Here is a 57,671-nt window from a genome sequence, read left to right on the forward strand (position 1 = left end):
GCCTTTGTTTTTCTCGAAGAAATCAGTCAAGCTGTCGTAATATGTGATATCAAGCTTGTCCCAGTAGTCAAGGCCTGCACGTTTCAGGTGCTTGTCGCTTACCTCGAAGCCCAGAGGACGGACGAGGTGCAGCCTTGCTCCCGTAACGGCGCAGGTTCGGGAGATATTTCCCGTATTCTGCGGTATCTGGGGTTCTACAAGGACGATATTAAGGTTTTGCATAGGTCTCCTTTGAATATATTAATATGTGTAAAGTGCCTTTATACAGCAGTTCTTAGGGGTAAAGTCTATGCCGAGGGCTTCCTTGATATTGCCGTCGTTCATATCTTTAAGGTCCTTGATGTAATCGTAGGTGTGGTCTACAGGCGGAGCTTCCTCAGCATTTTCCGGTATCTCAACGGCATGGAATATAGCTGACTTGTTCTTCCAGTCGCCCATAAAAACATAGGACTGTCCGCTGCCGCAGGCTGTTACGTAATCGTGGGTCTCGTATTCGATGTTGTCGCCTTCAACAGGTGCGCCCTTTGTATAGGTGATGACTATAGCAAAATCGCCTACGCTTACGGGAGTATCGAGATCTATGGTCTGATAGCCGCGATAACCGAGAACTGCGTCCTGAGAATAGAGCAGTACCTTGAAGGTTGCGTCGTATATTTCGATCTTAATGTTCTGCTCCTCTTCAAAATCGTTATATGTACCCACAGCGGCAAGTCTTCCGCCCTGGTGGAAAACGTTTGCAACGGTAGTCTCGTCGCCGCGCTTTATGTATTTATTGTTTTCATTTCCTGCGTCATAGCCGAGAACAGCGGAATACTTGTCCGTAACGGTAAAGCTTGCTACGTCCTTCAGAGGAGTATCGTAAGAAACATAGTAGTATGAACCGAGTATGCCTTCGGTGCTGTTATAGGTTATCCATGCACCGTTCTGCGAAGCTTCCTCATTGAAGTAATTCTTTGGGAAGTTATCGTCCCAGCCGATGATCGTAACAGCGTGGTCGGCAGTCTCGTTCTTTGCGTCGTTCATGGTATAGTAATCGCCGTACCAGTCCTTTTTCTCACTATTATCGGGAATAGCGGCGAAAACTCCGCCTGTTTCGCGTACAGCCTGTTTTACAGCGTCTGCGCCCTTGCCTGTAAGCGGTCTTGCGCTGTCAAGGGTAAGACCGTTGAAGCCCCGCGACAGTGTCTCGGTTATTATCCATGATCTTCCGCCCATATCCCTATTTGCAGTATCAACTTTCTTGAAAAAGCCGTCTGATTTGTTGGTATCCCATACGATATCGGTCAGGGAATACGGGTCGATACTTATGCTGTTGCCTGTTTTCAGAGCATAGTTTGTCTCCATGGAAGCAGCGGCAGCATAAGCCCAGCAGGAACCGTTTTCCTGAGCTTTCTTTTTAAACTCTGGAGTTTCACTGAGGAGATTAAAGTATCCTTCATCGCTGTGAACGTAATTGTAGGTGAATATATCAGGGTTCTGGGGCTTTGCTTTTGTTGTAGGCTCGGCTGTTGTTGTCTCCGAGGTCTCTTCTGTCGGCTGTGTTGTATCTGTGTTCGCCTGGCTATTTTGTCTTAGTGAACAGCTGTACATTGATAAAAGACCTGTTATCAGGACCGAAGTGATAAGTAATTTTTTCATATGGGCCTCCTTTTTAAAAACAGAATAGTTTACTTGTTTTTTCAGATAATACTATTGTCCGCTGTGCGGATAATAAAAATACGGAGTTTAATGAAATGAACATTATGTCACTTGCCAAGGGTGCTGCTGCGGGAGCAATAGTAGGCTTTGCCTGTTATACTTTTTCAAATGCACGCCCTATGAAGAAGCTCAGCATAAAGCGTGATGCGGGTAAAACCCTTAAAGCCGCAGGAAATCTGCTTGAGGATATAAAATCCGTCATTATGTAGCTTCACCTGAATTGCGTCTGAATCCAAGATAGCTTTCGAGGATAAGGACTGCTGCGACTGCGTCAACAACAGCCTTGCGTTTTTTGCCACGTGTATTCGTGACATTCAGGGCATTGTGTGCCGAGACTGTAGTGCAGCGTTCGTCCCAGAGCTTAACGGGACAGCCTGTGAGCTTTTCAAGTTCTTCGGCGAAAAGCTTGCATTTTTCAGCTCTTTCGCCGACTGTTCCGTTCATATTCATAGGATAGCCCACGACTATCTGTTCGGCACGCTGCTCCTTAGCGAGAGCGGCGGTTTTTTCTATACATTTTGAGAAGTCTTTTTCGGCTATGACCGTTACGGGAGAAGCGATCATTTCGCTTTTTCCGCATACTGCGATGCCCGTTCTTGCGTCGCCGAAGTCTACTGACATTATAATCATTGTTACCTCCGGTAAATTATGAAGAAAATAGCCGTTTGTAGGGGGCAATGCCTAAATCGCCCTGTGCCTTTTTTGATATTTGGGCGGGCTGATGTGGGGGTCAGCCCCTACATGGAAATCGTGCTTAACGGGCGAGCGGAACTCGCCCCTGCAAGCTAACGGCTCAAGCCCACGGCTTGACCGTGCCGATGATATCCTTGACCGAGGCAATGCCCTTGCTGTCAAGCCATTCGTTCATTTCCTCGACTATCTTTACGGGAGCATACGGGTCTGTGAATATTGCTGCACCTACCTGTACTGCGGAGGCTCCTGCCATCATAAGCTCGATAGCGTCGCGTCCCGAGGATACGCCGCCCATACCGATAACAGGTATCTTTACGGCGTTTGCCACCTGCCATACCATGCGTACAGCTATAGGGAATACGGCAGGACCGCTCATACCGCCTACATTATTATGGAGTATTGGTCTGCCTGTGTTTATATCTATCCTCATGCCGAGGAGAGTATTTATAAGTGATACCGCGTCAGCACCTGCGGCTTCAACGGATTTAGCGATATCGGCAATGCTTGTAACATTAGGTGAAAGCTTTACTACAAGAGGCTTCTTTGTAGCAGCACGTACCTTTTTCGTTACCTCTGCCGCCATTTCGCAGCTTGTTCCGAAGGCTGCACCGCCCTGCTTAACGTTTGGGCAGGAGATATTCAGCTCTATCATGTGAACATCGGTATCCTCCAGCTTTGCGGCTACCTCTGCGCACTCGTCGGGAGTCGAGCCTGCGATATTTGCAAGGACTACAAGATCCTTTGTGAGCAGGTAGGGGAGCTCGGTGTCGATAAAATGGTCGATACCGGGGTTCTGGAGTCCTACGGAATTGAGCATACCCGAGGGAGTTTCCGCAATTCTCGGTGCGATATTACCTGTGCGGAGGTGGAGAGTAGTACCCTTTGTTGCAATGCCGCCAAGCTTGCTCAGCGGGAACAGCTCCTCATACTCTCTGCCGTAGCCGAATACGCCAGAGGCAGGGATTATAGGGTTCTTGAAGTCTACGCCGCAGACTTTTACGGAAAGATCAGCCATTACCAGATCACCTCCTCAGCATTGAATACAGGACCGTCCTTGCAGACATGAGCGAAGTATTCCTCGTCGTTCCTTACTGTGCGGCAGGCACAGCCGAGACAGGCACCTATACCGCAAGCCATACGCTCTTCAAGGGATATCTGGCAGAATATGCCGTTTTCCTTGCATATAGCGGCAACGCCCTTTAACATTGGCATAGGTCCGCAGGCGTATACTGCGTCGATGCCGCCTTTTTCGGCAAGCTCCTTCAGGGGCTGTGTTACAAAGCCGTGGATACCTGCCGAGCCGTCGTCGGTGCAGAGGATAGCTTCTGCGCCTGTTTTGCGGAAATCGTCCTGTAATATGACTGCGGAAGCGTTTCTGAAACCGCTTATTGCAACGGCTTTATTGCCGTAAGCCTTTGCGAGGGGGAGCATTGGAGGAGTTCCGATGCCGCCGCCTATAAGCACTACCTTATTATAAGAAGGGTCAACAGTGAAACCGTGTCCGAGGGGAGCGAGCATATCAATGAGATCGCCCTTGTTGAGCTTTGCTATCTCGGCAGTTCCTTCACCTCTTATTTCAAATACGATACGCAGAGTACCCTTTTCCTTGTCGATACCGCATATTGAAATAGGTCTGCGGAGAGTATAGCCCTTTGCCCTGATGTGGACGAACTGTCCCGGACAGGCTACAGCCGCCACCTCCGGACATGAGATGGTAAAGCTGTATATCTCACGGGCAATTGCGGTTTTGTCAGCAATTATGTACTGACCCTGAGTATATTTCATATTGACCTCCTTGGTTTTAGCCATTAGCCGTTAACCTTTAGCTGTTAGTCTGTTGAATGACATATCGTTACGTTTGATATGATATAACGGCGGAGCCGTTTCCTGAAGGCTAATAGCTAAGGGCTAAAGGCTTTATCTTATTATACCATATTTTTTTAAACAAATCAACGTTCACGGAAAAAGATTTATCGTTTTTGGGTGAATATGATGTAAAAAAGTAAGGGCTTGGTTTGTACATATATTATAATAGAGGGAAACAACGACAGCATACGCAAAATATCATCTTGATATGAAAAAGTATGAAAAATGCTGAAAAACAATGAAATTCAATGATAAACTCAAAAAAAATCTGAAAAACAGGCTAAAATATCCCAGGATAACATTTGCAGTTCATATGAACTTATGATATAATCATATCATCGCAAGAGAGGAGATAACGACTATGAACAGACTTATTCCCGGAACTACAATGAAATTTTCCGAGCAGGCTCGTGAATCGGCTTTTTCCGTGATCTCACCTGTTCTTGAAGCTACAGGCGGACTTACACTTTCCCAGCTCTCAAAGCTCACAGGGCTTGAAGGCACTACTATCCAGAACTGGATAAAGCGCGGCTGGGTATCCGCTACCAAGGGCAAAAAGTATTCGGAAAAGCAGATAATCCGCATACTTCTTATAAATATGCTCCGAAAGGCTATGAAGCTTGAGGACATTGCAAATCTTATGCGCTATATCAACGGCGATGTTGAGGATACCTCAGATGATATCATAGAGGATATACTCCTTTATAATATCCTTTGCAGGATAATCTTTACAGCAGAGGACGAAGGGGCGTTCGATACCGAGCATATAAAAACTCTGGTATCCCGTGAGTTAGCGGATTATTCCAAAGAGGTCAAGGAACTTGACAAGCTCCGAAAAGCCATGTATGTCATGGTTATGGGGTACAGGAGCGGTTGTCTGAGGACTGAAATGGAAAAGGGGCTCGAGGTCATTCTTGAAGGAATGAAATGATCGAAAAAATACATGATATCGGATATTAGGGAGGTTTAAGAAATGAATGTTGTAACTGCATTACTAATGAGCAAAAAGAAAATAATCAAGCTGTTTGAAGTATCAAAGGCTTATTCCGAGGACAGTGCAAGGACACTTGATGAATTGGGCATCTATAATCCCGAGGCTACCTTTGAATTGCTGTATGACAATGTCATTTCAGCAACAGAGGACGGAAAGTATTTTCTTAACAAAGTATAAAAATACAGCATGATATACGGATGAAAAAGGGGGCTTTGTCATGGCGTTCGTTCCGCCTGTTCCGCTTATCAGGAAGAAAAGGATAGTAAGGGCGCTTATGAAAGCAAACGCTTACTCGGAAGGCAGTGCCAGAAGGCTTGATGAAATAGGATTGTTCAATCCTTACGGATTCCCGCTTTTGACTGCCAGAATGATAAAGCGGAAGGTAATATCGGTTACCGATGATGGAAGGTATTATCTTAATAAGGGGTAAAAAAGATTAATGTTGGGGTAAACGATCAGACTTAATAAGGGGTAAAAAAGATTAATGTTGGGGTAAACGATCAGACTTAATAAGGGGTAAAACATTCAAATACACTAATAAATACACATTAAAGGAGAATTATTATGCCAATCAATGTTAGGGAGATCAATAATGCACCGAAGAAGCCAAGCTTTAAGGGTATAAAGTGGGCTGTTATAGGAATTGCCGCAGTTCTTGTAGCTGCAAATTCCTTTACCATAGTGCCCGCAGGTAATACAGGTGTAGTTCTTACACTTGGCGAGGTATCATCAAATCCGCTTACAGAGGGTTTCCACATCAAAGCTCCGTTTGTTCAGACGGTTGAGAAGATGTCCAACAAGATACAGGTGTTTGAAGCAAAGGCTACAGCGGTATCGCGTGACTTACAGACTGTAAACAGTGATATTGCCGTAAACTACAGACTTATCTCTGATAAATCACCTGATATGTACAAGAATGTAGGTGTTGAATACAGCACTATACTCGTTTCTCCTGTTGTTCAGGAGTGCATGAAGTCTGCGACAGCAAAGTACAATGCAGAACAGCTCATTACAGAGCGTGAGGCAGTAAGTACCGAGGTAAAGACAGCGCTTGATGAAAAGCTCAATTCCTATGGTATATATATTGAGAAATTCAATATTGTAAACTTTGATTTTACAGAGGAGTTCAATAACGCTATCGAAGCAAAGCAGGTAGCAGAGCAGAACCTCCTCAAGACAAAGACCGAGCAGGAGCAGGCTAAGGTAGTTGCAAAGACCGAGGCTGAAAAGAAGGTCATCGCAGCAAATGCTGAGGCAGAGGCAATACTTGCTCAGGCACAGGCTCAGGCAGATGCTAACAAGCTTCTTGAAGAGTCGCTTTCAAGCAAGGTAATAGCTTACGAGCAGATCCAGAAATGGGACGGCGTAATGCCTAAGGTAACAGGCAAGGACGGCGGTCTGCTCATAGATGTGGATATCAACGATGCAGTATCCAATAACGCTGCACAGCCACAGAACTGAAATGAATAAACTTTCGGGGGGAACAAAGCTGTTCGCGGAACAGTAATACAGATCTCCGACCTCCGCCAAAGGGGACGGGGGAGGGGATCCGCTCATCTACCAAGATAGGGATAGAAGCTCGGGGAAAACAGAGAGCTTCACGTACATAAAAAATATGCGGTAAGTCTGGGGAGACTTCCGCAGTTGGGGTAAACATTATTTCTTATATAGTTGATATGATGACTAAAGCTTATGTAGGGGTACATAGGCTTTTCTTTTTGCATATAAGCGCAGGACAGCTGAGATCATATAACATACTGTTCTGAAAAAAAGGACTGCCGCACAGCGACAGTCCCTGTTTTTACTTTTTATCAGGCTCAGGCTCGATAATAGGAGCGTCAACAGCGTTTTTCCTTACGCTTGCGATACCCTTTTTACAGCTGTCCTTCTTGACATAGCCTTCACTGGCGGCGATGGTCTCGCCGTTCCTTGCTTTAAGGCGGAATCTGAATTCGCCTGATTTGTCCTTGTAAATCTCGAACTTCGGATTTGTCTCAGTCTGAAATCCTTCTACGGTCTGATCTTCAAGATTAGCCTCAGGAGCGTTCTTCATAACGCTGGCGATGCCGTTTTTAACGCTTGCGAGTGTATTGTATACCTCTCCGCCTGTAGCGATCACCTCTCCGTTACCAGCCTTCAGGCTGAATGTAAAGCCAGTCTTGGTAGTCTTGATGATAAATTTGCCCATAATTATTTTCAACACCTTTCAGCATAATGTTATAAATCGAACTTGCCGCCGATTTTCACCATAATTATAACTGAATTATATCATCTTGTCAATAGATTTTGTTAAATTTCATCAATATAACGAACAAAAAGTAAATCTGTTCAATTTTTGATAAAAAAGAGCGTACCAATGTACGCTCCTCATCATATTTATTCTGTAATAATAAAGCTTTCGGGGACTGTTCTGCATACTGCCGAAAAAAATCCCTTTTCCGTCAGCTTTTCAGCACATATTTCAGCCTGTGCGGTATCAGTGAAAAGTCCGAACACTGCCGAGCCGCTGCCAGTCATGATCGCGCTGAGAGCATCATTGCCAAGCATTACAGACTTTATGCTGTCAACTTCTTCCAGCTGTACAGCCTGCTCAAAGAGATTGCCGAAGTATTTGCAAGCCGTATCGGGAGCTTTTTCTATGGCATCAATAAGCTTTTTGGTTTCGGTGTGGACAGGTGCAGCAAGGCTGTCGATGTTTCGGTAAGCCTCAGCCGTAGAAACTCCTTCCTTTCCCTTTGCGATGACAAGTATACGTCCCGAATAATCGGCGATTGGAGTTATTTTCTCACCAATGCCCTCAACGTAGGCAGTTCCGCCCGTAAGGAAGAAGGGGACATCTGCCCCCAGCTTTTCGGGTGCGCTGACGCTTTTTCCCGTCATTCTGCCGAGACAGTAGAGCACGGCAGCTGCATCGGTGCTTCCGCCGCCCATGCCTGCCTGTGAAGGTATACCCTTTTTAATATGTATACGGCAGCCGCAGTCCATACCGTTCTCCTCAAAGAACAGCTTTGCGGCTTTATATGCGATATTGCGTTCATCGCAGGGGATAGGGTCAGAGCTTGCAAAGCTTTCGGGCACTTCACAGCTCAGCTCTATGCCGCTGTCGGTAAGCTCCACAGTTACCTCGTCATAGAGTCCTACGGTCTGGAATACGCTTTCGATAGCGTGATAGCCGTTGGGGAGCTTTCCCGTGACATCGAGTGCAAGGTTGACCTTTGCCGCTGTCTTTACCTTCATTTCTTTTCAGCCTCCAGCTTTTTCAGGAACTTCTCTATACGTCTGATAGCTTCCATAAGATGCTTTAGTGAATAAGCGTAGGAGATACGCATATAGCCTTCGCCGCTTTCACCGAATGCACTTCCGGGGACTGCCGCAACTCTCTCCTCAAAGAGCAGTCTTTCGCAGAATTCCTCACTGGTCATGCCTGTGCTCTTGATACACGGGAACACGTAAAACGCGCCCTCGGGGTTGAAGCAGGTAAGTCCGAGGCGGTTGAATTCGCCCACAAGATAGCGGCGGCGGATATTGTACTCCTCTACCATTTTTGCTACTTCCTTGTCACAGGAGGTAAGCGCCTCAACTGCGGCATTCTGGCTAATGAATGGGCTGCACATGATACCGTACTGATGTATCTTCGATATTTGGGTGATTATAGGTTCGGGAGCCGTAACATAGCCAAGTCTCCAGCCTGTCATGGCGTAAGCCTTCGAGAAGCCGTTAACGTAGATAGTACGCTCTCTCATGTCTTCAAGCTCGATTATGGAGAAATGCTTTCTTCCGTATGTAAGCTCGGAGTATATCTCGTCCGACAGCACCATGATATTTGTATTGCGGAGGAAATCCGCAATAGGCTCTAAGTCCTCTTTCGTCATAACTGCGCCTGTGGGATTATTCGGGAAAGGCAGTATCAGGAGCTTTGTGCGGTCAGTTACCTTGTCCTTGAAGTCATCGAGCGTAAGCTTGAAGTTATTCTCGATGCGTGTAGGCACAGATACGGGAACTCCGCCTGCAAGCTCTACAAGTGGCGCATAACAGACGAAGCAGGGCTCCACGACAAGCACCTCATCGCCCGGGTCGAGAAGTCCTCTGAGAGCAAGGTCTATAGCCTCAGAGCCGCCTACGGTAACGATTATCTCCTTGTCGGGGTCATACTTTACGCCGTGCTTTTTCTCGATATGGGCGGAAAGAGTATTTCTCAGAGGAACGAGACCCTTGTTTGGTCCGTAGATGATATGCTTTCTTTCAAGCACCTGTATGGCAGCCTTTCTTATAGCCCATGGCGTATTGAAGTCAGGCTCGCCGACACCGAGGGATATAACGTCCTCCATAGTGCCTGCAATGTCGAAGAACTTTCGTATCCCCGACGGTTTTATGTCCTTTATCTTATTGGAAAGGACTTTATCGTAATCTATCACGATCAGCCGAGTCCCCTTTCATCAGGCTCTTCACGGTCGATGAATATGCCTTTTTCCTTGTATTTTTTCAGTATAAAGTGTGTAGAAGTAGATAAAATTCCGTCAATTGTAGCAAGTCTTTCCGAAACGAAGAAGGCAACGTCCTTGAGGTCGTTTCCCTTAACCTCAACAGCAAGGTCGTAAGCGCCTGATGACATAAGGCTCACGCTCTCAACTTCATCGTACATCATTATTGTCTTTGCAATATCGTCAAATCCGCAGTCGCGCTGGGGAGTAACTTTGAGCTCGATAGTAGCGTATACAGTTGACTTGTCGTAGAGGTCGTCGTCCACGATAACGCTGTAGCCCTTGATGACGCCGCTTTTTTCCAGCTTTTCTATCTCGGCGGCTGCCGCTTCAGCGGAGATACCAAGTATTTCGCCCAGCTCCGCGTTAGAAATGCGGGCATTCTGCTGTAATATTTTTACAATGTCTTTCATAATATCATTTCCTTTCGTTATATATTAGTATTGCCTGTATTCGCCCTGAGTATAGCCGTAGTATTCAAGCACATCGTCCCATGTCTTGTCAACGAAATTGGTATATCCGTAGCCGAAGTCACAATCGCCCACATATTTCTTATCGCGGGCTGTGTCCCAGCAGAAGAGCTTTGTTACGGAAATACCGTTGTATTCCAGTACATACTCTATATCACCGTGTTCAGGTATCTCCCAGTCGAGGTCAGAGGTAAAAGGCGCATCCTTGCTCCATTTGCCGTAGAGATATACGGGGATATCTTCCTTGCCGCGGTTGTATTCCCATGCGATAGCCGCAGCAAGGTCGCAGGACTCCATGAGCTCCTTGTCATTGAAGTCATAGCCCTCAGGCTCCTGATAGCTGCTGTTGTTATTATTGCTGTTGTAGCCGTAGTCGTCATCTTCAAGCTTTATATCGGTGTATTTACCGTATTCCAGCCCGAATTTGTCAAGCACCTTTTTCCATTTCAGCTCTCTTATGTCGTCAGCGTCCTCGATATCGCCGTAAACTCCGACTTTATCCTTTCGTGAAGTACCGCTGCAGCACATAACAGCCTTTGGATAACCTGTTTCGTCGAGAATTACTATATATTCAAACTCCTTGTCGGTGGGAAAATAATTTCTGACCTTTTCGCCGAAATCGCCCTCGCCTGTCTTTGTGTAGACGATATCATTGCCGAATTTGCTTTCCTCATCTACCAGAACTGTCATTATACTATTATAAATCGACTTTGCATGTGAATTTGCGGAAACCTTTTTGCTCTTTTCGACATAGCTCATCATTCCGAAGCTGAGGTCGAGACCCCTTCCGCTTTTGTCCTTTTTCTCGGTAGTCTCCTGAGCTTCCGTAGTTGTCTCGGGCTCGGATTTTTCCTCAGATTTGCTTTTCTCCTTGCCGCAGCTAAATGAAGCCGATACGGTAAGAAGTGCCAGACTGAGCAATAATGCTCTTTTAGCTTTCATATTTATTCCCCCATTATGTTATGTCTATGAAATAAGGCTTTCTCTTTTTGAAGTAAGCTATGCGGCTGAAGCCTGCCGCTCGTGCGACTCCTATGCCGTCTGCGGAGTTTGCGGCTATATCCTCAACTGTGTGAGAGTCCGAGCCGACTGTGATTATCTCACCGCCCATATCGCGGTACATTTTTGTATATTTAAGGTTCGGGAAGCAGTCGCCGAAGCCCTGACGCAGTCCCGAGGTATTTATCTCTATGCCTTTTCCGTTCAGTGCAAGATTGCGGAATATCTCCGCTATAATATCATCAAACCTGCTTATATCGGCATTTATGTCGTTTCTCTGCTTCATGTAGCGCAGACAGTAGGTAAGATGTCCCAAAACGTCAAAGAAGTCGGTTTTGCTGACTTCATACACCTCTTTGAAGTAACGCTCCAGCAGGTCGTATATCTCGTCCATAGTCATTTTTTCGTAGTCTATGAAGTAGAAATCCTGCTCGCCCATTACCTGATGCACCGAGCCTATGATAAAGTCTACACGCTTGTCGGCATTGACTATCTTAGCGGCATCTGTATCCTGTAGTATTTGTCCCAGCTCAACACCGCAGATGAGGTTGAGCTTTCCTGCCCATTTTTCTTTCAGAGCCGTGACCGCAGATACTGAGCCCTCAAAATCGGCAGCATAATCGAAGCTTTCGCGGAGATAGCGTTCCTTCTCGGGATAGTGCTCCTCTTTGTACCAGCCGTTACATTCACAGTGGTCGGTAATGGCGTAGGCAGCAAGTCCCAGCTCAGCCGCTCGCTGTACACAGAGGTCGATATCAGCCTCGGAGTCCACCGAAAACTGCGTATGTGTATGGCAGTCTGTAAGTATCATTGTCTCAGCTCCTTTTTAATGTATTTTATTATTATAACATATTCGCAGAAAAAAAGCTACTGTTTTTTTCGAGTGAGCAGTTCCAGCTCTTCAAGGAGCTTTTTCTTCATGCTTTCCAGTTCCTCTGCTGTGGGGCGGTTGTCGTCGGAGTACATCTTCTCCATAGGGTACCACCATACAGGACCCTTTCCGTGGTTGCCGTAATTGCCTATATCGCCGCTTCTGCGCGGATACAGATGCCAGTGGAGATGTGCGTCGCCCATGCCGAGAAGCTCGTAATTCATTTTCTCCGCACCGAAGGCTTTTGCGGCAGCCTCTGCAACTATGGTCATTTCCTCCATGAATTTAGCTCTTTCAGCCATGTCAAGGTGAAAAAGCTCGGTCTTGTCGCCGTGGTGCTTGTACAGAAAGAGAGTATAACCGTAAAAGTGCTGATTATCGCCGATAACTGCATAGCCTGTTTCAAGCTCTTTTACGAAGTATGGATTTGTGCCATTCTTTATCATTTCTATTCTGTCGCAAATGAGACACATAGCATTGTTTCCTTTCTCCTGATTTTTCATATTATATCACAGTTTCTGCTCTTTTTCAATAGGAAGATGTCCGTTACTTGGTCAATTCGGAATCAGGAATGCGGAATTCGGATTTAATGGTATCGGCTTTGCCGATAAATTGAAATATTATTCTTCAAATCCATCGCCGTAAGGCGATACATCAATTCCTAATTACGAATTCCGAATTCCGCATAAATCAGCGTGGGCGAACAATGTTCGCCCCTCCGTGGCTAAGGGCAAAAGGCTAAAGGCTGAACAGGGGCTAAATAATACTTGCTTTTTCGGAATATGTGTGTTATAATTATATCAATCATTCGGAAAGTACCGAACTACAATAAAAACGGAGGTTTTAACTATGAGAGCAGTTGTAACTGTTATTGGTAAGGATACTGTGGGAATTCTTCACAAGGTAAGCGGTATCTGCGCTGAGTACAATGTTAATGTAATAGAGGTAACACAGAGCGTTCTTCAGGATATGTTCGCTATGATAATGCTGGTGGATATATCGGCTATAAAGGGCGATTTCTCTGAGCTCGTGGAAAGAATGACCAACCTCGGCAGCGAGCTGGGGCTCTCTATCCACACCATGCACGAGGATATCTTCAACTCAATGCACAGCATTTAATGAAAGGAAGTCCGCTCAATGCTTAACGTATATAACATACTTGAAACTATCCGCATGATACAGGACGAATGTCTTGATATCCGTACTATAACTATGGGTATCTCTCTCCTTGACTGTATCGACACGGATATTGATAAGGCTTGTGAAAAAGTCTATAATAAAATAGTAAAGAAGGCAGGAAACCTTGTTGCTGTCGGTCAGCAGATAGAGACAGAGTACGGTATACCTATCGTAAACAAGCGTATATCGGTAACTCCTATCGCTATGCTTGCAGCTGCCTGCCCTGACGGTGATACCGTTAAATTCGCAAAGGCACTCCAGAGAGCTGCTGATACCTGTGGTGTAAACTTCATAGGCGGCTATTCCGCACTTGTACACAAGGGCTTCAGCGCAGGCGATATGGCTCTTATCAAGTCTATCCCCGAGGCTCTTGACGTTACTCAGAACATCTGCTCGTCTGTAAATATCGGCTCTACAAAGTCGGGTATCAATATGGACGCTGTAAAGCTCATGGGTCAGATAGTCAAGGAGGCTGCAATAAAGACAGCAGACCGCGACTGCATAGGACCTGCAAAGCTTGTCGTATTCTGCAATGCCGTTGAGGATAACCCCTTCATGGCAGGTGCATTCCACGGCGTAGGCGAGCCTGACTGCGAGATACACGTAGGTGTGTCGGGACCCGGAGTTGTACGCGCAGCTCTTACAAAGTACCCTGACGCTTCAATAAATGAAATTGCTGACATAATCAAAAAGACTGCATTCAAGATAACCCGTATGGGTCAGCTTGTCGGCGCAAGAGCTTCCGAGCTTCTGGGCGTACCATTCGGTATCGTTGACCTTTCACTTGCTCCTACACCTGCTATAGGCGACAGTGTTGCTCATATCCTTGAGGAAATGGGTCTTGAAATGTGCGGTACTCACGGCACTACGGCTTGTCTCGCTATGCTTAACGACGCTGTAAAGAAGGGCGGCGTAATGGCTTCGTCCACTGTCGGAGGACTCTCAGGTGCATTTATACCTGTATCCGAGGACGCAGGCATGATAGATGCAGCTGTTGCAGGCGTACTCAGCCTTGAAAAGCTTGAAGCTATGACAGCGGTATGCTCTGTAGGACTTGATATGATAGTTGTTCCCGGTGAGATAACTCCCGAGACTATTTCTGCTATCATTGCAGACGAAGCTGCTATCGGTATGGTCAACTCAAAGACAACTGCTGTACGTCTTATCCCTGCTATCGGCAAGAAGGAGGGAGACACCCTCGAATTCGGCGGACTTCTTGGCAGCGGTCCTGTTATGCCTATCAGAGAGAAGTCACCTGCCAAGTTCATCAACCGCGGCGGACGTATCCCTGCACCTATGCAGAGCCTGAAGAATTAAGCAGCGTGACGCTGCACCCTTGCCACGTTGACGCTCGTAAACTCGCTGACTCTTTTCAGCAGTGTAAATTGTACATCGCTTACAGCACATTACGTGGCAAAACAACACCAGATCACTTGTAGGGGCGGATATTATCCGCCCTTTTCAATTCGGAATTTATTGGAGGAAACATATATGGATATTCGTAATATTCCTCAACTTTTTAGTCTCCCCGAAGCGGCTGAGCTCACCGAGCTCAACAAAGGGCACATAAACGGTACATATCTTGCGGTCTGCGGCGGTAAAAAATATATTTTGCAATCTCTGAACAGGGCAATCTTTCGTGCTCCCGAAGCTGTTATGGAAAACATCAGCCGAATAGAAGCGGCTTTTGTCGAGTGCGGCTCTGACGTTGCAGTCCCGCATTTTATCGCCTCAGGCGATAAAATATATGCGGTCGCTGACGAAAAAGTATGGCGTATCTACGAGTATATAACAGCGACCGCAGACGCCGCGGCTGAACCCGCGGCTGCGGGACGGGCGTTCGGCACATTTATAAGGACTATGGAAGGCAGTAAGCTCAGCACTGTTCCTGCTATAGAGGGCTTTCACGATTACGACGGATATTTTGCAGTTCTTGTGTCAAAAAGCGGCATAGACAGAAGTGTTATGGTGACTCTTGACAGACTCCGCGATACATTGGGACAGGTGTTTGACAGCTCCATGAAAAAGCGTATCATACACGGTGACGCAAAGGCGGATAATATCATAGTCTCGGAGAAAATGACAATAATAGATCTTGATACGGCTATGTACGGCTATGCAGCCATTGATTACGGCGACCTTGTCCGCTCGGTGTGCAGAAACGTCATATCTGACCTTAATGCAGTCCGCGAAATAACCTCAGGATTTGCGCAGGGACTTGGCGGGATACTCTCCGACGATGAAGTAAATTCCCTGTATTACGGCATATTATGGCTCACAGGTGAGCTTGCTGTACGTTATCTTATAGACTACAGAAGCGAAAACAAGTACTTCCGCGGCAAAACCTCTGCACAATGTCTCGCCCGTGCCGAGGAGCTGCTCTCTCAGCTGAAACAGTTCACAGACCACGGCGAAGAGCTGAAAGAGATAGTCCGTTCGCAGTTTTATGCTGTACCTTCTGAGCACTGATAACTAAAATTATTGATTTATCAGAAAAAATGTGGTATAATTATATTGACATATAATGGTAGGACAAGCTCGTTATCATAACCGTAAAGGGGGCGCGGTCATGGAGGTCATACTTGTTATCATAGTGATATCGGTACTTGCAGTCATACTCGGCGTAAAGGTCATGTGGCTGGTATTCGGCTTTGCAGCCCTTATCGGACTTGCGTTTGCGGTCTCTATGCTGCTGCTTACCATATTCTTCGTGAGACTGTTGTTCACTAAAAAGCACAGGGCTTCATTTTCGAGGATAGACAAAAGTCCCCGAAGCAAATTTAAAGTAGCCTATTATATAATTGACGGTACGGAATACCCTAATATCTTCCCCGAGGAGGGCTTCCTGCGCAATATGCTGTACAGAAGCGACAAGAGTCATACAGTTTTTCTCACAAGAAACAAGAAATACGTTTATGATAAATTCGCCTGTACTACCTGTACTATCGGATTTTTACTCAGCATTGTATCTGTAATAGCAGGCTTTTTCATCTTCGATCATATCTAAGGAGGAAATAATGGAGGAACATATCTGCGGCACTCACGGAGTGCATAACGACATTGTGGAAAAGGTTTCAAAGGTAATGCCCGATGAAGCCATACTTTATGAGGCTGCGGAGCTTTTGAAGGTATTCGGCGACGCAACAAGGATAATATTCGTGCTATGTCAGAGCGAAATGTGCGTCTGTGATATCGCAAGACTGCTGAATATGACACAGTCCGCTATATCACACCAGCTTAGAGTGCTGAAGCAGGCTCGTCTTGTAAGCTCAAGGCGCGACGGAAAAACTATCTACTATTCCCTTTGTGACGACCATGTAAAGACCATATTCTACCACGCAATGGAACACGTTATGGAGTGAGCCCCTCGATGAGATATTTTGATTTTCATACCCACGCATTTACCGATACTCTTGCAGAACGCGCTATGTCGGAGCTTTCAAAGACGAGCAGCATAGTTCCCGCAACTGACGGTACACTGGACGGTCTGCGCAGGAAAATGGCTGAAAACGGCATAGACCGCGCTATGCTCCTGCCTGTGGCTACAAAGCCCTCACAGCAGACTGCCATAAACAACTGGGCTGCGGAGATAATGGGCGGCGGTATTTATTGCTGCGGAACAGTCCACCCCGATGCAGAGGACGCAGCTGCGGAGGTGGAGCGCATAAAGTCCCTCGGACTCTGCGGCGTTAAATTTCACTCGGAGTATCAGAAATTCTGTCCCCATGAGGAGAGAATGTTCCCTATATACGAGAAAATAGCCGAGCTTGGACTCATAGCGGTTTTTCACGGCGGTTGGGATCCCTACTCAGAGGATATTATAAGAGCGACTCCGCAGAGTTTTGCGGCTGTGGCTGAGACCTTCCCGGAACTGAAAATAGTTGCCGCACATCTCGGCGGCATGAAGCTGTGGGACGATATAGAGAAATATACCGCAGGAAAATTCCGTAACCTGTGGTTCGATGTGGGAGTTATCTCACGGTATATAGAGGACGAACAGCTCCTGCGCATAATACGTATGCAGGGGGCTGACAGGGTACTTTTCGGCAGCGATTGTCCGTGGGACGAGCCTGCCAACGAAATAGCCATGATAAACAGGCTACCTCTTACAGATGAGGAAAAGGAGCTTATCTTCTACCGCAATGCCGAAAGGCTAATCGGGGGAGAGGAGCTTTAGCAGACAGTAAGCAGTATGGACGGTTTGACCGTCCATTTTTTTGTTCTGCTGACGGTAAACAGCTAATTTTGCTCTTGACATTTCCTATAATGTTAGTATATAATAAATACGGCGGAGCTTTTGCGTGTTAGCAGCGCAGAGGCTGTTTAGCACCGCTTTTTACTGCTCTCTCCCGTGAGTCACCACCGATGGGAGCAAAATTATGAGATTTTCAAAAATGCACGGCATCGGCAACGACTATATCTATGTGAACTGCTTTGAGGAAACTGTAAACGAGCCCGAAAAGGTATCAGCAGTCCTCAGCGACAGACACAAGGGCGTAGGCGGCGACGGCCTTGTACTCATCATGCCCTCTGATATTGCGGATTTCCGCATGAGGATATTCAACGCAGACGGCTCTGAGGCTATGATGTGCGGCAATGCCACACGCTGTATCGGCAAATACGTCTATGATATGGGGCTTACCGATAAGACTGACATTACACTTGAGACAAATTCAGGCATAAAATATCTGAAGCTTTACCTGAAGGGAGACAAGGTCGAGCTTGTTACCGTGGATATGGGAAAGGCTATTCTTGTTCCCAAAGATATCCCCGTAAACAGTGATCTTGACCGCTTTGTGAGCCAGCCTGTTGAGGTGTGCGGCAAAACATGGGATATCACCTGTGTTTCTATGGGAAATCCCCATGCTGTCATATTCACAGAGGGCGTTGCAGAGCTTGACCTTGAAAAAATAGGTCCTTGCTTCGAGAACCATGAGCTCTTCCCAAACCGCGTGAATACGGAGTTTGCTGAGGTCATCGACGACCATACTCTCAATATGCGCGTGTGGGAGCGCGGAAGCGGCGAGACCTTCGCCTGCGGTACGGGTACCTGTGCGACAGTAGTTGCAGCAGTTCTTAACGGTATCTGTAAGCAGGACGAGGAGATACTTGTACATCTGCGCGGAGGAGACCTGCGTATCACCTATAAATCGAACGGAACTGTGCTTATGACAGGTCCTGCCGAGTACGTTTTCGAGGGAAATGTTTCCGACGAATTCATTAATAAAGCAAAGGAGAATGTTGTATGCCGCAGTTGAATGAAAACTTTCTCAGACTTGAGAAAAATTACCTTTTTATAAATATTGCAAAGAAAATAGCCGCCTTCAAGGAGGCTCACCCCGAGGCTGATATCATAAGAATGGGTATCGGCGATGTTACGCTCCCTATCGCACCTGTTGTCATAGAGGCAATGAAGAAGGGCTGCGACGAAATGGGCGTAAAGGAGACCTTCAAGGGCTATGAGGACAGTGGTGCAGGCTATGATTTCCTGCGTGAGGCTGTATCGGGCTATTATAAGAGCTTCGGAGCAGATGTTGCTCCGGACGAGATAAGGATAAACGACGGTGCGAAGTCTGACTGCGGAAACATCGTCGACATCTTCGGGGACGACAATACTATACTTGTTACAGACCCTGCTTATCCTGTTTATGTTGATTCAAACCTTATGAGCGGCAGAAAGATAATCTATGCCGACTCCAACGAGGAAAACGGCTTTGCAGCTATGCCTGATGAGTCGGTACACGCTGATATCATCTATCTCTGCTCGCCTAACAACCCTACAGGCTCTGTGTATACACGCACTCAGCTTAAAGAGTGGATAGCCTACGCTAAGAAGAATAATGCCATAATCATCTATGATTCGGCTTATGAAGCATTTATCACAGACCCTGACGTACCGAGGAGCATTTTCTGCATCGAGGGTGCAAAGGAGTGCTGTATAGAAATGTGCTCACTTTCAAAGACCGCAGGCTTTACAGGTATGAGATGCGGATATACCGTTATCCCCGAGGCTCTCAAGGTCATTGCAAGTGACGGTACAGAGGTATCTGTGGCTCAGATATGGGGCAGACGACAGGGAAGCAAGTTCAACGGCGTTTCCTATCCTGTACAGTGTGCAGCAGCTGCTGTATTCACTCCCGAGGGCTTGAAGCAGGTACACGAGAATATCGCGTATTATCAGGAAAATGCACGTATCATCTCAGATACTATGACAAAGCTGGGCGTTAAGTTCACAGGCGGCGTAAATTCGCCGTATATCTGGTTCAAGTGCCCTAATGATATGAAGAGCTGGGATTTCTTCGACCTTATGCTTGAAAAGATAGCAGTTGTGGGAACTCCAGGTGCAGGCTTCGGAAAGAACGGCGAGGGCTGGTTCAGACTTACCTCCTTCGGCGACAGACAGCGTACCATAGAGGCTATGGAGCGTTTTGAAAAGCTTGTAAGTGATATGAAGTGATATAAAAGGGCGGAAACGCCCTTTTATTTTTTCACAAACCGCCCTATATTGACATATTTTTCACTCTGTGATATACTTTTATTACTGTTGTTACGTTGTGATAAGTTTGGGACGTCGAGTGCGGCGTCACCTACAATGTTGATATTTGTTTCGGAATGCCGAGGGCGGTGTTCCCTGCAAGTCATTGACAGGAAAGGAATAGCTATGGATTCCCCCGAAATACTATACATGGTAGTTCCGTGCTATAACGAGCATGAGGTGCTCAGAGAGACCGCGGAACAGCTTAAAACAAAATATACCTCTCTTATAGATTCAGGTCTTATTTCTCCCGAAAGCCGCATAGTGTTCGTGAACGACGGTTCTTCCGACCAGACATGGGGGATAATAAAGGAGCTTCACAGCAAAGAGCCTAAGCTCTTCTCGGGTATCGACCTTGCTCACAACAGCGGTCATCAGAACGCTGTACTGGCAGGACTTATGACCGTAAAGGATATCTGCGATATGTGCATAACTATGGACGCAGACTTGCAGGACGATATCAATACCATTGACGAAATGGTGAAGAAGTACTATGAGGGCAATCAGGTAGTCTACGGCGTAAGAAGCGCAAGAGATACGGACACGTTTTTCAAGAAGTCCACAGCCGAGGGATTTTATAAGTTTATGAAGGTCATGGGTGCGGACGTTGTTTATAATCATGCGGACTTCCGCCTTATGAGTAAGAGAGTATTGCAGGAGCTTGCAAACTTCAAGGAGGTAAACCTGTTCCTCCGCGGCATGGTGCCGCTTATCGGCTTTCAGAACTGCAAGGTGTATTACGAGCGCCATGAGAGAGCCGCAGGCGAAAGCAAGTATCCGCTGAAAAAAATGCTGGCATTTGCAGTAAACGGTATAACTTCATTCAGTACAAAGCCCCTGAAAATGATAACGGCTCTGGGACTTATAATGTCCGCTGTCAGCGTTGTTGCCTTTATATGGGCGTTTATCACGAAGATAGCAGGCTTTACCGAGCACGGCTGGTCGAGTACCATGTGCTCCATATGGCTCATTGGCGGATTGCAGCTGTTCTGTCTCGGAATCATAGGCGAGTACATAGGCAAGATATACGCCGAAGTAAAGCAGCGCCCACGGTATATTGTGGCGGAGTTCCTCAGCGATGTGAATGAAAAGAAGGAAAATCAGCAGTAAGCCGAAACGATTAGTTTTAAAGACTTTCTGTTGGCGGGCGTTCCTAAAAGCTCTCCTTAAAGCTGTAAAAAGCTTTTAGGGGAGCTTTTTCTGTAACCAAAATACTCCTTCTGCAATAGGGCAAAAAAACGCCTAAAATCAACGGAAAAACATTGATTATCAGAAAATTTATTTTTATATTCTCTGTTTTGCACGAAAAACGATGAGTGGATTTGTTGCAATTGATGAAAATTCTGGAGCTTTCTTACTGGTGGGCGGCGGCACGCCGCCCCTACATGGGGAATGCGTTATTTGTGTGGTTTGTGAAAACGGCGGGCGCACACTGTGCGCCCCTACAATAGTTTCATTGTTTTTTTCAAGATGGGCAGTCTTTTATTCACAAAAATCTATTGACAGGACGGCTGAAATATTATATAATAATTATGTTGTATTTATTTGCATAATATTACTTTGGCAGTATATGCAGCTTTGTTTTAAATCATTATCCGCAAAGGACGATATATATACAGTTCCTGCGGCTCTAAATATGATAAACAAAACAAATTTGGACGGGGATCATAACGTCCGTCTATTTTTTGCGGGTCGGATCCTTTGGGGGATCGGCTCTTGATCTATATATTTACAAATGAATAAAATAAGCGGCATTTACCGCCTTTCAGTAATAATTAAAAATTAGGATACAAACTTTTGATTATTTTTACAAAAAGGAGGTAATGCACTGTATGAACTTAGGTCTGGCTATTGTTCTTATCATCGTTGCGCTCGTACTGGGCGTAGGCGCAGGATATGTTCTGTTCTACAAAAAGGGCGTTGAGGCTGGCGTTGAAAAGCGTAAGCACGATGCAGAAGCTATCGTAGGTTCTGCTGAACAGCAGGCTGAGCGTATCATAGAGGACGCTGAGAAGGACGCTGACAATAAGAAGAAAAGTGCCCTTATCGAGGCTAAGGACGAAATACATAAGCTCCGTACAGAAGCAGACAAGGAGATCAAGGATCGCAGAGCAGAGCTGTCTCGTCAGGAAAGACGTATGCAGCAGAAGGAAGAAAACTTAGACAAGAAAACTGATAACCTTGAAAAGAAAGAGGAAACACTCAACCAGAAGATCAAATCAGCTGACGAAAAGCTGAAGGAGGCTGACTCTATAAAGAAGAGCCAGATGGATATTCTGGAGCGTATTTCCGAATTCACCAAGGATCAGGCTAAGGAGTATATCATCTCAAAGCTTGAGGACGATCTGGTGCATGAAAAGGCTGTTAAGATAGCAGCTTACGAGCAGGTCATCAAGGACGAATGTCAGGAGAAGGCAAGAAGCTATATCTCACTGGCTATCGCTAAGGTGGCTGCGGATCAGGTATCAGAGGCGGCAGTTTCTGTTGTACCTCTTCCAAATGACGAAATGAAGGGTCGTATTATCGGCCGTGAAGGCCGTAACATCAGAACCCTCGAAACTCTGACAGGTGTTGATCTTATTATTGATGATACTCCTGAGGCTATCACTATTTCCTGCTTTGACCAGATCAGACGTGAGGTCGCAAGGATCGCTCTCGAAAAGCTTATCGCTGACGGTAGAATCCACCCGACACGTATTGAGGAAATGGTCGAGAAGGCTAAGCGTGAGGTGGAGTACCGCATCAAGCAGGAGGGTGAACGTGCTGTTATCGAGACAAACGTTCACGGTCTTAATCACGAGCTTATAAAGCTTATCGGTCGTCTTAAATTCCGTACAAGCTACAGACAGAATGTGCTCGATCACTCGATCGAGGTTGCCAAGCTCTGCGGAGTTCTTGCTTCAGAGCTGGGAGTTGACGCAAATATTGCAAGACGTGCAGGTCTTCTCCACGATATCGGTAAGGCTCTTACTTCCGAGATCGAGGGCTCGCACGTTCAGATAGGCGTTGATGTTTGTAAAAAATACAACGAAAATCCTGTTATTATCCATGCTGTTGAGGCACATCATAACGATGTCGAGCCAAAAACAGTTATTGCCTGCATAGTTCAGGCAGCCGACGCTATCTCCGCTGCAAGACCTGCCGCAAGAAGCGAAAACTACGAAAGCTATATCAAACGTCTTCAGAAGCTTGAGGAGATATGCAACTCCTATGACGGCGTTGAGAAGTGCTTTGCAGTACAGGCAGGACGTGAAGTCAGGATCATGGTTATGCCTGAGGTCATCAATGATGAAAAGATGGTCCTCGTTGCAAGACAGATCGCTCAGCAGATCGAATCTGAAATGGATTATCCGGGTCAGATCAAGGTCAATATCATTCGTGAGAGCAGAGTTACTGACTACGCTAAATAATGTGTTTATGCGGTAAATAGTGAACGCAGAACGTTCGGCTGTCGGGCATTATGCTCGACAGCCTTTTTATTTCACTGTGGAGACATAAGGAGGTATGCTCCTTGTGTTTTCAGAATGAAATATGTCTTTTTACGGTAAAGGGGGATTTTTAATGAAAAAGGCTTCATTTTTCAAGGCGCTGACATCATTGGCTGCAACAGCTGTGATGGCTGCTGCGATGTTCCCTGCAAGTGCGGGGGCTGCGTGGGAAAAGGTCTGTACGCTTGGTGACCTGAACCGTGATACTCAGGTAAATGTGGCGGATATAGTTGTGCTTTCAAAAAATCTGCACGGCACTGCCAAGTTTGACGAGAAAAGCGTGTACAGTGTGTCGGGCTCGCAGAGGTATTCCGTAGAGTATTCAAACGGTGAGCACAGGGACGCTGTTATAAATAACGGAGCTATCCAGAAGGCGGATATCAATATCGACGGTGTCGTGGATATCCATGACCTTGTAGAGCTCAGAAAATGTGTTCTGAACAGTAATTACAGGGGAAATGTTGTGCAATGGATCCCCGAAACAACAACTACCACCACAACTACCACGACGACAACAACTACCACCACAACCACTACTACCACTACAACTACCGCTCCGAAAAAGGACTTTGTTACTGCTCCTGTGCGCGATATGTACGGAACACTGCCATCTCAGGGCGATGCAAACCTCATAATATTCTATGTGGACTTCCCTGACTGCAAGTTCAGTTACGAGCCGTCTACGGACAGGATAGAGGAGATAGCCTTCGGCGGTGATAATAAAAATTCAAAGATGTACCCGTTTGAGAGCTTTTCCGCTTTCTATTCGAGGGCTTCAAAGGGAAACATGAACCTGAAGGGCAAGGCTTTCAGATATACCTGCAAGAAAAATATTAGCAACTATCAGGGCGACGTTTACAAGAAAGATTTTACTACTGAAGTAATAAAGAATATGGACAGTCAGGTCGACTATTCAAAATTTGATGCGAACCATGACGGTGTGATAGATGCGATCCTCTTCTGTGTACCAAGCTCGTCTGACGAGCAGGACTGGTGGCCCTGTGCAGGAGGGTTCGGCGGCGACTACTGGATGAGAGTTGACGGTATGTATATAGGTCACGTTATAACAGGAAACGCCGATATAAAGTCTGACAGCGACTATACAAACTTCACCTCCACATATCTCCACGAAATGGGTCACTGTATGGGACTTCCCGACTATTATCTGTACGGCGTAGATGACTTTGAGGGTATGCACGGTTCGGCTGGCTATGACCTTATGGACGAGGCTTATTCGGACTTCAGCGCGGTATCAAAGCTTATGCTGGGCTGGTACAGAGAGGATCAGATACAGGTCTATGACAGATCAAAGGGCACTCAGACCTTTACCCTGACAAATGGTCAGTCAGATGACGGCAATTGCCTTATTATACCGTATAACGGGCTGGATAGCCATTATAAATCGGAATACTTTATCCTTGAATATACCACACTGGATAACAATAACTCTCAGGTCAAGGGGCATTTCTGGTGGAGACCTACGGGAAGCGGCGTAAGAGTGCTTCATATAGAGGCTACGGAAGCTGATGATGGCTGGCGCAAATACTTCCTGTATGAGAGCGGAAATGACGAGTATACCGATACAAATGCGGGAAGACGCTTTATAAGGCTGATAGACGACGGCGATAAGGACAATCTCTTCAGAGAGGGAGCAGTCATAAACAGCAATGTAAGCGGCTTCAGGTGGTATGACTCCAGCGGCAGACAGACTGTTGATCCGAAGGTCACCATAACTGTAGGAAAAAAGGAAGGCAACAGCTACACTGTTACTGTAACTCCTAATTAATAAATCTGCGTAAGCTTTCAGGAAGGAAAGAAACAAAACATGGCAAAAACTATATTTCACTCAACCGAAAAATCAAACTTTATTCTTAATATGAACGAGGAACAGTATTCAAAGCTGGCTTCAAGAGGTCTTGCGGCTGCTATGATGACGGCTCCGCTGCTGACATTAGTACCCGAGATAACAGACAAAGCGAGCTATTCGTTTACATCAGGCGGACTTGTTATTGGCGGTGTTATCGCAATGATAATCGCTATCATAGGTCTGATGAAAAAATATATCAGCAAGTGGAATATTTTCCCTGTCTGTGCTATGGCAGCAATGGTGCTGTGGGGCATAATGTCCCTCGTAAAGGGCTGTGACCTTGAAATATCATTTTACGGCTTCCCCGAAAGAGGAGAGGGACTGCTTGCGATACTGTTCTATTTCTGCTTCTTTACCTCTGCTGCATCGCTGAAGCGGGAAACTGCAATAAAAACCGTTATCGACGGAATTGTGGGAGTCGGAATACTAAACAGCGTTATTGCTCTTATACAGATATTCACAGGCAAGCTCAGTCATTACCGTTTAGCTGTTGATGAAGTTATAAATGCGGCTTCGGGACTGGTCATGTCGCCGCTCTTCCTTGCAATGCTTCTCACACTTTCGCTTACTGCGGCACTTATAGGATTCCTCACATCTGAGGAAAAAAAGCGCAGGATAGTTTTCATATGCTCCTCGCTCCTTTTCTCGTTCGTGATGATGTTCACATATTCGCTTATCGGCTTCTGCGGACTCGGTCTTGCAGTCATCATAGCTTTCATAGCTGCAATTGTGCTGAAAGCTCCTAAAAAGCGCCTTGTATGCATACCGTCATGCCTTATTGCGGCAGGTGCTGCAATAGCTGTTGTTTTCGGCGGAGTTATCGGAAATATCAGTTCATACAAGCTCTATGACGGCGTTATACTCTGGTGGTCGGATTCATATAAAAGAGCGTCGGCTTGTGCCATATACGATCCCGAAAAGGTGGATATCACCGATACATTAGATGTATATACATATCTTAATTATAAGTCATCTGAGATAATCAGGAAAAATCCTCTTTACGGAGTAGGTCCCGATCAGCTTGGTCTTGTTACCCTTAATTTCAGTGAGGAAATACCTCAGAATCTTACTCTTGCACAGTATATTATACACCCTAATAATAAGGGTTCATTCGATAAGGTGTACAATGAGTATCTCTACACATCTGTTACAAGAGGACTTCCTTCACTGGCTGCGCTGGTCCTCACACTTCTCGGTTCGCTGATACTGGGAATCAAGTCCTTCCGCAGAAGGAAAACGGTGGAGGCTTTTACAGTATGTGCTGTTACAGCGGCAGGTGTGCTGATATACTTGATATGCTGTAGCTGTATCGCGGTCGCACCTGTTTTCTGGACTGCCGCAGGAGCTGCCTGTGCAGGCATAACCACCGATAAGGAAAAGAAGGCACAGAAAAAGCTTGCAAAGAAAAAATAATGACATCACAAAAGCCTGAGAGACTGACTCTCAGGCTTTTTTTGCGTAAATACGCGGATATATCATATTTTTTGTAAGTAGAGACTAACAAAAAGCTCTTGATTTTTTGTCATAATATGATACAATGTAAATAACGAGGAGCAGGTAAGCTCCCGATTAATACGGAGGTGCATGTATAATGGCATATATTATTTCTGATGATTGTGTAATGTGCGGTGCTTGCGCTGGCGAGTGCCCAGTAGGCGCAATTTCTGAGGGCGACGGAAAGTACACTATCGACGCAGATGCTTGTGTTGAGTGCGGTGCTTGTGCAGGCGTATGTCCTGTTGGCGCTCCTAACGCTGAGTAATCAAAAAGCGTAAGCAGTTCCTTATAACGGAACTGCTTATTTTTTTACTGTTTATTATTCGCAGCAGCCTGAGCGCTTTACGAATGAATTGCAGTCGGTACACTCGGGGACGGTAGGATCAGCCTCGTGTGTGCCCACCGAAATGCAGTCGAGAGAACAGTAATTCTCGGATACAAGGTTGTGGCGGCACTGTGAAACGTCACATTTGATACTCTTGTTTTTCTTCATTTCTTCCATGATAAACATCTCCATTTTGAAATTGTCCTTATGGACTATATATATTCTGCCGCAATAATTATGAATTATTCGTTATAGATTTATTACAGCACGAAAACAAAACGGGAGAAATATTGACTTTTTCGTCGGTTTATGATAATATAATCATGAAGAGGGGACAAACTCTCTTAATGATATTTTTATGGAGGGGATCTATATGTCAAATTATGATCAGAACAATGGCTTCGACAATTCTCAGTTCGATTCTGAAACAAGTGCTTTCGGTGTTGAGAATGTCACAAAAAAGAGTAAGGGAAAGAAAGCAGCGCTGATAGGGGGTATATCTGCGGCTGTAGTAGTAGGCGGCGGTGCAGCAGCTTACGCATTTTCCGATACTGTAAAAAATCAGGTAAAGCTTCGTCTCAGCAAGCCTGAGAAGTATTACGCATGGGTAACTGAGAAAAACTCAGAGACTCTCGGCGAAATGCTCAGTGAAAGCTACAAGAAACGCCTCGACAACATGAAGAAGGGACAGGAGTTAGATCTTTCTGTTTACTATGAGGCAAATGATAACGTTAAGGATCTCATCATTGACGAGATCTTCGGCGGAAGAGGCGATGATGAGGAAGAAAAACAGGTAATCGACATCATCAGAAATACCGATAAATATGCTCTGTCTGCAAACCTTGCAAGCAAAAAGGGCAATATGAAAACAAGCGTTGGTCTTGACCTTGATGACGAACGTATCGTAAGCTTTGACGTTGCAGGAAATACAGATGAAATGGACTATTTCTTCCGTATTCCCGAACTCAAGGAAAAGTGGCTTGGATTTGACGCTTCAGGCGTTGAGGATCAGCTCGGCGACGCAGGAATGAAGGAGATAATCGACGCATACAAGGATATCCTCAAGGATCCCGGTTCATTCCTTTCACCTGAGGACCTTGAAACAGAGGTAAACAGATATACAGGTGTATGGTCGAGATTTGTCGATGAGGTAAAGCTTGAAAAGAGCGAAGAGATCGACATCTGCGATATCACTGTAAAGTATACCGTGGCTACAGTTGAACTCAACGACAAGGATATGGATAAGCTCGAGCTTGAGTTCCTCAAGGAACTGAAGAGCGACAAGATCATCAAGAATATCGTTACTGACAAACTTGATATCGTTGATGAGGACGAGTTTGAAGAGTCTATTCAGGACGAGATCGACTCTGTAAAGGAAGATCTTGACGATAACGAATACGACAAGGAAACTCTTGTAACAATAGATACTTATATCGACGCTACAGGTACTATCCGCGGCTTCAATTTTGCAACTGAGGACGCAGAGCTCTTTATGGCTCTCGGCAAGGACGGCGACAGCATCAGAGGCGAGATGAAGGCAACTGACGAAGACGGCGAGAATCCTTTCACTGTTAAGCTCAGTGCTGAGGAAAACGGCAAGAAGTACAGCGGAGATATTACCTTCACTTACAGCAAATATTCATACAGTGATGACGATAAGGTAACTAAGGAAGCTGTTTTAAAGTTTGACGACTTTGAGGTCGTTGACGAGGAGAAGGGCTATGTAAATGGTGATGTTGCTATCAATATCCCTGATGTGGATCCTATCGACATTGCTCTCAGCTCTGACGGCAAGAAGCAGGACGTTAATTTTGCACTCCGCATCGAAGGAACAGATTACGGCAAGGTCGGATTTACATATGGCATAAAGTACGGTACAGATGTTGACGTTCCCGATAAGGGCGACGCTCTTATGCTGGATGAGAACAGCATAAAGAACTTCAAGTTAGATGAGTATGTGACCGAGGACGAGCTCAGCGGCTTTTTCAAGGATATTCTCAAGAAGGTCGGTTTCTCTGACAAGTTTGTTGACGAATATGCAAGTGATATAACAGACTCTGTATTCGATGAGGTCGACAGTGAATTCGGCGATTATGATGACGACGACTTTGACTGGGACAGTGATGATGACGACTTCGATTGGGACAGTGATGATGATGACGACTGGGACTGGGACAGCGATGACGACGACGATGATTTCGGAAGTTCATCATATAAGTTCGATCCCGATGACTTTAAATACGAGGACTATAAGAAATACATGACAGAAGAAGAATTCGAGGAATACGTTGATGAAATGAAGAAATACTATGAAGAATTGGAAAAGAAGGCTTCATAACAAAGAATAAGAAAAGACCTCCGTTTAACGGAGGTCTTTTTATGTTATTTACTTAAATCCATTGTATGGTACGGCGTCACGAAATCTCCAAATGTTTTTTCTGAATATGAAAGGAGCTGTTCCCGTGCAAAAATAAAAGGGACGAAATAGCGTCCCTTTGGATTATTTTTCTGATATTGCTTTAAGCTTTGTAAGTATCACATTTGCGGCGTCGAATTTGCTCATAAGCTCAAGCTCCTCATCGCCGTCCTTGGTTATCATAGTGATTATATTTGTATCCGTGCCAAAGCCTGCGCCTGCACTTCTTATTGAATTAGCGCATATCATGTCGCAGTTCTTTTTGGTGAGCTTCTTTCGTGAGTTCTCGATAACGTTGTCTGTCTCCATTGAGAAGCCGCAGACCACCTGTCCATCACGGCGGTTCTCGCCGATATATTTAAGGATATCGGTCGTGCGCTTCAGCGGTATGCTCATATCTCCGTCGGACTTCTTTATCTTGCTGTTGGCAGTAGTTACAGGAGTATAATCCGCAACAGCAGCAGCCTTTATGATGATATCGGTCTCGTCAAGACGCTCCTTTACGGCATTGAACATATCCTCAGCAGATTTTACGGGAACTGTATTTACGAACATAGGCGGCTCAACATCGGTATGTGCAGCTATTACCGTAACATCTGCACCGCGGAGCATTGCAGCTCTTGCAAGAGCAAAGCCCATTTTTCCGCTTGAATGATTGGTGATAAATCTTACGGGGTCGATGCTCTCACGGGTAGCGCCTGCGGTAACGAGTATCTTCTTGCCTGCAAGGTCTTTCTCGAAAGCAGCCTCGCGGACGATATATTCGAGCAATGTCTCCTCATCGGGAAGCTTTCCGTCGCCGATATCGCGGTTAGCAAGCATACCTCTTACAGGCTCGACTATCTCATAGCCGAACTTCTTCAGCTTTTCGATATTGTCCTGAACTATGGGGTTATGGAACATATTATGGTTCATTGCAGGAGCAATTATCTTCTTGCAGGTACACGCCATAACAGTAGTTGTGAGCATATCGTCGGCAATGCCGTTTGCTATCTTGCCGATAACGTTTGCAGAAGCAGGAGCTATCATTACAACATCGGCTTTCTTAGCGATAGAAACGTGTTCAACGCTGTATTCAAAATTGCGGTCGAAGGTATCTATCAGGCACTTGTGCTGAGTAAGAGTCTCGAATGTGAGAGGGTGAACGAAATTAAGAGAATTAGGAGTCATTGCAACATGAACGTCTGCGCCTAATTTAGTGAGCATACGTGCAAGGTTGCATATCTTGTATACGGCAATAGAGCCTGTAACTCCGAGTAAAACAGTTTTTCCTTTAAGCATGGCAAAGCTTCCTTATATATGAAGTTCGTTAGCGCACTCCTCGCCCTTATGGCAGGCGATAAGGTTGCTGACGGTAGTTTCAGCGATATTGCTGAGGGCTTCCTCTGTGAGGAATGCCTGATGTGAGGTAACGATGACATTAGGCATGGAGATAAGTCTTGCAAGGGTATCATCAGCGATGATATGACCCGAGAAGTCCTGGAAGAAGACGTTCTTTTCCTCCTCGTATACATCGAGGCAGGCTGCGCCTATCTTACGTGCCTTTATGCCTTCAAGGAGAGCCTCTGCATCAATGAGCGCACCTCTTGAGGTATTTACGATGACTACGCCCTTTTTCAGTTTTTCTACCGATTTTTCATCTATCATGTGATAGGTCTCATCAGTGAGCGGACAGTGGAAAGAGATGATATCACTGCGGCTGAAAAGCTCGTCAAGCTCAACGTATTCGATATCGCTGTCCTTTGCAGGGAACTTATCATAAGCGATGACGTTCATGCCGAATCCGCGGCAGATATTGATGAAGATGCGTCCTATCTTACCTGTACCTACAACGCCTACGGTCTTGCCGTGAAGGTCAAAGCCTGTAAGTACGTTGAGGGAGAAGTTATGGTCTCTTGTACGGATAAACGCCTTGTGTACGCGGCGTATAGAAGTGAGCAGGAGAGCCATTGCGTGCTCTGCGACTGCGTAAGGTGAATAGGCAGGAACGCTCACTACTCTCAGCTTGCCCTTTGCGTACTGTACATCGACGTTGTTATAGCCTGCGCAGCGGAGCGCAAGTATCTTTACTCCGAGAGCCTCAAGCTTGTCGATAACAGCAGAGTTCACGGTATCGTTTACGAATACGCATACAGCCTCACAGCCCTTTGCAAGGGCAACGGTGTCCTCGTTCAGCTTGGTCTCGTAAAACTTGAATTTAATTCCGTTTTCCTTGCCGAATTTCTCGAAAGAGGGAGTATCATAGGGCTTAGTATCAAAAAAAGCCACCTTCATTGTATTCACCTTCCTGTATCATATTGCCGCGGCACAGCCGTCGGATATATTATTACACTATCTTTGCAAATATACCTGCAAGCGAAGCGATATATGTTTTCTGGACCGTATCCGCAGGGATAGTCTCGCCGTTTATGGTCAGATCCATAGTTGCGCAGGCATTTGCCACGAGAGTTACATCATAGCCGTGATCCATAGCAGCGCGGACAGTTGTGTCAACACACATATGTGTCATCATTCCGCATACTATGAGCTTTTCAACGCCGAGACTGCGCAGGCAGTCGTTGAGCTCTGTGCCGAGGAAGCTGTTAGGGCAGTATTTTACTATAACAGTATCTGTTGGCAGAGGCTTGACTCTGTCTGATATCTCACAGCCGTATGTCCCCTCAACAAAAAAGTCGTCATCAAGCTGATTGATATGCTTTATATATATAACGTGGCGTCCAAGCTCGCGGCTTTCCTTTATAAGGTCGATTATGTGCTCCTCAGCCTCGCGGGCGTTATGAAGCTCACAGGCACCGCCTTCAAAGTAGTCGTTTTGTACATCTATGATGAGTAAAGCTTCTTTCATAATTCATATCTCCTCATATAATATTTTTAATTTTAGTATATCACATCGCGTTAGCTATGTCAATCAGTTTACCCGTTGTCATAATAACGAAAAATCCCGTATTTTAAGTCGAAAAAATGTAAGGGGGCATAGCATCGGCAGTAATAAGACTACAAATAGTATAATACAAAACGTATAATACAAATGGTACGATAATGACATAGGGCATTGCAGGTAATGTTCTTTCGGAAAACGTCATGTTGAAAAAACAACGCTGCTATGGTATAATTGATATTGTGTTAAGCTTTGCGAGAGGGCTTATAATAAACAAATAAGAATTTGATAAGAAATTAATAGTAGTATGATAAAGAAGTTTTTCGGCAAATGCGGTATACTATGATCACGGAATAAATGCGGTACGCAATCGGCGTATCTGAGGAAAAGGAGTATTTTTTATGAGTACTGCTGTATTACATACAGAAAAGCTGTGCAAGACCTTCTCGAGCGGAGGTTTTCAGCAGCACGTTATCAAAAATCTTGATGTTGAGATCCGCGAAAAGGATTTCACTGTGATCATGGGTTCATCGGGTTCAGGCAAATCCACTCTCTTATATGCGCTTTCGGGAATGGACAAGCCATCGTTGGGAAAGGTATTTTTCGGTGATAAGGATATATCGGGGCTTTCCAATGACGAGCTTGCGGTGTTCCGCCGTAAGAACTGCGGCTTTGTTTTCCAGAGCATATACCTTTTAGAGAATATGACAGTGTTCGACAATGTTATGACAGGAGCACTGGTGGTACAGAAAAATTCTGCGGAGCTTGTAAAGAAAGTCGAACAGCTTCTTGAAAAGGTGGGCATTAAAAAGGAGTGCTGGAAGAAGTATCCGAACCAGCTTTCGGGCGGCGAATGTCAGCGTGTGGGCATAGTTCGTGCGGTAATAAACGAGCCGAAGATACTCTTTGCGGACGAGCCTACAGGAAGTCTTAATTCCGCTTCAAGCACTGATGTGCTGGATATCTTCACAGAACTTCACAGCAAGGGTCAGAGCATAGTTATGGTAACACATGACATAAAGACTGCTCTCCGCGGAAACAGGGTGTTATTCCTGTCTGACGGCAAAGTAGTGGGCGAATATGAGATGCCGAAATATGGTACAGATGATATTAAGAAGCGTCGTGACGGATTGCAGGATTTCCTTGACAGAATGGGATGGTGACGGCAATGAACAAGATCGTCAGACTCTCATGGGCAAATATCAAAAAGCATAAGCTTGAAACAATTGCCCTTGTTATACTTATAGCGATGTGTATGCTCCTTATAAGCTCGTCACTTGAGGGAATAAACGGCGTAAAGACGATATTCCCCAATATGATGAAGAATACAGAGAGCTTTGAGAACTATTTGCTTTTAGAAGAACGCGCATACGATAAGGAATACGAAAATATCCTCAGCTCAGATGAGCGTGTGGAGAAAACCGCGACATCGGAGCTTTTGTACAGCATTAGCACAAACTACCTTGATGAAAAAGGCAAGGAGCAGGCTTTGTACATGGGCTTCATTACAAAGGATAATGAAGAAAAGCTGGAACATTCGGATATAGAGACTACACTGAGCGATGCAGAGATAGCAGAGCTCCGGCATCCTATATATATGCCTTTTGCCGCAAAGGAAAGCCTGAACTATAAGGTAGGAGATAATTTCGAGATGGTATTCGGTACGAAGAAATACTCGTTTACCATTGCAGGCTTTTATGATACGGTAATACTTGATTCAACAGGCGAGGGACTCAAAAACATCGTTTCAGATGAGGATTATCATGTGCTTGAAAGCGTGCTTTCAAAGTATGTTGTTCTTGCATATAATGATCATCATGGCAAGACAGGATTAAAGTTCCTTGATGAAAAGCTGGACGAGTTTGAGAATTATTCAAATCTTGATGTCAAGAGCGGCATAAGGGGCTGGGTCTATGAAAGCATAAAGGAAACTGTAGGATCTACAGATTATCTGCTTAAAATAATGATAGCTATGGCTGCTATCATAATAGTGTCCGTTATTATAATGATACGCTTCAGGATAGCGGGAGATATCAGGGATCAGGTAGTAAATATAGGTGTTCTTGAGGCTTTGGGCTATACATCTAAAAATATCACCTTCTCATACGTTCTGGAGTATCTTATTATCGCGGCTGTAGGAATCATCATCGGTACAGGCGGCTGCTTCCTCATGACACCTTTATTTTTCAGAATATGCGAGATAATGTCGGGACACCGTATGTACGGAAGCATATACATAATGCCCATAATCCTGACAGCAGCGGGAATTCTCCTCTTTATTGCTATAATAGCCTATATAAGAGCGAATACGGTAAAGAAATATCCCCCTGTGGTCGCATTCCGCAAGGGCATGGGAGATCATTGCTTCGGCAAGGAGCGTTTACCTCTGAGAGATACTAAGAGCAGTGTTCATCTTCGCCTTGCAATGAAGGGCTTTCTGAAGAATTTCAGACAGAATATCGGACTTACTGTATGTATCACCATATCGGCTTTTGCTATAGTATTCAGCTTTATCATGTTCAATTTCTTCAGCGGCGGCATGAATGCTATTGATGTGAGTGCGGGCATGGAGATGAGCGACCTGCGTATTGAGCTTATGAATCCCACAGACGCAAAGGAGTTCGCAGCGGAGCTCGAACAGATGCCCGAGGTAAGAAAGGCTACTCCTACATCGGGACTAAATACAATGATAAATCTTACTGATTGTAATGAGCTTATGTTCCCCATGGCGTTCAGCGACTTCAAGGTAACAGAAAACATATTCACGCTGGACGGACGTTTCCCCGAGCATGACAATGAGATAATGATAACAAATATGTGTTCGAGGTCGGAAAAGATATACGTGGGCGACAGTGTAACGCTGGAATACCTTAACGTTAAAAGAAAGTACATCGTAACAGGTATAGTTACCTGTCTTACAAACGGCGGTATAAACCTTTATATTACCGAGGAAGGCATGAAGAGACTCATTCCTTCATACTCACCCGATACTATCGAGTTGTACCTGAAAGACGGTATTGATGCAGAAGAATTCAGATATGAACTTACTCAGAAATACGGCAGGAGCATTTCGGATATTTCAGACGATGACAATGCAGAGGGTACATATGAGGAAAGGATAAAGGCAGAGGCTGAAAGACAGATAGCTGATATGATGGCAAACTATGGCGTATCTCATGTTGAATATGCTATACAGTCGGGGGATAAGGTCATTTCAGGAAACAGCAGCGGATTTTTGATAAAATCGATAATGAACATAGGCGATATAATGGATACTCAGCTTTCGGGACTTGCTACGGCTATTGAGATCATGACTACATTGTTTATGGTGCTGTCCGCAGTTGTCGTAATGATAATACTCTTTATGCTTATGGAATCAAGCATAAGAAGGCAGCGTAAGGAACTGGGAATAATGAAGGGTATGGGGTATACCTCAAAGGAGCTTATGTTCCAGCTGGCATTCAGGATAATGCCTGCGGCACTGTTCTCGGTAATTTTCGGAACTATTATCGGCGTTGCAGCGATCAGTTTAATAACAGGCTTTATCGGAAATATCTCCATAAATATACCTGCTGTCATCGTAATGGACATTGTTCTTCTTCTTTTCTGCTTTGGCTGTGCTTATTTCGGAGCAAGAAAGATAAAGAAGATATCGGTTTACGAGCTTATGACCGAATAAGGAGGATAAATATGAAAAAATGCAGAATAGCTGCACTTGCGGCTGCGGTGATAGTTGCCGCAGCTGCGGCAGCAGTACCTGTAAATGCTGAACATGATATAGTTGAGAATAAATCCCATGACACGCACGAGACATTTTCGTGTATAGGCTCTGTAAGCAAAATTTTTGCTACAACTGCTGTTTTGCAGCTTGCAGAACAGGGCAAGGTGGATATAGACAAGCCCGTTGCAGATTATCTTCCCGATTTCAGAATGGCTGACCCGAGATATAAGGATATAACAGTCCGTATGCTTATGAACCATAGCTCGGGACTTATGGGAACTACCGCAGGAGATTTCATGCTCTTTGATGACAGGGACGAAGCTCCCCATGATACTATGCTTAAAGAGCTGAGCACACAGAGACTTAAAGCAGATCCGGGGGATTTCGGAGCTTACTGCAATGACGGTTTTGAGCTTCTGGAGCTTATTACTGAGCAGGTAAGCGGTATGTCTTTTACGGATTATATCGAAAAGAATATCTGCTCTCCGCTTGGTATGCAGCAGACGGGTACAGCGTGGAACGCCTTCCGTACAGACGAACAGGTAAAGACTTTCCACAGCGGAAATGTGACTATAGCCGCCGATTACTGCATGGATATCGGTTCGGGCGGAATAATGTCGACCGCATCGGAGCTTTGTAAATTCGGAAGTGCATTTTTCAAAGGGGACAATAGTCTGCTTTCGGATATATCAAAGCAGGAAATGAACAAGACAGAGGCAGCGGACAAATATGAGGACGGCTTTGGACTCGGCTGGGATCAGGTGGACTATGACGATTACAAGGCAGTGGGAGTAAAGCTGGTAAGCAAGGGCGGAGATATAATCAATCAGCACGCAGGACTTTTAGTTGCTCCCGATGAAAAGATAAGCGTAGCTGTGCTGTCCTCGGGCGGAAACAGTATGTGCAACGAGCTTATGGGAATGGCTCTTATGGATATTGCCCTTGCGGAGAAAGGCATAAAGGTAGAGCATAAAACTCCCGAGGAAAAGACTCTGGTCGATACAGTTCCCGAGAAGTATCTTGCATATGAGGATATTTATATAACAAGCGAAGCTGTTTACACTGTTTCTTTCCCTGACAGGAAATACATGGAGATAAGCTGCATAAGCAGTGATAAAAAGGAAAAGAAGCAGTATATGTATACCTCCGATGATGATTTCGTGCTCATGGACGGAAATGTCCCGGAAGGAAAGGCTGTGCAGGCTAAGGAGCAGTCTGTTCTCACCTTCAGGAGCCGCAATGGCATGGATTATATCTGTGCTGACAATTATATTGAAGTCGGCAGAAAGAACAAGCTGTCAATGTCCTCCTACAATATGCAGAGGGCAAAGGCAAATCCTGTCAGCGATGATGTGCAGTCGGCATGGGATAAGAGAAGCGGCAAGAAATATTATCTCTACAGCGGAAAATATTCCAATACATACTATTCTGAAATGCCGTCTGTAAAGATAAAGACAATGCCCGAGGCAAAGGGCTATACCTCGTCGGGAATGATAGTTGACAGCAATAATACCCGTTCAGCACTGGTCATGCCGGGGGGAAGAGATATACAGGACATAACCGTGAAGCAGGAAAACGGATATGAGATCCTTGATATAACGAACTGCGCTCTGGAGTTTATTTCGGAAGACGCCATACCTCAGCTTGAAAGCAGTATGACAGAGGTAAAGCTCAGCACAAAAAAGGCTTCGTGGTTCAGTATCGGCAGTGCCGAGAACAAGACGCTGATACTGGATATGCCCGAAAATGCGGCAGTATATGTCTACGATCAGTATGACCGCATGACCTATTCAAGCTATATGACCGATTACGGTAATTCAGTTCCTTTACCTGCAAACGGAAAGATAGTTTTCCTCGGTGAGGACGGCGGAGTTATAAATATCACACAGTAAAAAGGAGTAATATTATGAAATATCAGTGCCTTATGATCGACGATGATGTTACTATCGCAGAAACTACTGCGGAGTACTTCAATATTTTTGATATCAGCACAGCATATGTTACAAGCTATGATGAAGCGGTCAAATTCCTTGAGGAAAATCAGGTGTCGCTTCTTCTGCTTGATATCAACCTTGGGGAAAGATCGGGATTTGAGCTTTGCAAGCAGATCAGGGCACAGTATGATATGCCTATACTTTTCATAAGCGCGAGAACAAGCGACGATGATGTGCTGACGGCGCTTAACATAGGCGGCGACGACTACATAAAAAAGCCTTATACCCTGAATATACTCCTTGCCAAGGTAAAGGCGATACTTAAAAGATATGAAAGATCAGCGGAGGCAGCTATGGCTGTCTCCGCAAAAGCCGTTTCCGGGGGCAGTTTTATGCAGTGCAGGGAATTGTTCATCACACAAGGTATCGTGCTTGATACGGGCAAGCATAAGCTGATAAAAAACGGGGAAGATGTAAGCCTGAAGGCTATGGAGTATAAAATGCTTGCATATCTTCTCGAAAACCGCGGACGGGTAGTTACAAAGGACGAGTTTCTGAAAAATGTCTGGGGAGATGAGTTCATAGGCGAGGGCACACTTGCGGTACATATTCGTCATCTCAGAGAGAAGATAGAAAATGACCCGAATTCTCCCGATATCATCAAGACAGTATGGGGCGTGGGATATATTATCGAGGACGGAGAGGCAGGACAGGAAGTATGAAGTTTTATACAAGGCTCCTGCTGTCTGTTACTGCTATAATCGTATGCGGAATAATTCTGTTTATAAGCATTACCTTTTCATACAGGGGCAATAGTACAAATGTACTGCGCGTAAATGATATTACACAGACCGTAAAGGAACAGTGGGACAATATCGAATATTTTGACTACAGAAAATTCAGCGATGAAATGATAATTTTCAACAGCGATGAGTTCATTGTATATTCAAGGGCGGGAAATGTGCTGAAAAATGTGAATTCTGTGGAAGAGGCGGTAAATAAGGGCTGTCTTTGCCTTTCGGTCTCTGACGGCAGCCGCCTTATGGGTACGGTCATCATACCCGACCCCGATAAAATGAAGTACGATATGGCCAAGCAGAAGCTTATTGCGGCAGCCCTGATAATGGCTCTGCTGTTTATTCTCGCAGGAGCAATGTACGGCAGCTATGTTCACAGGAATATCATAGAGCCGTTCAAGAAAATGGAGAGATTTGCTGTGAATGTCGCCATGGGAAGTCTGGACGAGCCTGTAATGCTGGAAAGAAATAATATGTTCGGTGCGTTTACGGAAAGCTTCGATATCATGCGTGAGGAGCTTAAACGCTCTCGGCAGATAGAAAACGAGCTTAAACAGAAGGAAAAGGAAATGATAGCTTCTCTGAGCCATGACCTGAAAACACCTATTACAGGGATAAAGCTCCTTTGCGAACTGCTTTCGGTAAAGGTAAAGGACGAGTATGTGCTTGATAAGGTGAGCAATATTCACCAGAAGTCTGAGCAGATAAATATTCTTGTAAGCGACCTTCTTTCTTCGGCACTGGATGATCTTGGCGAAATGAGTGTAAGCTGCTGCGATGAGCAGTCGGATATACTTCACGAGCTCGTTGCAGAGCATGACAGCCGCGGTCTTGTAAGGGAAGGCGAGATACCTCCGTGTCTCATACAGGTGGACAGACCGAGACTTTCACAGGTCATCGGCAATATCATAAGCAATTCGTATAAGTATGCAGGTACGGCTATAGATGTAAGCTACAAAACAAATGACGGCTGCCTTGAAATGTCAATAAGAGATCACGGCAAGGGCGTTCCTGCCGATGAGATAGACCTTATCACAAACAAATTCTACCGTGGAAAGAGTAATTCATCAGGCAAGGACGGCAGCGGTCTTGGACTTTATATCGCAAGAGAGCTTATGGATAAAATGAACGGCGAGCTTATCTGCTCCTGTCCCAGTGACGGATTTTGCGCTACTCTTATTATACCACTTTCGTAATGATAATGCCCCGTAGCGTAACCGTGATACTAATATAGAAGTTTTGTGCCTTATATTGAGGGAAACCCTTTTGAAAAAGGGTTCCTCTGACAGAGGCGGTCCCCTCAGTCACTGCGTGACATCTCCCCACACTGTGGGGAGTCACCCTCAAACTCCCTTCCTAAAACTTCTGGTTTTATTTTTTCTCAGATAGGGCACACCCTGCATTACTTGCGGGGCTTTTTTATTTTCGGTGTGCCCTATCTGAGAAAAAATCAGCTAAAAAGTCTTTGGAAAGGGTTTCGGGGAAGAACCTTTCCTCAGAAAGGTTTTCCCCGATAAAAAGTATAAACTGCTATATGAGTACCGCGGATATTGCTTTGGGGCATTTTGTGGATATGTATTATCTAACATTTCCCTAACGGCTAAAGGCTAAAACTAAGCCTGTGGGAATGTCTTTATTTTTCCGAGGACAAAGGACTGGAGAAGAACTAAGTCGGCAACGTCAAAGTTTCCGTTCTTGTTCAGGTCCATTTGCGCAGTTGCCTCAGCGTTTTCGTTATCAAGCTTTGATATGATAGCGTATCTTGCGGAAACTATGTCCATTGAGTCTACCTGTCTGTCGTTGTTGAAGTCGCCTGCAATGACCTCAGGGATAACATTCTCAAATAATTTGATATCGTTCTTTGTTACATCGACCTTGCCGAGGGCTCCGCAGTTATGGAAGGAAAGCTCTACGGAGATCACCTTGTTTTCGGCAGGGATATCAGCTATCCTGCTTATATGTTCATAAACATCAATGCTGTTTTCATAGGACTTGGCATCGGCTGTGTCCTTGCGTACTGCAAGGTAGCAGGTCTCGTCATATGACTGGAATTCGCCGTAGAAGTGGTAATTTCCTTTATACAGGTCATACTTGTGACCGTTTGCGGTATAAGAATTTACAAGGTCATATGACTTGAACTCATAATGATTTCCGATGCCCAATGATTGCTCGTAGCTCTTGAAGAATTCTTCGATATCCATGCCCGAGATCTTCTCGGCTATCCTGTAATTGATACGTTTATCCGAGCTCGATTCAGTAGTGATGGTGTAGACCATTCCGTATTTTCCCTCTAAGCTGTCATTTATCTTATAGTCAATGGATATGTCGTTCTTTGCATTGAGATCATATATAGCTGACCTTGTGAGATTCAGCTCGGCGTAGGAGTCAACATAATTCTGTATATTAAGAATTCTGTTATCCTTTGAGGTTATGGAAAATCCGCCATTTGGACGGGCTATCATTTCGTTTCCGTATGCAGCGTTATACTCGGGAGTATAGAAGTCGTAACCGTCCATGAGGATATAGCCCGTGAGCCTTTTTGATATATCGGAATATACGTCATACTCGGCTGTTTTGTCGCTGAGCTTCAGTGCGCTCACATCACAGCTGCATTTGTATTCGTTTTCATCGAATTTTACATTTGTCATTTTGCCCGAAACAAAGCCGAAATGCTGTGCGCCCTCTATTAGCTCGTAAAGAGGGAAGATGCTGTTTTCGTCAGTGTCTGTACCCTCTGGGCAGACACGATAGACAGTATAATTATTGTCAAGCTCTGAAAGCTGATTGGAGTAGTTCTGTAAAGCCTTCTGTCTGACGAAGTGGTATTTTTCACCCGATATCTCAATAGTTCCGGCGTAGTTTCTTAATATATCCTTCGTTATGTCGCTTTCGGCAACGTTTTTGAATTCAAGAGTGCTGTCAGGGGAAGAAAATGATATTTTAGCATATGTAAAGCCGTCGGCAGCCTCTAATGTATTGCCGTATTCAAAAACATCGTTGTTGAGCTTGTCCACAAGGTCTGAGATAAGTGAAGCTGAGCTGCATACAGCTGTCGATGATACGTATGAAAACGTCATAAGCGATGCGCTGAGTACAGCTAATGTTTTTTTTATGTTCATAAGAAGATCCCCCTTTATTTTATTTACTTGGCGATAGCCTTTCTCATAAGACACAGATCAAAGGTATCCCATGTGCCGTCGCCGTTGAGATCGTATTCTGCGTCGGCAGGGATATCAGATGACTTTCCGAGTATGAAATCCTGGAAAATGCGGACATCTTCTGCGGTATATTCCTTACTCTCTGCCGAAACAGCCTTTATATCGACGTAGTTGATAACAGCCTCGCCTTTTGTATCATGTGCGTACAGTGTGAATTCGGCATTCATTATTCCGCCCGGATCATAGCCGAGAGTCTTTATCTTGCTGAGGATATCGGTTATAATAAAGCTGTTTTCGTAGCGTTCACAGCCCTCTGCGGTATCGTCAGCCTTAACGGGAGCTATCTCCTCGTCGCGTACAGCAAAGAATGTAGCGTAATTGTTCTTTGGATCGGTGACAAGCTTTACATTGTACTTCACTCCGCCTGAAACGATAGAACCGATATCCTCGGGGTTTTTTATGTCGTCTCCGCAGTAGCTGAAGAAGGAAGTCAGCTTTTCGCCTACTTTATCAGCGACTATTATGCGGCTCTGTATGAATGAAGTGACATCGGGATCGGAGTTGGCATATAGATAATTATTGTTGAAGCACTCTATAGTACCGCCTAAAAGCCACTGAGATCTCTTGCTCAGGTTTGTCTGTTTGCCAAGGTCGATGCTGTAGCTTATCTGCAATGGCTCCTTTCCTTCATATACACGAGAGCCTGTGAAGTCAATTACGCTAAATGTATCGAATACCTTTCTTACGGCGAAGGAAATTATGCCGTAGTGGTCTGGGCTGTCTATATAGCCTTCGGTTATCGGTGAATCCCATACACACTTCAGGGGCTTATCGGTGTAGCCCTTCATGCTTGCCTCATAGCCGCCTGCATAGTATATCTTATCGCCTACAGCCTGCTGAGAGCGGCCTGAGTAGTGTGAATCGTTGTTTACATCTACCCGCTTTGCATCGTAGACTTGCAGGGGCTTATCGGGGATAGTTACTTCATTGCTCACAAGCTTGGCGGTACCCTTTGCACTGCCGCCGTGTACGTAGGCGCAGAGCGATTCGGGCTTTCCGTTTACATATTCCTCAGCAGGTATACAATCAAGGAACGGTGCAAGCTCATGGTCGACGGTAATAGTACCGTTTGCAGCGTTTGACTTTGCATTGCGGTTAACGAAATAGTATTTGCTCTTCTTAACACCCTTGCCTGTGCCTATATAGCTGTTTCCGGTGTAATATATATCGTAGGTCTCGCCGTCGATGGTCTTGACATCAATAAACGGCGACTCCTGCGGTACAGACCAGTTTTTCAGTGCATCAATGATGTATATTTCCGTTTCGTTATAGCTATCCGCAGTTTCGGGATTTTCTATCATTGCGTGTGAGGCAATAAAGTATATGCCGTCAATATCAAGCTCCATTTTGAATTTTATCTTTGACTCCATAAGATTTTTGGAGTCGGCATCATTGCCAAACAGCTTTCCGCACTCATATACAGGGGCGCACCACGGGTTGTCATGTGTGTCCCACTCTGCCTTGAACTGCGAAGGCTCGGTGATAGTAAGCTTGCCGTTGCCTCTGTCATTTGCAAGGTAATAGTAGCCGCCTCTTTCGCAGGTGAAGTAATTGCTGAGACAGGTCTCATTGCTCTCATCTGTATCGGGAGCAAGCTCGGGCATATTCTCGATAAAAATGTTATTTACCGCTATGTCGGCACTGCCCTTTGAATACGAGCTTTCAACAAAGAATGTAATATCGGTTATTTTGCCGATATTCTGATCTGCAAGAGTAAGTGCGTCCAGCTTGTCGGACACCTTTACAGTTTTGAAATCATCGTTATCATTGTTTACCGCTAATGTCTCATTTCTGCGGCAGATGTAGGAAGTACCCTTCTTATTTTCTGATGTGCATGAATATATGGTATAGTCAACGTCCTTGCTTACCATGCCTTCAGTTCCTGAAATACCTACCGGACCAATGTTATCGCCGTAGGTATCATTTGCTTTGAGCGCGGTGAGCTTTTTATACTTAGCCGCGTCATCAGTGAGCGCAGAGCCGTTTGCAGAAGCGTCGCTTTCAAGGATAGTGAAGGTGTCGCCGTTTGCGTTGTGAAGGCGTATGCCGAATCTCACAAAGCCCTTTTCCTTATCGTAAAAGCTTTCATTTTCTATCCTTCTCCAGTAATTGACCGAGATTTTTCCGAGCGACTTGTAATCAACAGCCTCAGCAAATCTCAGTCCTTTTGAAGCTGTGAAAAAGTTCTTGTTATCCCAGCTGCAAGTGAAAGAACCGCCTGTCTGAAAGTCAAGTACAGGCTTGCTGCCGCTGTCATTATTTGCGTACTCATAGCAGTAACCGTTTTCGATGCCTCTGCAATCATGGTCGATGATCATGCCAGAATTTGCTGCAAGAGCAGAGACGCAGGCGGTACACATAACTGTCGCACACATAGTTGACAAAATGCCTTTAATGCGTCTGTTCATAAATATTCCTCCTAAAACATAACACGGAACAACAATAATATTGCATAAATTGTACAATATTTTTGCAGGAATGTCAAGCGAAATATTGCGATTTATTGCCAATCCTATCCATTTGTGCTGATATTTGATTTCGGACGGAGTTTTATTCATAAATTATTGACATATTCGGGCATTTGTGCTATTATAAAATCAGATTTTTCGATATTCTATTTTGATAATATCAATGCAGATGAATATGTTTGTGTAATTATTATAAAACAGAAGGTATATTTTTGTATGTAAAGATTTTTCTGAACGATGCAGAAAATAGTGAATAGAAGGGAAGTAGTAAAGATGAGAAAGATCAATCACAGATTTTCAAGAATGATCGCAGGTTTTATGGCAGTCCTGCTGACCTCGGGAAGCGGCATCATCGCTCCCGTTACAAAGGCTGATGCGGCACTTACAGACGGTATCACGCCTGTAAAGATAACCTCGTCAACATTTCCTGATGCGAATTTCAGGTCTTATATCTCAGGTGCGTTTGATAAGGACAAAAACGGCACTTTAGATGCTGAGGAGATACTGTACGCAAGAAATATCTGGTGCAACGGAAAGAATATCAAGTCGCTGAAGGGTATCGAGTATCTTACCGAGCTGCGCGGACTTTACTGCATGAATAACCAGATTTCTACTATGGATCTAAGCAAGAACCAGCAGATCACAGGTATATGGTGCTCGGATAATCTGTTTACCTCGCTGGATTTCTCAAATCTTCCGACGCTGGAATGGGTATATTGCTATAACTGTAAGCTTACCTCGCTTAACGTTACAAAAAACAAGAAAATGTCCTATATCGAATGTAATTCCAATCCTTTGAAGAAGCTGGACGTTTCTCAGAACCCTATTCTGGAGCATCTTATGTGCGGAGACTGTGAGCTTTCGGAGCTTGACCTCAGCCATAATCCCAATATGCAGCATCTTGACGCTTTCAGGAATAATTTCAAGAAGCTTGATGTTACCTGCTGTCCGAGGATGAAGCGCCTTAATGTATGGGATAACCACGAACTCGGAAGCATAGACGTAAGCAAATGCCCGGGACTTCAGACATACAACTGTGCAAATAACGGTGCAAAAAGTATAGACGTAAGCCATAACCCCGAACTGTATAAGCTTATATGCTCATATAATGAACTGGAAAGCATCGACATTTCCCATAATCCAAAGCTGGCTTACCTTGACTGTCTGCAAAATCATCTTAAAAAGCTTGATGTTTCAAATAATCCGAATTTACGCTTCTGTCAGGCATTTATAAACGACTTTACCGAGCTTGATATCAGCGGAAATCCCTTCCTCATAAAGACCTACAACGACGGTGAAAAAGAGGATATCTGGAATTACGGAAAATTCACTGCGTGGACTATAGATTTCGGCGGAGATACCTCTACAGGCGGAGATAATATTTTCTCGCTGAGCTTCGATAATAAGGTAAAGCTTAATGCTGAGTCCAACGGTACTCCACCTGTGGGCGTTGTGGAAGACAATACTGTTTATACGGATACGAAGGAGCTTATCACCCGTGAGGCGGCTGTACAGACGCTGTATGAAATGGCAGGAAAGCCAAGCGTAAGCGGTCTGAAGTCGAGATTTACAGATGTAGAGCACGGTTCATGGTATGAGGACGCTTTGCTCTGGGGTGAGAAAAATGCTCTGTGTCTTGGTTATCCTTATGTTCTTGCCGATACCTTTGGTGTGGGCAAGTGGGTATCAAGAGAAGATGCGGCACTTATGCTCATGAGATTTTCTGAGTATATGAATTATGAGCGTTCTATCGACTTCGGAAGAAGTGATGACTTTATGGATTATTTCGAGGTGGACTTCGACCACTGGGAGGCTATATGCTGGGCTTGCACATGGCATATCATCGAAGGCAAGGGCGAGGATGGCGCACCTAAGGAGGAACGCCTTATAGACCCTCACGGAAAGGCTACACGAGCTGAGTTCACAGAGATGATAAACACGATGCTTGAACTGAACAGGAAGTCCATCGAATTCCATATCCCAGAAAATCCCGAGACCAAGGAGCCTGAGGTGCCTGTGGATTATTCTCTCGGTGATGTTGATAAAAACGGAAAGATAGACTCTGTTGACGCTTCGCTTGTACTGAAGTATTACGCAGAGACCTCAACAAACAATAAGGGCAGCTTCAATGAAAAGCAGATAGAAGTTGCAGATGTCAACGGTGACAGTGTGATAGATTCCGTTGATGCTTCAAAGATACTTGCATATTATGCTTATGTGTCAACTGCAAAATCAGGGATAATCTCAATGGAAAAATTCATGCAGAATGATGCCAAAAAATAACTAAAATAAAACAGGAGCACGGTCTTGAAGGATCGTGCTCCTGTTTGCGTTATCATATTATTTTAGTTGACCATTCCTCGATATTCCAGATATTATCGGCAATATCCATGTAGAATTCGGGTTCGTGGCTTACTATGAGGACAGTGCCCTTGTAGTCCTTGATAGCCTTTTTCAGGGATTCCTTTGCGTCAACGTCAAGGTGGTTGGTGGGCTCGTCGAGAACAAGGAGATTGACCTCCTTCAGCATTATCCTGCATATCCTTACCTTTGCATTCTCGCCGCCCGAGAGCACTCTCATCTGTGAGGTGATATGCTCGGTAGTAAGTCCGCACTGTGCAAGGGCGGCACGTACTTCTGCATTTGTCATTGAGGGATATTCCTCCCATATAACGTCAAGTGCAGTTTTTGAGGTGCTTTCCTCCTCCTGCTCAAAGTAGCCGTATTCTACGAACTGGTCGTGCTCTACATAGCCCGATATGGGTGGTATTATTTTCAGCAGAGTTTTCAGCAGAGTGGATTTTCCTATTCCGTTTACGCCGCGGATAGCTATTTTCTGACCGTTCTCCACCTTTACGGATATAGGCTTCGTAAGGGGCTCGTCATAGCCGAGGACTACGTTCTTGCAGTCGATGACTACACGTCCTGGAGTACGGGCTTTTCTGAATGAGAATGTGGGCTTGGGCTTTTCACGCATAAGGGTTATCTTGTCCATTTTGTCAAGCTTTTTCTGGCGTGACTTTGCCATGTTGGTAGTAGCGACTCTTGCCTTGTTGCGGGCAATGAAGTCCTCAAGGTCGGCAATCTCCTTCTGCTGTTTTTCGTAAGCCTGCTCTATCTGCTTCTTTTTCAGCTCATACATTCTCACAAAGTTGTCGTAATCTCCTGTATATCGCGTCATAACTGCGTTCTCAACGTGGTATACCACATTTATTACGCTGTTCATAAAGGGTACGTCATGGGATACGAGTATGAAGGCGTTTTCGTAGTTTTGCAGGAAATTGGTCAGCCATCTGATATGATTTTCGTCGAGGAAGTTTGTAGGCTCATCGAGTATGAGTATCATGGGATTTTCAAGGAGTACCTTTGCAAGGAGAACCTTTGCTCGCTGACCGCCCGAAAGCTCCGCAACGTCCCTGTCGAGTCCTATCTCGTTAAGACCGAGACCGTTTGCGTATTCGGATATTTTTGCATCTATGGTGTAATAGCCGCTGTAATCGAGGATACTCTGTATCTCGCCCACTTCCTCCATGAGGGAATTCATTTCCTCGTCGGAGCAGTCCGACATTTTTTCATAGAGGGTAAGCATTTCGGCTTCAAGCTCGGAAAGGTGGTCGAAGGCTTCACGGAGCACATCACGGATAGTTTTGCCTTTGGCAAGGGTGCTGTACTGGTCGAGGTAACCTGTGGTAATGTGCCTGCACCATTCTATTTTGCCCTCATCAGGCTGTAGCTTTCCCATTATTATATTAAGGAAGGTGGATTTTCCTTCGCCGTTGGCTCCCACAAGTCCTACGTGTTCGCCTTTGAGAAGTCGGAAGGAAGCGTCGTTAAGTATCTGACGCGCACCAAATCCGTGAGTTACGTGTTCAACGTTGAGTATGCTCATAATATCCTCCAATTTACTGTGTTGGTTATAGGTATATTATACCATACAAATGAGTGTCCTGTAAAGAACTAAGGGGAAAACACTTTCCGCAGAAAGGTTTTCCCCATAATTACGTATAAGCTTTTATGCAAGCAGGTATTTACTTGGCTGAGTTTTTGAGGAGCTCTTTGCGGAGCGCAACAAGGTCGAATACGTCAGCGGACTTGTCGCCGTTCATATCTGCAAGCTTTGACTGCGCCTTTGTAAGGCTTCCTGTGCCGTGGAGGTACTTGCTCATAAGCAGGAGGTCTGCTACATCTATTGCACCGTCAGTGTTGATATCGCCCTGTGGATACTCCTCTTTAACGAAACTGCACACCAGTGAAGCGGCGTTGTCGGCGGTAATGGTTATAGTTTCGGAGTTTGAATTTACCGCTCCCGACCAGCCTGCAAATGTGTAGCCCTCAGCAGGCTTTGCAGTAAGAGTCACCTCATTGCCGCTCTCATAGGAGCCTGTCCAGATATTTTCAGAAAATACCGCATCGTCTGAGCCCACAGAAACGCTTCCTTTTCCCTGCTTTGTAACGGTAACGGTCGCAGTGTCCTGTGATATGCCGAAGTAATTCTGCATATGTCCAACAGCATAAACGGGGCGCTCCTTGAAGAATGTGCGCATATTCTCCATTTCCTCGTGATAGTACTCCTTGTGCTCTGACAGGACGCTCTCAAAATCTGAGTCGGGAGTACCGTTGTACCAACGCCATGCGGTCATGGTGATATAGTCCATGTATTTTTTTTCTTCTGCGTTGAGCTCATTGATCATTTTCGACGAATCGAATACAGAATAGGCATAGCAGTAGAATTTATCAACGAATTTCTTCTCGAATTCGGGATTGTCCAGCAGCTTTGCAAATATCACTGTCGGGATATCGTCTTTGACCTTGTCCATTTTTCTGAAGCTGTCGTACTGATATGGCTCAACATTGCCGAAGTCATCATAGGTGAGTCCCACCGAGTAATCGAAATCGAACGCACCAAATCTCCATTTTCCGTCGGTGTAGGGATTATCGTCTGATTTGTCACCGTTGTATCTCCACATGAAATAGTTGTAGTTCGGCCAGTCCCATGTGTTTATATAAATACCTGTGCAGTAGCAGTCGATGATACTGTCGATATCCACCTTAGAAGCTACGTAGTCGTAATTTTCCTTAACAGAAAGATCGTTGTCGCGGCAGAATTGTCCCAGATGCTGAAGGTTGTGAGGCTCTTCCTCGGGACCTGCTTCAAGCTCGCCGTTTTTATATAAAGTCACATTTTCGGAGGGGATATCATATTTGGAATGTATGTAATGCTCGGAGGCTTTTTCCGTTATCTCGTACATTCCCCACAGCTCGCCGTCAATGAAAAGCATACATCTGTCGCTGCTGTATGTGGCAAGAGAGGGAAGCTCCCGCAGAGAGGAATTAACTACACGCTCTCTCAGTCTGTCTATCCATGTAACGGCTCTGAGACCGAATGAATCGTAACGCTTTATTGTCTTGCCGTCAGCCACCGAATCGTTGTCCTCAATGAGCTTATAGTCAAGCTTTGAGTCGCCGTATTTGCTCCTTGCATACAGATTGAAGCTCTTTGCCTCGCTGTTCCTTGAAGAAGCACCTCTTATGCGTATGCCCATTTTCTGAGAGAAGCCGAGCTCACCGTTTCTGAAATATGTGATATCAGCCTCGCGTTCCCAAGCCTTGCCGCCTGAAAGAAAGTTTGCGATGTTTTCCGTATTTTCCTCACCGTCAGACCAGTCAAGGTACTGCTGACCTGCTACATAGATGCCGTTTTCCTTGCCGAAGAGGTTATCGGGGTCGGTGACTAAAGACACTACGGGGATATCCGAATAGTATCTGAGTTTTTCATCGCTCATCACAAAGAAGGTCTTTGTGGCGACTTTGCTGAATGTACCGTCTGAGTCTTTTGAGGCTGCTCTGACGATAGTTGCCTTGTCGAATTTTTCGGGATTGGCTTGGTACCACTGTGATAGCGTTATGGAGTAAGGACTGCCTTCCTCATACTGATACTTGCTGTAGACATTTTCCTCTGTACTTCTGTCATACATTGGTATAGCCTTACTGTAGACCATAGCGGTCTCTGAGGTCGTAGGGTCAGAGCCGTCAAGGGTATAATATATGGTATCCGCGGAGGTCAGAGTAAGCTCCTTTATGTCATTCACGCTGTAGAAGCCCGATTCCAGCGAGAATACAGGCTCGGCAGGCAGGGAAGAATTGTCAGCGGAAGGAGTAGGGGACATTATGGCAAAGCTGCCGTCCGCTGAGCGTCCGTATGTCATATCTTCTTCAAGGGCAGGGACTTCAAGCTTTTGGAGCTCATTGCCGTCAGGGGACGAAAGTATAAGAGTCTCTCCCGATTTGCTCAGAGCAAAGCCTGTGTTTGGCTCGGTCATGCCCTCGGTATCCTTGGCTGCGGCTACAGTGAGATAGCCGCCCTTTTCTATCACTGTACCCGTTGGGAAAACGTATTTCATAGGCTCTTCGGAGCTGTCGGAAAGACCAAATCCCGAAAGGTCGATATCTTTATCGCCGGCGTTATAGAGTTCTATCCAGTCAGAGGCTTTTCCGAGGCTGTCTGTGAAGCTGTTCTTGTTCTGTGTGCAGACTTCGTTTATGTAAAGTCCGTCCGAATCCTGTTCGGCTGTTGCATAGGGCAAACCGCAATGCAGGGTAGAGACCATGAGCATAGCTGCTGCAATGCTGCCCGTTTTTTTAATAAGGTTCATAAAAATACCTCTCTCCGTTTTTTATAACAAACTTATTATAGCGCATTGCAAACAAGAATTCAATATTTTTTTACAACTTTATTGACCGAAATTTCGCTGATTATCAGTAACGAGTGCTCGGAAGGGCAGGGGAAAGCGCGTTTTTTGGCGCTGTGAATACATTTTCGCGTATAAACCGAAAACCTGCCGGAGCAGTTAACTGCTGACGACAAGTTTTCGGCTTACTATATTTTATTCAGAAGCCAGCTTATATTATAGACGGCAGAAGCCGCATTCAGCTTTCAGGGAAGATTATTCTCCCTTGATGAATTTTCTGAGGAGCTCCAGATCGGCTTCATTGATAGTGTCATCACCGTTCATGTCAGCCGCGCTGAAATTCTGCACCTCGCCTTTTGCTATTGCTTTTTTCATGCTGCAAAGGTCGTAGATATCAACTACACCGTCGGCATTGAGGTCGCCGAGAGCGAATTTCTCATCGCGCTTGTCTGTTCTCCACCAGTTTATGTTGTAGAGATAACCGTCACCGCCGCGGAATATGAAATAGATATCGTGCGTGCCGTTGGTCTCATTTACTGAGCAGGTCTGAGTGTTCCATGTCTGCCAGCCGTTGGAGCTTTTGATATCCATTCTTCCGATGACACTGCCGTTTGGATCGTCAATGCGTATCTCCAGCTGTGCCCTTGCACCGTTTGAACCGATACGGAAGTCAATGTTCTTGACACCTGACAGATCAACATTTTTGAAGCCGATATAATCGTTATTTTCAGCGTATGCAACGTCAAGACCGCCCTCAGAGCAGTTTTCAGTGTCTATACCTGACTTGATATCGTATTTCTCAGCCTGTACTACCTTGCCGAGAGAAACTATTCCTGCCTTGAATGAATAGGAAGTAACCTTCGGAGTGCTTGAAACAGGCTTTGTTGTAGTTGTAGCGGTGGAAGTTTTTGAAGTAGAAGTTGTTGTTTTGCTTGTAGTTGTGGTGGTTTTGCTTGTGATAGTAGTAGTAGTTGTTGTTGGCTTTGCATTTGGATCGCCGTAGACAGCCTCTACGGTCGCATCGCCTTCAAGTCTTATCTTTATAGATGCTGTTGAGGTGTCGCCGTTTGTTATCTTTGCGCCGTTTACCTTCCAGTGAGAGAAGGTCTTTCCCTCAACAGGAGTAGCCTTTATATAGATGTCGTAGTCCTTGTGGTACTTACCGCTCCAGCTGTTTATCTTTCCAAGCTCAAGGGTGTTGAGCTTGATGCTTCCGTTGCCGGGAGAATTAACGACTGTGAGTCTCTGCGGCTCTGATGAAAGTCTTGCAGCAGAGCGGAGAGTGCGTTCTGCGTGAGAATAACGCTGAGCGTAGAACTCTGTAACTGTGTTCATATCGCCCTCAAAGCGTCTTTCACCGTTTGAGCCTGATAATCCGCCTGAATGGAAGCGTGCAAAGGTATCGACTACCTGCTGTCTGAACTTGTTCCTGTAGCTGTCTATGACTGCTTTTGTTCTGTCAGTAGTGAAGTTATAGTTTGCAAGGTCCATCATAGTTCTTGCGAATTTATTTCTGAACTGCTCGTTGTTCATAAGGCTGTTGAATACTCTTGCGAGCTGGCAGTTGCTTTCGCGTATGCGTCTGAAGCAGTCAGCGGAAAATACCTTATCCTCTGTGCCGTAAAGGCCCTGTCCCGATTCGGTATCGAAGCATACCATTCTCCATTTGCCGTCAGCGTATGGATTTTCGGGATCAACTGCATTTGAACGCCAAGCCATGAAGTTGTTCTGCGGCCAGTCAGCATTGCACCAGTAGATCTGTGCAGCGAAATAGTCCATAAATGACTGGATATCGAACTTGCTGCAAAATTCGTCATATGACATATTTCCGTTGGAAATACCGTCGCAGGCTCTGCGCCAGTCGTTGAGGTCGTTATCACTGCCCTCCTCGAGTCCGCTGTTCTTTATTATGGCAACGTCGCTTTTCATAACGCCGTAGTGGTCGCTGAAGTAGTTTTTGTTCAGCTTTTCCATTACCTGATAAATTCCCCAGAATTCGCCGTCGATAAATACGATGCACTCCGACGTAGCCTGAGTAGCAAATGCTCTGTCTGATACAAGAGCCTGATTTATGCTGTCACGGAAGAAAGCGCCTGAGTTGTCGTTTCCGCCGTTTCTGAGAACGATGCCGTCATACTTCTTGATAGCCTTGCCGTTCTTGGCTTTTGTTGCTTTGCCTGAGAAGAAGTCGAAACTGAATTCCTCTGTTCCGTAATCCTTGCGCGTGTATACGTTGAAGCTTTTCTGAGCGAGACATCTTGAGAAAGCGCCCTTGATACGGATACCTACGTTCTGGTCGATAACTTTTTCACCGTTGTCGAACATTGTAAATATAGCAGGACGCTCCCATTCCTTGCCCTTCATTGTGTAATTGGCTTTTTTATCCCAGGGATTTTTGCCCTCGCCCCTGTGCTCCTCGTAGACCTTTCCCAGGCAGTATATACCCTTGTCATTGTCAAAGAGATTTGCAGGATCGGTAACAAGAGAAACTACCTTCATGTTTTTGTAGTATCCCGAATTAGTCTTGCCTACAAAATATGTTTTTGTGATATATTCACTGGGACGACCCTGAGCGTCTACTGCTACAGCGCGAATTATAGCCGCTTTATCAACATTTTTGTTCGGAGCTTCTGCACCGTCGGGAACTATATCCGTGCGTGCGCTGAGACGGTTTTTAGTGTCAGTCATATCCTTGATAGTAAGGGGCTCGGTATATTTTGCTGAGCCGAATACAGGATCGCTGCCGTCTGTTGTATAGTATATGTCGCAGCCTTCATCGGCTGTAAGTGTCAGAGTAAAACTGCTGTCATAGAATCCGCTTTCATGTGAGAAAGTAGGGGCGTGTACAGCATTTGTGCCCTCGGGCTCGGTGTTTGACTTCTCGGGAGTACAGCTTAAAGTGTAGTACTCGCCGCTGCCTTCGGGATACTGACCGTAAGACGTATTTTCTGCAAGGGCACCAAACGTTATTTTATTGACCGTATTTCCGTTTGTGTCCGACAGGATAAGAGTCTCGCCCGAAGCTGAAAGACCGAAAGGGGCTATCTTATTATTGTTTGCTGCTGCGTCACTGTCACAGAAGACGACCAGCCTTCCCTCGGCAGCAATCTTTGTTCCGCTTGGGAATACATATCTGAAAGGCTCCCCTTCCTTGTCAGTAAGTCCCCAGCCCGAAATATCGGCTTCTGTCTTGCTGCTGTTGTATAACTCGATCCAGTCATAGCTTCCCCCGTCAGCAGCATGATAATTGGTGTTTTTTGCGCAGACCTCATTGAATGTTACCTGACTGTTTGAATCGGCATTTGCCGGAAGGTACGATGCTGATTGCAGCAGCATACCAAGACATAGTACCCCCGCGATACTACGACTTTTGATTTGTTTCTTCATTTTTTTCACACCTCATCTGAAATAATACCCTCTCAAATTGCCTGTGCCTTATCAGTGTTAGTGTAATTATTAATATGATCTATCGTGTCAATTGTCAAATATATTTCTCAACACAGGCAACTTAATTATTATAACATATACACAAGGCTATTTCAAGCCTTTTTTCAGATTTTTTTATCTCTTTTAAGTAAAAAAACAGGGGTAAAAAAATGCTTTTCATTGTCGCTGTGCTCTTATTGCATAAAAAAAATAAATTATTAATTGATTTTTGCACAAATATTGCAAAATGTAATATCCGTATGGTTTTATACAGCGTTAACGGTTATATAATTTAATAATTTAAAATCAAACATACACTGTGAGTAAAAACTCTTAACGTAAAAGTATCACATTTAAGCTTTTTTCAACTTTATATGCTCGATAATCTGCTTTAGCGTGATACAACGCCTTGCACATGGCAAATGGCATAAAAACGAGCAGAATATCAGCGCAATAAAGTGCAAAAATAACAAATGTGGCTTTTCAAAGAGTAATTTTTAAAAAGAAATATTCGGTTTGTAAATAAATCCACCGCAATATTATACTGGTTTTTAGTCAAAAATCAGGAATAATATCACTTTTGTGCTACAAAATCAGCATACTCAGGGTATAAAAAATAAAAAAATTACAACCGTAAATTGAGTATTTAAGAAAAGAAGTGGTAAAAAAACAAATAAAAATGCGCGGTAAGGGCTTCAATTCGGACGATATGGGAGAATTAGCAAATTTTGACTTGAATTGTTCACAGAAATGTAATAAAATGTACGTAAAGAAATGCCGCAAAAGTCCTACTCAGCTTTTGCGCTTTTCTTTAATTGTAAAGGATATCATTTATTACGAAACGAAAGTGAGGTTTGATCGACATGAAAAAGAGCAACTTCAAAAGATTTGTCAGCGCAGGCGTTACTGCACTGATGGTTGCTTCAAGTATCCCGTCGGTCCCTGCTGCAGTGGTTCAGGCTGCTGACGCACAGCAGAGAGGCAATATCGGCGGATACGACTATGAAATGTGGAATCAGAACAGTCAGGGTCAGGTCTCGATGCAGCCGGGCGCAGGTTCTTTTACCTGTTCATGGAGCAACATTGAGAACTTCCTTGCTCGTATGGGCAAGAACTATGACAGCCAGAAGAAGAACTATAAGAGCATAGGCAAGGACATCACACTTACCTATGACGTTGAGTACACACCAAGAGGAAACTCGTATATGTGTGTATATGGCTGGACAAGAAATCCTCTTATGGAATATTATATCGTTGAAGGCTGGGGCGACTGGAGACCACCCGGAAACGGTGCAGAAAACAAGGGTACAGTAACTCTTGACGGAAATACATACGACATTGCAAAGACAATGCGTTACAACCAGCCATCACTTGACGGTACTGCTACTTTCCCACAGTACTGGAGCATACGTCAGAGAAGCGGCTCGGCTAACAATCAGACAAACTACATGAAGGGTACTATCCACGTAGGCAAGCACTTCGACGCATGGAGCCAGAAGGGTCTTGATATGTCGGGTACTCTCTATGAAGTTTCACTTAATATCGAAGGCTACAGATCAAACGGATCTGCTAATGTAAAGAGCGTAAGGGTATATCCCGACGGACTTGAAAACGGCGTGGATATAAATCCTTCTACACCTGCAACACCAACAGTAGAGCCTGATGCAAACGGCAACTACTTCACAAGCACATTCGAAAGCGGCAAGGGCGACTGGTCAGGCAGGGGCGACGCGTCAGTTTCAGTCGATTCTGAGAACTACTATGACGGCAGCAAGTCCCTTTATGTATCCGACAGATCAAACGAGTGGAACGGCTGTGCAATTCCGCTTGACTCAGGTGCATTCGTCCCCGGTCAGACATACAGCTTCAGTGCTGCTGTTCTTCAGAAGTCAGGCAGCACGGTAACAATTCAGATGTCACTCCAGCAGGGCGACGGCAACGGCGCATCTTATACACAGATCGCAACAGCTGACGCTAAGAGCGGCGAGTGGACAAAGATCGAGAATACAAAGTTCACTATTCCTGATAATTCAGGCGATCTGGTGCTTTATATCGAGACTCCCGAAAGCTCGGGCGACCTTTGCGACTTCTATATAGATGCGGTTCAGGCATCAAAGTCAGGCAAGGAGTCATCTGTAAAGACAGGCGGCGGCAAGGTAGGCGAAGGCACTTTTAATCCGCCATATATTGATGAGAACCCAATTACACAGGGAACAGGCGTTGCTGCACATCAGAACATGGATTATACTTACAAGAAGGGCGGAGACGGATTTAAGGATCACGCAGGTCCTTTATTCAGACTCGGTACTTCTGTAAGTGCAAACGAAATAAATACTTCACAGGGACAGAATTTCATCAAGCAGAATTACAATTCTATCACTTGTGAGAACGAAATGAAGCCTGATTCTATCGTAGCAGGCGTAAACGGCGATAACGTAAACATCAGCCTCAGAAGCGCTGATCCTATCCTCAAGTTCGCTGAGCAGAACGGCATCGGCGTTCGTGGCCATACCTTCGTATGGTACAGCCAGACTCCGGGTTCACTGTTCCAGGAGAACGGCAGAGATGTCTCACCTGACAGAATGAACAAGCGTCTTGAGAGCATGATAAAGAATACTTTCAATGCTATCAAGCAGAATTATCCAAACCTCAAGCTCCATTCTTATGACGTTTGTAACGAGCTTTTCGTTAACGACGGCGGCGGAATGAGACCTTCCTATAATTCAAACTGGGTAAGAGTATACGGTAACGACAGCTTCGTTATCAACGCATTCAAGTATGCAAGACAGTATGCTCCAAAGACCACAAAGCTCTACCTCAACGATTACAACGAGTACATGAGCGCAAAGACTACCGACCTCTACAACATGGCTAAGAAGGTAATGGCTGAGGGCGACTATATCGACGGTATCGGTATGCAGTCACACCTTGACTCAAAGTATCCTTCTGCAAGCGAGTACGAGACAGCTATCAAGAAGTTCGAGAGCCTCGGTCTTGACGTTCAGATCACAGAGCTTGATATCACAAACAGCACAGGTACAAACAGCAAGCTTTACCCCGAGATATTCGAGGTTATCTGTAAGCACGCTAAGAACATCTCCTGCGTAACTCTCTGGGGCACGACTGATGAGAGAAGCTGGAGATACCGTGAGAACGGTGGT

At 45.1% G+C, this 57,671-nt stretch carries 48 protein-coding genes (2 of these 48 cut by a window edge); 27 read left to right on the forward strand and 21 right to left on the reverse strand.

Annotated elements, in window-relative coordinates; all coding sequences use genetic code 11:
• Both trmL and BUB28_RS07905 read right to left on the reverse strand, forming a co-directional pair.
• Positions 1–222, reverse strand: the 5' portion of a protein-coding gene (gene trmL / locus BUB28_RS07900; RefSeq protein WP_072950439.1) for a tRNA (uridine(34)/cytosine(34)/5-carboxymethylaminomethyluridine(34)-2'-O)-methyltransferase TrmL. Its footprint begins 276 nt before the window's first position; only the first 222 of its 498 coding nucleotides appear in the window; the start codon lies at positions 220–222; the stop codon falls past the left edge of the window.
• 18 nt (positions 223–240) lie between these two features.
• Positions 241–1,638 carry a lectin like domain-containing protein gene (locus tag BUB28_RS07905; protein WP_072950440.1) on the reverse strand — a complete coding sequence of 466 codons (1,398 nt, stop codon included), beginning with the start codon at positions 1,636–1,638 and terminating at the stop codon, positions 241–243.
• 95 nt (positions 1,639–1,733) lie between these two features.
• Between BUB28_RS07905 and BUB28_RS17025 the strand changes: the two genes are divergently transcribed.
• The gene (locus BUB28_RS17025; RefSeq protein WP_175547820.1) at positions 1,734–1,907 is read left to right on the forward strand and encodes a hypothetical protein; all 174 of its coding nucleotides are present in this window, start codon (positions 1,734–1,736) and stop codon (positions 1,905–1,907) included.
• Here BUB28_RS17025 and ruvX read toward each other — a convergent pair.
• From ruvX to BUB28_RS07920, 3 genes are all read right to left on the reverse strand, one after another.
• Positions 1,900–2,328: a Holliday junction resolvase RuvX gene (ruvX, locus tag BUB28_RS07910; RefSeq protein ID WP_072950442.1), complete on the reverse strand. Its 429-nt coding sequence runs from the start codon at positions 2,326–2,328 to the stop codon at positions 1,900–1,902. The genes BUB28_RS17025 and ruvX overlap by 8 nt on opposite strands.
• A 163-nt stretch (positions 2,329–2,491) precedes the next feature.
• Entirely contained in the window at positions 2,492–3,406 is a 915-nt protein-coding gene (locus BUB28_RS07915; protein WP_072950444.1) for a dihydroorotate dehydrogenase, read from the reverse strand.
• Positions 3,406–4,176 (reverse strand): dihydroorotate dehydrogenase electron transfer subunit, encoded by a 771-nt coding sequence (locus BUB28_RS07920; protein ID WP_072950445.1) that lies wholly within the window; start codon positions 4,174–4,176, stop codon positions 3,406–3,408. Before BUB28_RS07920 ends, BUB28_RS07915 begins: the two co-directional genes overlap by 1 nt.
• Before the next feature lie 442 nt (positions 4,177–4,618).
• Here BUB28_RS07920 and BUB28_RS07925 point away from each other — a divergent pair, with 442 nt between their 5' ends.
• The 4 genes from BUB28_RS07925 (at position 4,619) to BUB28_RS07940 (ending at position 6,712) form a co-directional block, all read left to right on the forward strand.
• Positions 4,619–5,188, forward strand: a complete 570-nt coding sequence (locus BUB28_RS07925; protein WP_072950447.1) for a DUF1836 domain-containing protein — start codon at positions 4,619–4,621, stop codon at positions 5,186–5,188.
• Positions 5,189–5,230: 42 nt separating this feature from the next.
• Positions 5,231–5,428: a hypothetical protein gene (locus tag BUB28_RS07930; protein ID WP_072950449.1), complete on the forward strand. Its 198-nt coding sequence runs from the start codon at positions 5,231–5,233 to the stop codon at positions 5,426–5,428.
• A gap of 40 nt (positions 5,429–5,468) precedes the next feature.
• On the forward strand, positions 5,469–5,681 hold the full coding sequence (locus BUB28_RS07935) for a hypothetical protein (protein WP_072950450.1): 213 nt from the start codon (positions 5,469–5,471) through the stop codon (positions 5,679–5,681).
• Between the two features lie 134 nt (positions 5,682–5,815).
• A complete protein-coding gene (locus tag BUB28_RS07940; protein ID WP_081373439.1) occupies positions 5,816–6,712 on the forward strand; it encodes a prohibitin family protein in 897 nt (298 codons plus the stop codon).
• 340 nt (positions 6,713–7,052) lie between these two features.
• Here the strand turns inward: BUB28_RS07940 and BUB28_RS07945 are convergent, their stop codons facing one another.
• The 7 genes from BUB28_RS07945 to BUB28_RS07975 form a co-directional block, all read right to left on the reverse strand.
• Positions 7,053–7,439: a YegP family protein gene (locus tag BUB28_RS07945; RefSeq protein ID WP_072950452.1), complete on the reverse strand. Its 387-nt coding sequence runs from the start codon at positions 7,437–7,439 to the stop codon at positions 7,053–7,055.
• A 188-nt stretch (positions 7,440–7,627) separates the two neighbouring features.
• Positions 7,628–8,488 carry a 4-(cytidine 5'-diphospho)-2-C-methyl-D-erythritol kinase gene (ispE, locus tag BUB28_RS07950; RefSeq protein ID WP_072950453.1) on the reverse strand — a complete coding sequence of 287 codons (861 nt, stop codon included), beginning with the start codon at positions 8,486–8,488 and terminating at the stop codon, positions 7,628–7,630.
• Positions 8,485–9,666: an aminotransferase class I/II-fold pyridoxal phosphate-dependent enzyme gene (locus tag BUB28_RS07955; protein WP_175547821.1), complete on the reverse strand. Its 1,182-nt coding sequence runs from the start codon at positions 9,664–9,666 to the stop codon at positions 8,485–8,487. Before BUB28_RS07955 ends, ispE begins: the two co-directional genes overlap by 4 nt.
• Positions 9,667–9,668: 2 nt before the next feature.
• Positions 9,669–10,145, reverse strand: coding sequence for an Lrp/AsnC family transcriptional regulator (locus tag BUB28_RS07960; protein ID WP_072950455.1), 477 nt, complete (start codon positions 10,143–10,145; stop codon positions 9,669–9,671).
• A gap of 24 nt (positions 10,146–10,169) precedes the next feature.
• Positions 10,170–11,144, reverse strand: a complete 975-nt coding sequence (locus tag BUB28_RS07965) for a hypothetical protein (RefSeq protein ID WP_072950456.1) — start codon at positions 11,142–11,144, stop codon at positions 10,170–10,172.
• A gap of 13 nt (positions 11,145–11,157) precedes the next feature.
• Positions 11,158–12,012 carry a histidinol-phosphatase HisJ family protein gene (locus BUB28_RS07970; protein ID WP_072950457.1) on the reverse strand — a complete coding sequence of 285 codons (855 nt, stop codon included), beginning with the start codon at positions 12,010–12,012 and terminating at the stop codon, positions 11,158–11,160.
• A 56-nt stretch (positions 12,013–12,068) separates the two neighbouring features.
• Positions 12,069–12,545: an HIT family protein gene (locus tag BUB28_RS07975; protein WP_072950458.1), complete on the reverse strand. Its 477-nt coding sequence runs from the start codon at positions 12,543–12,545 to the stop codon at positions 12,069–12,071.
• A 376-nt stretch (positions 12,546–12,921) separates the two neighbouring features.
• Here BUB28_RS07975 and BUB28_RS07980 point away from each other — a divergent pair, with 376 nt between their 5' ends.
• The 14 genes from BUB28_RS07980 (at position 12,922) to BUB28_RS08045 (ending at position 26,903) form a co-directional block, all read left to right on the forward strand.
• Positions 12,922–13,191, forward strand: a complete 270-nt coding sequence (locus BUB28_RS07980) for an ACT domain-containing protein (RefSeq protein ID WP_072950459.1) — start codon at positions 12,922–12,924, stop codon at positions 13,189–13,191.
• 18 nt (positions 13,192–13,209) lie between these two features.
• Positions 13,210–14,568 (forward strand): PFL family protein, encoded by a 1,359-nt coding sequence (locus tag BUB28_RS07985; protein WP_072950460.1) that lies wholly within the window; start codon positions 13,210–13,212, stop codon positions 14,566–14,568.
• 174 nt (positions 14,569–14,742) lie between these two features.
• Positions 14,743–15,720, forward strand: coding sequence for a phosphotransferase enzyme family protein (locus BUB28_RS07990; protein ID WP_072950461.1), 978 nt, complete (start codon positions 14,743–14,745; stop codon positions 15,718–15,720).
• Positions 15,721–15,820: 100 nt separating this feature from the next.
• Positions 15,821–16,258 (forward strand): hypothetical protein, encoded by a 438-nt coding sequence (locus tag BUB28_RS07995; RefSeq protein ID WP_072950462.1) that lies wholly within the window; start codon positions 15,821–15,823, stop codon positions 16,256–16,258.
• 10 nt (positions 16,259–16,268) lie between these two features.
• Entirely contained in the window at positions 16,269–16,613 is a 345-nt protein-coding gene (locus BUB28_RS08000; RefSeq protein WP_072950463.1) for an ArsR/SmtB family transcription factor, read from the forward strand.
• Between the two features lie 8 nt (positions 16,614–16,621).
• The gene (locus tag BUB28_RS08005; RefSeq protein ID WP_072950464.1) at positions 16,622–17,428 is read left to right on the forward strand and encodes an amidohydrolase family protein; all 807 of its coding nucleotides are present in this window, start codon (positions 16,622–16,624) and stop codon (positions 17,426–17,428) included.
• 202 nt (positions 17,429–17,630) lie between these two features.
• Positions 17,631–18,509, forward strand: coding sequence for a diaminopimelate epimerase (dapF, locus tag BUB28_RS08010; RefSeq protein WP_072950465.1), 879 nt, complete (start codon positions 17,631–17,633; stop codon positions 18,507–18,509).
• The gene (locus BUB28_RS08015) at positions 18,497–19,708 is read left to right on the forward strand and encodes an LL-diaminopimelate aminotransferase (protein WP_072950466.1); all 1,212 of its coding nucleotides are present in this window, start codon (positions 18,497–18,499) and stop codon (positions 19,706–19,708) included. Before dapF ends, BUB28_RS08015 begins: the two co-directional genes overlap by 13 nt.
• A gap of 204 nt (positions 19,709–19,912) precedes the next feature.
• Positions 19,913–20,896, forward strand: coding sequence for a glycosyltransferase family 2 protein (locus BUB28_RS08020; RefSeq protein ID WP_072950467.1), 984 nt, complete (start codon positions 19,913–19,915; stop codon positions 20,894–20,896).
• A 202-nt stretch (positions 20,897–21,098) separates the two neighbouring features.
• The gene (locus tag BUB28_RS17250; protein ID WP_072950468.1) at positions 21,099–21,506 is read left to right on the forward strand and encodes a hypothetical protein; all 408 of its coding nucleotides are present in this window, start codon (positions 21,099–21,101) and stop codon (positions 21,504–21,506) included.
• 112 nt (positions 21,507–21,618) lie between these two features.
• The gene (rny, locus tag BUB28_RS08030) at positions 21,619–23,196 is read left to right on the forward strand and encodes a ribonuclease Y (protein WP_072950469.1); all 1,578 of its coding nucleotides are present in this window, start codon (positions 21,619–21,621) and stop codon (positions 23,194–23,196) included.
• Positions 23,197–23,347: 151 nt separating this feature from the next.
• Positions 23,348–25,060 (forward strand): dockerin type I domain-containing protein, encoded by a 1,713-nt coding sequence (locus BUB28_RS08035; RefSeq protein WP_072950470.1) that lies wholly within the window; start codon positions 23,348–23,350, stop codon positions 25,058–25,060.
• A 39-nt stretch (positions 25,061–25,099) separates the two neighbouring features.
• Positions 25,100–26,554: a hypothetical protein gene (locus BUB28_RS08040; RefSeq protein ID WP_072950471.1), complete on the forward strand. Its 1,455-nt coding sequence runs from the start codon at positions 25,100–25,102 to the stop codon at positions 26,552–26,554.
• A 178-nt stretch (positions 26,555–26,732) separates the two neighbouring features.
• Complete coding sequence (locus BUB28_RS08045) at positions 26,733–26,903, forward strand: DUF362 domain-containing protein (protein WP_072950472.1); 171 nt, start codon at positions 26,733–26,735, stop codon at positions 26,901–26,903.
• A 54-nt stretch (positions 26,904–26,957) separates the two neighbouring features.
• Here BUB28_RS08045 and BUB28_RS08050 read toward each other — a convergent pair whose 3' ends face one another.
• On the reverse strand, positions 26,958–27,155 hold the full coding sequence (locus BUB28_RS08050; protein WP_431767972.1) for a DUF1540 domain-containing protein: 198 nt from the start codon (positions 27,153–27,155) through the stop codon (positions 26,958–26,960).
• 181 nt (positions 27,156–27,336) lie between these two features.
• Here BUB28_RS08050 and BUB28_RS17030 point away from each other — a divergent pair, with 181 nt between their 5' ends.
• Complete coding sequence (locus BUB28_RS17030) at positions 27,337–29,301, forward strand: DUF6583 family protein (protein WP_081373440.1); 1,965 nt, start codon at positions 27,337–27,339, stop codon at positions 29,299–29,301.
• Positions 29,302–29,463: 162 nt separating this feature from the next.
• On the opposite strand, the gene coaBC is transcribed toward BUB28_RS17030, so the two are convergent.
• From coaBC to BUB28_RS08070, 3 genes are read right to left on the reverse strand one after another with little or no spacing between them, the layout of a single operon-like run.
• Positions 29,464–30,660 (reverse strand): bifunctional phosphopantothenoylcysteine decarboxylase/phosphopantothenate--cysteine ligase CoaBC, encoded by a 1,197-nt coding sequence (gene coaBC, locus BUB28_RS08060; RefSeq protein ID WP_072950474.1) that lies wholly within the window; start codon positions 30,658–30,660, stop codon positions 29,464–29,466.
• A 12-nt stretch (positions 30,661–30,672) separates the two neighbouring features.
• A complete protein-coding gene (locus BUB28_RS08065) occupies positions 30,673–31,653 on the reverse strand; it encodes a 2-hydroxyacid dehydrogenase (protein WP_072950475.1) in 981 nt (326 codons plus the stop codon).
• A gap of 52 nt (positions 31,654–31,705) precedes the next feature.
• The gene (locus BUB28_RS08070) at positions 31,706–32,224 is read right to left on the reverse strand and encodes a cysteine hydrolase family protein (RefSeq protein WP_072950476.1); all 519 of its coding nucleotides are present in this window, start codon (positions 32,222–32,224) and stop codon (positions 31,706–31,708) included.
• A 434-nt stretch (positions 32,225–32,658) separates the two neighbouring features.
• Between BUB28_RS08070 and BUB28_RS08075 the strand changes: the two genes are divergently transcribed.
• From BUB28_RS08075 to BUB28_RS08095, 5 genes are read left to right on the forward strand one after another with little or no spacing between them, the layout of a single operon-like run.
• Positions 32,659–33,420, forward strand: coding sequence for an ABC transporter ATP-binding protein (locus BUB28_RS08075; RefSeq protein WP_072950477.1), 762 nt, complete (start codon positions 32,659–32,661; stop codon positions 33,418–33,420).
• A gap of 5 nt (positions 33,421–33,425) precedes the next feature.
• On the forward strand, positions 33,426–35,936 hold the full coding sequence (locus tag BUB28_RS08080) for an ABC transporter permease (RefSeq protein ID WP_072950478.1): 2,511 nt from the start codon (positions 33,426–33,428) through the stop codon (positions 35,934–35,936).
• Between the two features lie 11 nt (positions 35,937–35,947).
• Positions 35,948–37,870 (forward strand): serine hydrolase domain-containing protein, encoded by a 1,923-nt coding sequence (locus BUB28_RS08085; RefSeq protein ID WP_072950479.1) that lies wholly within the window; start codon positions 35,948–35,950, stop codon positions 37,868–37,870.
• A gap of 14 nt (positions 37,871–37,884) precedes the next feature.
• A complete protein-coding gene (locus BUB28_RS08090; RefSeq protein ID WP_072950480.1) occupies positions 37,885–38,634 on the forward strand; it encodes a response regulator transcription factor in 750 nt (249 codons plus the stop codon).
• Complete coding sequence (locus tag BUB28_RS08095) at positions 38,631–39,905, forward strand: HAMP domain-containing sensor histidine kinase (RefSeq protein WP_072950481.1); 1,275 nt, start codon at positions 38,631–38,633, stop codon at positions 39,903–39,905. The genes BUB28_RS08090 and BUB28_RS08095 overlap by 4 nt, the downstream gene beginning before the upstream one ends.
• 417 nt (positions 39,906–40,322) lie before the next feature.
• Here the strand turns inward: BUB28_RS08095 and BUB28_RS08100 are convergent, their stop codons facing one another.
• Both BUB28_RS08100 and BUB28_RS08105 read right to left on the reverse strand, forming a co-directional pair.
• Positions 40,323–41,828 carry a dockerin type I repeat-containing protein gene (locus BUB28_RS08100; RefSeq protein ID WP_072950482.1) on the reverse strand — a complete coding sequence of 502 codons (1,506 nt, stop codon included), beginning with the start codon at positions 41,826–41,828 and terminating at the stop codon, positions 40,323–40,325.
• Between the two features lie 23 nt (positions 41,829–41,851).
• Positions 41,852–44,335 (reverse strand): glycoside hydrolase family 11 protein, encoded by a 2,484-nt coding sequence (locus BUB28_RS08105; protein ID WP_072950483.1) that lies wholly within the window; start codon positions 44,333–44,335, stop codon positions 41,852–41,854.
• Positions 44,336–44,668: 333 nt separating this feature from the next.
• Between BUB28_RS08105 and BUB28_RS08110 the strand changes: the two genes are divergently transcribed.
• The gene (locus tag BUB28_RS08110) at positions 44,669–46,678 is read left to right on the forward strand and encodes a dockerin type I domain-containing protein (RefSeq protein ID WP_072950484.1); all 2,010 of its coding nucleotides are present in this window, start codon (positions 44,669–44,671) and stop codon (positions 46,676–46,678) included.
• Positions 46,679–46,730: 52 nt separating this feature from the next.
• Here the strand turns inward: BUB28_RS08110 and BUB28_RS08115 are convergent, their stop codons facing one another.
• From BUB28_RS08115 to BUB28_RS08125, 3 genes are all read right to left on the reverse strand, one after another.
• Positions 46,731–48,284, reverse strand: a complete 1,554-nt coding sequence (locus tag BUB28_RS08115) for an ABC-F family ATP-binding cassette domain-containing protein (RefSeq protein WP_072950485.1) — start codon at positions 48,282–48,284, stop codon at positions 46,731–46,733.
• A 139-nt stretch (positions 48,285–48,423) separates the two neighbouring features.
• The gene (locus BUB28_RS08120; RefSeq protein ID WP_072950486.1) at positions 48,424–51,048 is read right to left on the reverse strand and encodes a CotH kinase family protein; all 2,625 of its coding nucleotides are present in this window, start codon (positions 51,046–51,048) and stop codon (positions 48,424–48,426) included.
• A gap of 291 nt (positions 51,049–51,339) precedes the next feature.
• Positions 51,340–54,471, reverse strand: a complete 3,132-nt coding sequence (locus BUB28_RS08125; protein WP_081373443.1) for a CotH kinase family protein — start codon at positions 54,469–54,471, stop codon at positions 51,340–51,342.
• Between the two features lie 902 nt (positions 54,472–55,373).
• On the opposite strand from BUB28_RS08125, the gene BUB28_RS17255 reads away from it, so the two are divergent.
• Positions 55,374–57,671, forward strand: the 5' portion of a protein-coding gene (locus BUB28_RS17255; RefSeq protein WP_072950488.1) for an endo-1,4-beta-xylanase. 1,845 nt of this gene lie beyond the right edge of the window; the window shows 2,298 of its 4,143 coding nt (coding positions 1–2,298); its start codon is at positions 55,374–55,376; the stop codon falls past the right edge of the window.

It is taken from the genome of Ruminococcus flavefaciens (assembly GCF_900143025.1).
GTDB lineage: Bacteria > Bacillota > Clostridia > Oscillospirales > Ruminococcaceae > Ruminococcus > Ruminococcus flavefaciens_I.

Bases quoted from the DNA above. Each gene is read 5' to 3' on its own strand.
- BUB28_RS07905 (WP_072950440.1), bottom strand. From the start codon at position 1,638: ATGAAAAAATTACTTATCACTTCGGTCCTGATAACAGGTCTTTTATCA.
- BUB28_RS17025 (WP_175547820.1), top strand. From the start codon at position 1,734: ATGAACATTATGTCACTTGCCAAGGGTGCTGCTGCGGGAGCAATAGTA.
- ruvX (WP_072950442.1), bottom strand. From the start codon at position 2,328: ATGATTATAATGTCAGTAGACTTCGGCGACGCAAGAACGGGCATCGCA.
- BUB28_RS07915 (WP_072950444.1), bottom strand. From the start codon at position 3,406: ATGGCTGATCTTTCCGTAAAAGTCTGCGGCGTAGACTTCAAGAACCCT.
- BUB28_RS07920 (WP_072950445.1), bottom strand. From the start codon at position 4,176: ATGAAATATACTCAGGGTCAGTACATAATTGCTGACAAAACCGCAATT.
- BUB28_RS07925 (WP_072950447.1), top strand. From the start codon at position 4,619: ATGAACAGACTTATTCCCGGAACTACAATGAAATTTTCCGAGCAGGCT.
- BUB28_RS07930 (WP_072950449.1), top strand. From the start codon at position 5,231: ATGAATGTTGTAACTGCATTACTAATGAGCAAAAAGAAAATAATCAAG.
- BUB28_RS07935 (WP_072950450.1), top strand. From the start codon at position 5,469: ATGGCGTTCGTTCCGCCTGTTCCGCTTATCAGGAAGAAAAGGATAGTA.
- BUB28_RS07940 (WP_081373439.1), top strand. From the start codon at position 5,816: ATGCCAATCAATGTTAGGGAGATCAATAATGCACCGAAGAAGCCAAGC.
- BUB28_RS07945 (WP_072950452.1), bottom strand. From the start codon at position 7,439: ATGGGCAAATTTATCATCAAGACTACCAAGACTGGCTTTACATTCAGC.
- ispE (WP_072950453.1), bottom strand. From the start codon at position 8,488: ATGAAGGTAAAGACAGCGGCAAAGGTCAACCTTGCACTCGATGTCACG.
- BUB28_RS07960 (WP_072950455.1), bottom strand. From the start codon at position 10,145: ATGAAAGACATTGTAAAAATATTACAGCAGAATGCCCGCATTTCTAAC.
- BUB28_RS07965 (WP_072950456.1), bottom strand. From the start codon at position 11,144: ATGAAAGCTAAAAGAGCATTATTGCTCAGTCTGGCACTTCTTACCGTA.
- BUB28_RS07970 (WP_072950457.1), bottom strand. From the start codon at position 12,012: ATGATACTTACAGACTGCCATACACATACGCAGTTTTCGGTGGACTCC.
- BUB28_RS07975 (WP_072950458.1), bottom strand. From the start codon at position 12,545: ATGTGTCTCATTTGCGACAGAATAGAAATGATAAAGAATGGCACAAAT.
- BUB28_RS07980 (WP_072950459.1), top strand. From the start codon at position 12,922: ATGAGAGCAGTTGTAACTGTTATTGGTAAGGATACTGTGGGAATTCTT.
- BUB28_RS07985 (WP_072950460.1), top strand. From the start codon at position 13,210: ATGCTTAACGTATATAACATACTTGAAACTATCCGCATGATACAGGAC.
- BUB28_RS07990 (WP_072950461.1), top strand. From the start codon at position 14,743: ATGGATATTCGTAATATTCCTCAACTTTTTAGTCTCCCCGAAGCGGCT.
- BUB28_RS07995 (WP_072950462.1), top strand. From the start codon at position 15,821: ATGGAGGTCATACTTGTTATCATAGTGATATCGGTACTTGCAGTCATA.
- BUB28_RS08000 (WP_072950463.1), top strand. From the start codon at position 16,269: ATGGAGGAACATATCTGCGGCACTCACGGAGTGCATAACGACATTGTG.
- BUB28_RS08005 (WP_072950464.1), top strand. From the start codon at position 16,622: ATGAGATATTTTGATTTTCATACCCACGCATTTACCGATACTCTTGCA.
- dapF (WP_072950465.1), top strand. From the start codon at position 17,631: ATGAGATTTTCAAAAATGCACGGCATCGGCAACGACTATATCTATGTG.
- BUB28_RS08015 (WP_072950466.1), top strand. From the start codon at position 18,497: ATGCCGCAGTTGAATGAAAACTTTCTCAGACTTGAGAAAAATTACCTT.
- BUB28_RS08020 (WP_072950467.1), top strand. From the start codon at position 19,913: ATGGATTCCCCCGAAATACTATACATGGTAGTTCCGTGCTATAACGAG.
- BUB28_RS17250 (WP_072950468.1), top strand. From the start codon at position 21,099: ATGAGTGGATTTGTTGCAATTGATGAAAATTCTGGAGCTTTCTTACTG.
- rny (WP_072950469.1), top strand. From the start codon at position 21,619: ATGAACTTAGGTCTGGCTATTGTTCTTATCATCGTTGCGCTCGTACTG.
- BUB28_RS08035 (WP_072950470.1), top strand. From the start codon at position 23,348: ATGAAAAAGGCTTCATTTTTCAAGGCGCTGACATCATTGGCTGCAACA.
- BUB28_RS08040 (WP_072950471.1), top strand. From the start codon at position 25,100: ATGGCAAAAACTATATTTCACTCAACCGAAAAATCAAACTTTATTCTT.
- BUB28_RS08045 (WP_072950472.1), top strand. From the start codon at position 26,733: ATGGCATATATTATTTCTGATGATTGTGTAATGTGCGGTGCTTGCGCT.
- BUB28_RS08050 (WP_431767972.1), bottom strand. From the start codon at position 27,155: ATGGAGATGTTTATCATGGAAGAAATGAAGAAAAACAAGAGTATCAAA.
- BUB28_RS17030 (WP_081373440.1), top strand. From the start codon at position 27,337: ATGTCAAATTATGATCAGAACAATGGCTTCGACAATTCTCAGTTCGAT.
- coaBC (WP_072950474.1), bottom strand. From the start codon at position 30,660: ATGCTTAAAGGAAAAACTGTTTTACTCGGAGTTACAGGCTCTATTGCC.
- BUB28_RS08065 (WP_072950475.1), bottom strand. From the start codon at position 31,653: ATGAAGGTGGCTTTTTTTGATACTAAGCCCTATGATACTCCCTCTTTC.
- BUB28_RS08070 (WP_072950476.1), bottom strand. From the start codon at position 32,224: ATGAAAGAAGCTTTACTCATCATAGATGTACAAAACGACTACTTTGAA.
- BUB28_RS08075 (WP_072950477.1), top strand. From the start codon at position 32,659: ATGAGTACTGCTGTATTACATACAGAAAAGCTGTGCAAGACCTTCTCG.
- BUB28_RS08080 (WP_072950478.1), top strand. From the start codon at position 33,426: ATGAACAAGATCGTCAGACTCTCATGGGCAAATATCAAAAAGCATAAG.
- BUB28_RS08085 (WP_072950479.1), top strand. From the start codon at position 35,948: ATGAAAAAATGCAGAATAGCTGCACTTGCGGCTGCGGTGATAGTTGCC.
- BUB28_RS08090 (WP_072950480.1), top strand. From the start codon at position 37,885: ATGAAATATCAGTGCCTTATGATCGACGATGATGTTACTATCGCAGAA.
- BUB28_RS08095 (WP_072950481.1), top strand. From the start codon at position 38,631: ATGAAGTTTTATACAAGGCTCCTGCTGTCTGTTACTGCTATAATCGTA.
- BUB28_RS08100 (WP_072950482.1), bottom strand. From the start codon at position 41,828: ATGAACATAAAAAAAACATTAGCTGTACTCAGCGCATCGCTTATGACG.
- BUB28_RS08105 (WP_072950483.1), bottom strand. From the start codon at position 44,335: ATGAACAGACGCATTAAAGGCATTTTGTCAACTATGTGTGCGACAGTT.
- BUB28_RS08110 (WP_072950484.1), top strand. From the start codon at position 44,669: ATGAGAAAGATCAATCACAGATTTTCAAGAATGATCGCAGGTTTTATG.
- BUB28_RS08115 (WP_072950485.1), bottom strand. From the start codon at position 48,284: ATGAGCATACTCAACGTTGAACACGTAACTCACGGATTTGGTGCGCGT.
- BUB28_RS08120 (WP_072950486.1), bottom strand. From the start codon at position 51,048: ATGAACCTTATTAAAAAAACGGGCAGCATTGCAGCAGCTATGCTCATG.
- BUB28_RS08125 (WP_081373443.1), bottom strand. From the start codon at position 54,471: ATGAAGAAACAAATCAAAAGTCGTAGTATCGCGGGGGTACTATGTCTT.